Genomic DNA, 57,357 nt, shown 5'->3' with positions numbered 1-57,357 from the left:
TGCGCGGACGACGGCGGGGGCGCCGAGCCCCTCCGCACGACCGACCGGGCCGTGCCCGTCGGCACCGGCTACACCTCCGACCAGCTCGAACAGGCCCTGCTGACCGAGGTGTCCGGCTACGAGCGGGCGGGCGAGCCCGACTCGGGCGAGTACGGCTCGCTCAAGGCCATCCAGAACTTCGACCAGCTCCAGGACCAGGTCACCCTCGACAAGCCGCGCTGCGCCAACGCGGCGGGCCGCCCGGCCGACGTCGACCCCGGCACGCCCACCGCGATCGTCACGTTCGCGCGCGGCAACGGCCAGACGGCCACCGAGACGCTGATGGCGATGACCGCCGCCGCGGCCGAGCGGCAGGTCAAGGCGCGGGTGCCGGCGGGCTGCCTGACGTTCCGCACCCGGGTGGGCTCGCAGTGGTCCGAGCACCGCGTGTTCGAGGCCCAGTCCGGCGACCTCGGCGCCGGCTCGCGCACCGTGGGCGTGACGACGACCAGCGGCGGCTCCCACACCAAGACCTGGTACGTGGTGCTGCGCGGCCGCCGCTTCCTGGCCACGATCAGCCTGTACGGGCCGAACGCCACCCGCGCCGAGGCCGAGCAGCTCGCCCGCGCGGCCTACGACCAGGCCCGCCGGATCCTCCCCTGACCGCCCGCCGCCCCGCGCGCGAGGCGGGCGCACCGGACGCGGGGGTATCGGACACGAGCGCGTAGGACGCGGGTGCACCGAACGCGGGGGCATGGTCGCGATGGGGCGGTTGGAACGGATACCGTTCCCCTACACGACGCGCGGGCGCGCAGCGGCGCATGCCCGGACGGCCGGGCGCGCCGCCTCCGGAGCACGGGAAGCAGCAGCAGGGGGAGCCCTTGATCGGCAAGGAGGGCCGGGTCACCGGCAAGATCGGCCCCGGTCTGGTCGGGGAGGTGATGATCCCCGTACGCGGCGGGGTCGAGGCCTTCTACGCCCATCCGGTCGATCCACGCGAGGAGATCCCGGTGGGGAGCATCGTGGTCGTCGTCGAGTACCACCCGCCCCGCACCGTCTACGTGGCTCCGGCCATGGCCTGAACCCCCGCCGGCCCGCGGCCCCGGCGCGGTCCGGCCGTACACGGTGCGGTCCGGCCGTTCATGGTCTTTTTCCCTGGTAGACAGAACCGTTTCGGGATTAACTGCGTCTATTGGACGAGTCGCGTCACATCGGGGGGGTCCCGGACCGATAGGAGGCCGCATGTCCCTAGCCATAACCATCGCGGTGGTCGTCGCGCTGATCGTGCTGATCATCTTGTTCAAGATGGTCTGGCGGGTCGCCGAACCCAACGAGGCGTTGATCATCTCGGGGCTGGGCGCGCGGTCCAAGCCGATCGACGGCGTGGACAGCCTGGGCTTCAAGATCGTCACGGGCAAGGGCACCGCGGTGCTGCCCGGGTTCCAGGTGGCGCGGCGCCTGCGGCTGGACAGCCGGGCCGCCAACCTCGAGGTCAGCTGCGTCACCCAGCAGGGCATCCCGGTCCGGGTGCGCGGCGTCGTCATCTACAAGGTGGGCGACGACTTCGTGTCCATCGCCAACGCCGCCCGCCGCTTCCTGGAGCAGCAGGGCTCCATGGACGGCGCCATCCACGAGCTGTTCACCGGCCACCTGCGGTCGATCATCGGCGGGCTGACCGTCGAGGACCTGATCCTCAACCGGGAGCGGCTGACCAGCGAGACGCGCAGCTCGGCCGCCGACGAGATGAGCAAGCTCGGCCTGGTCGTCGACTCCCTGCAGATCCAGGAGATCGACGACGAGACCGGCTACATCATGAACCTCGGCCGCCCGCACGCCGCGCGGGTGTCGTCGGCCGCCCGCATCGCCGAGGCCGAGCGCGACCAGGAGGCCACCGAGCGCGAGCAGGAGGCCGAGCGGCAGAAGGCCGCGGTGATCCGGGACACCGAGATCAAGAAGGCCGAGTACGAGGGCCAGGTGCGGCAGGCCGAGCAGCAGGCCCGGCAGGAGGTCATCCTCAAGGAGACCCGCAACGCCGAGCTGGAGGCCGAGCGCACCGAGAAGCGGCTGGAGAGCGAGATCCGCAAGCCCGCCGACGCCCGCGCCTACGAGCGGATCAAGCTGGCCGAGGCCGAGCGCGAGGAGCGCATCCGCCTCGCCGAGGCGCAGGCCAAGGAGATCCAGCTCAAGGCGCAGCGGGAGGCCGAGGCCACCCGCCTGCTGGGTGAGGCGCAGGCCGAGGCGACCCGGCAGAAGGGGCTGGCCGAGGCCGAGGCGATCAAGGCGCGGGCCGCGGCGCTGGCCGAGAACCAGGAGGCCGTCATCGCCCAGCAGCTCGCCGAGAACTGGCCGGCGATCGTCGAGGCGGGCGCCAAGGTGTTCGGCAACGTCGACAACATGGTGGTGCTGAACGGCGCCGACGGCATGGAGGACATGCTGGCCAAGGCGCTCACCCTCGGCGGCACCGGGCTCGGTCTGGCCCGGCAGCTGCTGGCCGGGATGAACACCGCGACCACCCCCAACGGCAACGCCCCGGCCGTCGCCGACGCCGTCAAGGACGGCAAGGACGCCTGAGCGCACGACCCGCCCGAGGGCACGACGCATTCGGCCCGTCCGCGGGCGACCGCGAGTAGCGGTCGCCCGCGGACGGGCCTTTCGGTCGGGCGGGGTGCGCGAGCACCGGTCACCGCGCACCGGCAGCCGGTAACGTCTGTGGCATGACCGTGCCCCGCCTCGCCGTGACCGTCGACCTCGTCGTGCTCACCGTGCGCGGGCATCGGCTGTGCGCGCTGATGTGGCGGCGCGACCGCGACCCCTACAACGGCTGCTGGTCGCTGCCCGGCGGGTTCATCCAGCTCGACGAGGACCTGCCGGTGGCCGCGGCGCGGCTGATGGCCGAACGCGCCGGGCTGGCCGACGTGCGCATCCACCTGGAGCAGCTGGCCACCTACGGCTACCCCGACCGCGACCCGCGCCAGCGCGTGGTCAGCGTCGCCTACCTGGGCCTGGCGCCCGACCTGCCCGCCTCCAGCCGCGCCCAGGTGCTGTGGACGCCGGTGGACGACCTGATCAACCGCGACCACGCCGCCTTCGACCACCGCCGCATCCTGTGCGACGGCGTCGAGCGGGCCCGCGCCAAGCTGGAGTACACCTCGCTGGCCGCCGCGTTCTGCCCGCCCGAGTTCACCGTGGCCGAGCTGCGCCGGGTGTACGAGATCGTCTGGGGCTGCCCGCTGGACCCGCGCAACTTCCACCGCAAGGTCACCGGGGCCGACCGCTTCCTGATCCCGACCGGCCGCACCACCACCCGCGACGGCGGCCGCCCCGCCCAGCTCTACCGCCGGGGCGACGCCGAACAGCTGCGCCCGCCCATGCTCCGCCCCCGCCCCGACCGCGCCGCCGCCCCTCCAGCCGCTCACCCACACCTGACCCAGGCGGCAGGTCACGCAGAGTGACCGGCCCGGCTGCGGCCGTACGGGCGGGAGTGCGGCGCGTGATCATCAACTGACCGGGCGCGACGCGCCGCCGATTTTGTTGAAACGGGTTTCGACGGTGGCGTCGCGGCAGGTGGCGGGCGTTGCTAGCTTGTCGCCATGGATGATCTGTCGGAGGAGCTGGGCCTGCTGGTCCGCGACATAGGCGAGGCCGGCGTTGCGGAGATGGCCTGCTCGCCCGCGCTGGTCGCGGCCGTCGACCAGCACGCCGCCGAGATCCGTGACATGCGGCTGGCGCCCGGCCGGTCGCAGACCGAGGCGCTGCTGGCCTACCTGCACGACTTCACCGAAGAGGTGTTCCGGCGCGGCTGGCGCCCGAACGGTACCCGGGACTGGGAGTTCGTCAGAATCGTTACCATTTGCTGGATGCTGCGTCAGGTGTCCGGTTCATAGATTTCTCCTAGGTCCGTTTCGTTCGGGTGGCCGGTTCGTCCCCGGATCCCACCACCCCGTCGCTCTGGAGGACAACGGTGTCCGAGGCAACGTCCGAGGCAAGGTCCGACGCAACGTCCGAGGCGAGCACGCCGCGCTTCCGGTCCGTCCTCGACCGGTTCGTGGCCTACCGGCCCGGCAGGAAGGTCGTGTCGCCGGACGGCCGGTCGTTCAAGCTGTCGTCCAACGAGTCCCCGTTCGGCCCGCTGCCGTCGGTGGTCGAGGCGATCGCCCGGGCCGCCGGGCAGGTCAACCGCTACCCCGACAACGCCTGCGCCGAGCTGATCGAGGCGATCAGCGCCCGCCAGGGGGTGCCCGCGGACCACATCGCGGTGGGCTGCGGCTCGGTCGGGGTCACCCAGATGCTGCTGGAGGCGGTCGGCGAGCCGGGCGCCGAGGTGGTGTACGCCTGGCGCTCGTTCGAGGCCTACCCGCTGCTGGTGTCGCTGTCGGGCGCCACCTCCGTCCAGGTCCCGCTGCGCGACGAGACGCACGACCTGGCAGCGATGGCCGACGCCATCACCGAGCGGACCCGCCTGGTGTTCGTCTGCAACCCCAACAACCCCACGGGCACCGCGGTGCGGCGCGCCGAGCTGGAGGCGTTCCTCGACCGGGTGCCCGCCGACTGCCTGGTCGTGCTGGACGAGGCGTACCGCGAGTACATCCGCGACGCCGACGTGCCCGACGGCCTCACCCTGTACGGCGACCGGCCCAACGTGGCCGTCCTGCGCACCTTCTCCAAGGCGTACGGGCTGGCCGGGCTGCGCGTCGGCTACCTGGTGGCGCACCCCGCGGTGGCCGAGGCGATCCGCAAGACCTACCTGCCGTTCTGCGTCAGCAGCGTCGCGCAGGCGGCCGCCGTGGCGTCGCTGGCCGCCACCGACGAGCTGCTGGCGCGCGTCGAGGAGACCGTCAAGGAGCGCACCCGGGTCCGCGAGGCGCTGCTGGCCGACGGCTGGACGGTGCCGCCCACGGAGGCCAACTTCGTGTGGCTGCGGCTCGGCGAGCGCACCATGGACTTCGCCGCGGCCTGCGAGGCCCAGGGCATCAGCGTGCGGCCGTTCGCCGGCGAGGGCGCCCGGGTGTCGATCGGCGCGCCCGAGGAGAACGACGCCTTCCTGGCCGTCGCCGCGGCCTTCCCGCACCGCTCCTGACGGCGGCCGGGCGCATCAGGCGCCCGCCTTGGGCCCCAGCTTCTCGACGATCAGCCGGTAGAGCTGGCGCGGCCGGCCGGGCTGCGGCGTGCGGTTGGGCGGCAGCGGCCAGGCCAGGCCCTCCTCGACCAGCGTGCGCAGCAGCCGCCGGGCGGTGCGCGGGGTGACGCCGAGCATCTTGCCGGCGTTCTCCGCGTCCACGATCAGCGGCTGGTCCTGGTCGCCGAGCTTGTCGGCCAGCCGCGCCAGGATCTCCAGCCCCTTGGGCTTGGCCTGCGGCTGGCTGCGCGGCGGCGTGCGCGGCGCCGGGACCAGCGCGCGGCCGTCCCGGTCGAGCGCGAACCCCTGCGTGCGCTGCGAGCTCTGCGAGCGGGCCAGCGCGGCCCGCGCGTGCGACTCGGCCTCGTGCGCCGTGCGGCCCATGCCGATGCCGACCTCGACGGCCAGCCCGAGCTCCTCGCGCACCCGCTCGACGAACGGCGGGGTGCGGAACCCCTCGGTGCCCGCGGTGACCGACCCGCGCGTGGCGATGACCAGGTAGCTGTGGTCGTCCAGCGGCCACACCGAGGCGTTCATGCGGTGCGCCTCCTGCAGCAGCACCCGGTGCAGCGCCAGCTTCAGCTCGTCCCGCCAGTAGCGGGGGGTGACCCGGCGCGGTGTCTCGCGCAGCGTCGGCACGTCCACCAGGACGACCACCAGCTGCGACTCCTCCAGCCGGTGGTGCGCGCCGAGCAGCGCCGCCGTCTGCAGCGAGCTGCGGATCGCGGCGCCGGTCGGGCGGACCCGGATGGTCGGCACCCCGGCCATCTCCATCCGCTCGGCGGTGGCGTGCACGCAGGTCATCGCCACCGTGGTGGCCCCGCGCCGCCACAGCCGCTCGTGGAAGGCGGCCAGCGTGCCGGGCCCGGCCGCCTCCTCGCGCAGATGCACCTGGTCGGTGGCCAGGTTGATCTCCGCGTACGCCTCCTCGACCTCGGCCCGGCCCAGCACGTCGATGCTGACCCGGGCGGGGTCGTACCGTTCGTCCAGCGAGGCCCGCAGCAGCGCGCCCTGCAGGGCCGCGCCGTTCAGCGGGACGAAGGTCGCCGGCATGGTCAATACCCCGGCCTTGCGGGCGAAGTCGTACGGCACCGGGCTGGCGAACAGGCACACGTCCACACCGGAGCCGAGTCGGACGACCTTGTCGGCCGCCTCCTGCTCGTCCCGGTAGGCCGCGGCCACCAGCCTGCTCGGCACCGGCGTCGGCCCGTGCCCCATCAGCATGACCCGTTCGACCAGGTCATGCGGGCCCACGACGCCGATCGTGAGCTCCGGTGTCACCGATCCCGTACGCGCGGCGGTCATCGGCGACCGCCCGCTGCCCGCTCGGCCCCTCGGCGGGGCCCCTGCCCCGGCCCTGCGTTCACGCACGCTCCGCCCAACGGTTGACTCATGGCTTGTCGCCCCTGCCTTCTGACCCAGCACCGCAGTTCCCGTGCGATTCGTTCCTCAGTGGGCAGATCGGGTCAGGGCGACGTTGTGTGACGCCCAGACGCGAAATCGAATCAAGAGTGCGGCGAAAAAGTAACCTACGCGACCCCTCAGTCAGTAATTTGTCACCAATCGGTCAGTCTTGATCCTGCATCTTCGGTCGTCCGAAGATGAAAGGCAAGACCCGAAAACGCGGCAACAGCACCGCAGTTGCGCTGATGCGCATTGAGAAGACCCTCGTAGCGTACGTTTGGTTTACCTGTGGCCTGAACTTCGTCCATTCCATGGCGTTCTTCGCCAAAAATCAAGCGAAACGTCAGTTTGGACACCCGGAAGGCGCCGTTCCCGGGTGCGGCGGTGCCCCTCCGCCCGCTGGTCAGTCATCCTGAGGCGGCTCGGGCGCCGATCCGGTGACGTTCGCCTTCTGCGTACCGCTACCCTTACCCTGCGTGAACACGGTCGTGTCGGGGGCTATGCCGGTGAATTTGTTACGGTCGTGACTGAGTTGCCGCGGATCAGTAAGGACGCCGCTCAGAGCGGGCGACGTTACAGGCGATCTTGACAGCGCACACGGCTCCGGAGCGTCCCGGAGAGGGCCGACGACAGGGAGGAAACCGGGTGAAAAGGCAAACCGCCCGCGCCGCGCTGAGGCGGGCGGGCGGTCGGCGGAACCCGGGGCCCGGGTCAGACGGTCTCGCGGACGATCTCGGCGCCCAGCTGGGACAGGCGCTCGGCGGTGTGGGCGTGGCCGCGGTCGAGGTAGTAGGCGGAGGTGATGGTGGTCTCGCCCTCGGCGGCCAGCCCGGCCAGCACCAGGGCGCTGCCGCAGCGCAGGTCGTGCGCCTGCACCTCGGCGCCGCGCAGCGGGCGCGGGCCGTTGACCTTGGCGCGGTTGCCGTTGACCTCGATGTCGGCGCCCATCTTGCGCAGCTCGCCGGCCAGCTTGAAGCGGCCGTCGAAGATCCGCTCGTAGATGTAGGACGGGCCGTCGGCCAGGCAGGACACCGCCATGATCGGCGACTGCAGGTCGGTGGCGAAGCCGGGGTACTCGTCGGTGATGACGTTGATGGGCCGCAGCGGGCGCTCGCGGCGCACCTGCAGCACCGCGCCCTGCTGGTGGAACTCCACGCCCATCTGCTCCAGCTTGTCGGCGGCCACGCCCAGGTGCTCCAGCGAGGCGCCCACCAGGTTCAGCTCGCCCCCGGTGATCGCGGCGGCCATGACGAACACGCCCGCGTCGATCCGGTCGGGCATGACGGTGTGCTCGACGGCGCTCAGCCCGTCCACGCCCTCCACGGTGATGAAGCCGGTGCCGCCGCCGCTGATGCGGGCGCCCATGGCCTGCAGCAGCGCGATGTGGTCGAGCACCTCCGGCTCCAGCGCGGCGTTCTTGATCAGCGTGGTGCCCCGGGCCAGCGCCGCGGCCATGATCAGGTTCTCCGTGCCGGTGTGCGACGGGGTGTCGCAGTACAGCGTGCCGCCGCGCATGTCGCCGGCCTTGATGTGGATGATCCCGTTGCCGCCGCCGTCCATCTGCTCGGTGACGGTGGCGCCGAGCCGTTTGAAACCGTTGTAGTGGAAGTCCAGGTTGCGGCTGCCCAGGTTGCAGCCGCCCACGCCCTCGATCACGGCCTCGCCGAGCCGGTGCAGCAGCGCGGGGACGAACAGGAACGAACCACGGAAACGGGAGGCGATGTCGGCCGGCAGCACCGGGCTGTCCAACCGGGACGCGTCGATCACCAGGGTGCGCTCGGCCTCGTGCAGCTCGGCCTTGGCGCCCACGGCCCGGGCCAGCTCGACGGCGCGCCGCACGTCCTCGATGATCGGGACGTTGCGCAGGACCGTGCGGCCCGTGGCGGCCATCAGCGAGGCGCCGATCATCGGCAGGACGGCGTTCTTGGCGCCCTGGATGAAGACGGTGCCGTGCAGTCGCCGCCCGCCGCTGACGCGGTAGCGGACCTCGTGGCCCATGGTCATCCCGACTGACTCCTTTAGCTGCGAAAACGGTGTGTGGTGAGGCATGTGTGACCGGCCTGCCCGCCCGCCGGAGGGGGAAACGGAGGCGGTGTGCCGAAGGCGCCGGACGGTGTCCCTGTGCGTCGGCGCGCCCAAGTAAACCACCGTGACGCCCCTGAGACGTCCGGACCGGGGACCTCGTTCCGCCGGTCACATCGTTAGATCGCACGTCGGCCCCCCGGTGTTCGGATCGAATGCTCCCAGGGTCTCCTGTTTCGCCGTAACGTGTCCCCCATGTCGGACTAAGGTGACGGTCTATGGATGAAACTTCCCCCGGCTGGGATGCGATCGACGGCGCACTCGCCCGAATCTACGGCGATGCGGAGCCCTACCACTGGGGGACGATCATCAAGTGGGCGATGGGCGGCCCCGACCCGCTCGACGGCATCAGCGCCTACCGGCGCGAGGACCCGGTCCCGCATTGGCATTACGTTTCGTACGGGATGACCGAGCTTTACGAGAAGCAGTCCGACAATCCCGACGAATCGGGCTGGGGGTTCGAGTTCACCTTCCGGCTGGCCCGCGACCCCGCCGAGCCCGCCGACGCCGAGCCGCCGATCTGGCCGGCCAACTTCCTGCAGAACCTCGGCCGGTACGTGTTCCAGTCGGGCAACTGGTTCGAGGCCGGGCACCACATCGACCTCAACGGCCCGATCGCCACCGACCACGACACCGTCATCCGCGCCGCCGCGTTCGTCCCGGACCCGGAACTCGGCGCGATCTCCACACCGCACGGCCGGGTGGAATTCCTGCAGGTGGTCGGGCTCGCCCACGACGAATACGAGGCGGCCCGCAGCTGGAACACCGAATCGCTGCTGGAAACGCTGAGCCCGCACATGCCGCTGTTCGTCACCGACATCGACCGGGCCTCGCTGATGGCGGTCCCGGAGGTGGCCGAGGCCGTGGAGCAGGGCGCCGCGCGCGACGGGTCGAGCCAGGGCTCGGTGTTCGTGGACGTCGCGGGCTGGACGCGCGAGGGCGACACGGTGGCCATCCGCCTGGGCGCGCTGCCCGCGCCGTCCATCGCCCAGGCGCTGCGCCGCCGCCTGCCGTACGGCCGCGACCTGATCGTCCAGGGGAACGACGCGCGGCTGTGGTTCCGGCCCGGCGACGCCTACTCGGCCGTGGAGCTCGACGACGAGGCGCTGGCGATCACCGTCCCCGAGTCCGCACTGGACACCGTGCTGGACGACCTGACCGCCGCCCTGCCCGCCGAGGCGGGCCGCCGGACGGTGCCGTCCCTGCCCGGCCTGGTGATCGACATCGAGCGGTCGGTGATCCGCGACCCGCGCTCGGGCGAGGCGACCGGCCGGGTCGTCGGCTGACGGCCGCTACCGTGCCGCCAAGACCTCGACGGGGTCGCCGACCGTCAGCGTGCCCAGGGTTCGCGGAACGCCGTTCTGGCCGAAGCGTATGCCGCGACCGATGGTCCGGTAGGACGCGAGGGTGCGCAGCGGCTCGCGTCCGCGTACGCCGGTGTCCTGGTCGGTGGTGGTGATCACGCAGCGGGCGCACGCCTTGACCAGCTCGATCACCGTCGGCCCCACCCGCAGCAGCCGCACCGAGTCCTCGGCGAACGCGCCCAGCCCCTCGATCACCAGGTTGGGCCGGAACCGGTTCATCGGCAGCGGCTCGGCCAGCCGCGCGTTCAGGTCGGCCAGCGACTCGGCGGAGATCACCAGCAGCGGGTAGGCGTCGGCGAACGCCACCCGGCCGTCGCCCCGCGAGGCCGCCCGGTGGCCGGTGAAGCGCACCATGCGGCAGTCGGTGCCGAGCACCGCCGAGAACCAGGCGGCCGCCTCGTCGCCCTGGTCGATGCCCTCGCAGGCGGACCGGTGCACGAACACCTCGCGCACCGGCCCGTCGGCCGCGGCCTTGTGGACGAGCGGCGCGACCCCGGCCTCAGGGTCGGCGAAGTCCACCGTCAGGACCACCCCGTCGTACGACGGGCGCAGCAGGGCCATCCGGGGGAGGTCCCGCTGCGACAGGAAACGCCCTTCGGGGGTGACGAGCATGAACTCCCGGTCGTGCGGCAGCCCCATGGGCGTCAGCTCGGCGGTGTGCAGCGACGTGCCGCGGCCGCTCTTGAACGGGTAGACGTTCAGCTCGGTGAGCACTCCACGGGGGAAGCCATCCCCCCGCGCGGGTACCGTCACGGCGACTCCTAGGGATGCTGAGCGCGCCCCGGGCCGGTGCCCGGCGCGCGCTCGGTGCGGTCAGGTGAGCTCCGCCAAGCGGTCGAAGACGGGGCCGAGGCGCTCCACGAACCGCTCGGGGCGGCACACCTCGTCCAGCCGCGCCTCGTCCAGGGCCAGCCCTGCCCCATCGTTCCAGGCGGCGGCGTGCTTGCGAAGGGTCTCGCGGAACGGCACGCCGGTCTGCCAGGTCTCCATGGCCGCCTTCTGGACCAGCGGGTAGGCCTCGTCGTCGCGCGACATGCCCATCTTCACCAGCTCCAGCAGCACCGTGGAGGTGTAGATCAGCCCGCCGGTCGACTCCAGGTTGGCCCGCATCCGGTCGGCGTCCACCACCAGGCCGGACATCAGCCGGTTGGTCAGGTGCAGCATGTAGTCCAGCGCGATGGACGCGTCCGGCAGCGCGATCCGCTCGGTGGAGGAGTGCGAGATGTCGCGCTCGTGCCACAGCGGGATGCCCTCCAGCACCGGCACGATCTGCGCCCGGACGACCCGCGCCAGCCCGGCCAGCCGCTCGGAGATGATCGGGTTCTTCTTGTGCGGCATGGCCGAGGAGCCCTTCTGGCCCTTGCCGAACGGCTCCCACAGCTCGCGCACCTCGGTGCGCTGCCCGTGCCGCACCTCCAGCGCGATCGCCTCGCACACCGTCGCCATGATCGCCAGCGCGGACGCCCACTCGGCGATGCCGTCGCGCAGCACCACCTGCGTGGACACGTCGGCGGGGCGCAGCCCGAGCCGCTCGGCGACCTGCCGCTCGATCGCCGGGTCGATGTTGGAGTAGGTGCCGACCGCACCGGAGATCGCCATCACGCCGACCGCCTCGCGGGCGCGGCGCAGCCGGTCCCGCGAGCGCGCCATGCCGAACGCGAAGTCGGCCACCCGGTGCCCCCACACGTCCGGCTCGGCGTGGATGCCGTGCGTGCGGCCCACGCGCAGCGTGGCGCGGTGCTCCAGGGCGTGGTCGCGCAGCGTGGCGATCAGCGTGTCGGCCTTGGCCAGCAGGATGTCGGTGGCCTCCACCAGCTGCAGGGCCAGCGCGGTGTCCAGCAGGTCCGACGAGGTCATGCCGAAGTGGACGTACCGGGCCGCCTCGCGGGGCTCGGTGTTGTCCGCCCACGCCGACAGGAACGCGATCACGTCGTGCTGGGTGACCGCCTCGATCTCGTGCACCGCCTCCGGGGTGGGCGGCGGCGCGTTGCGCACCGGCTCGACCACCTCCGCCGGGATCGTGCCCGCCGCGGCGTGCGCCTCGACCACCAGGGTCTCGACCTTGCACCACAGCTCGTACTTGTGCGCGTCGCTCCAGACGCGGCCCATCTCCGGAAGGGTGTACCGTTCGATCACGCCACGATTCTCGCAGGTCGCGCGAGGTGCCCGGGCCCCGGGGGCGCGGCCTTCAGCCGGACTGGGCGGCGGCCTGCAGGGCGATGTCGGTGCGGTGGTGCGAGCCGCGCAGGCCGATCCGGCCGAGCGCCTCGTACGCGCGCTCGCGCGCCTGCGTCAGGTCCGCGCCGGTGCCGACGACGTTCAGCACCCGGCCGCCCGCCGACACCAGGCCGCCGTCGGGGCCGACGGCGGTGCCGGCGTGCAGGACGTAGGCGTCCGGCACCTGGGCGGCCTCCTCCAGCCCCGTGATCGCGTCGCCCTTGGTCGGGGACGCCGGGTAGTTCTCGGCCGCCAGCACGACCGTCACGGCCGCGCCCGGGCGCCACTCCAGGCGCGTGGCCGGGTCGAGCCCGCCGATCGCGCACGCCTGCAGCAGCCCGCCCAGGGGGGTGGCCAGGCGGTCCAGCACGACCTGCGTCTCGGGGTCGCCGAACCGGGCGTTGAACTCCACGACCCGCACGCCCTTGGACGTCAGGGCCAGCCCCGCGTACAGCACGCCGACGTAGGGGGTCTCGCGGCGGCGCAGCTCGGTCACGGTGGGGCGCACCACCGCGTCCATCACCTCGTCCACCAGCCCGGCGGGCGCCCACGGCAGCGGCGTGTACGCGCCCATGCCGCCGGTGTTGGGGCCCTTGCCGCCGTCGTAGGCGCGCTTGAAGTCCTGCGCGGGCAGCAGCGGCACGGCGTTGCCGCCGTCGCACAGCGCGAACAGCGACACCTCCGGGCCGTCGAGGAACTCCTCGATGACGACCCGCCCGCAGGCGGCGGCGTGCCGCAGCGCCTCGTCGCGGTCCTCGGTGACGACCACGCCCTTGCCGGCGGCCAGGCCGTCGTCCTTCACCACGTACGGCGGGCCGAACGCGTCGAGCGCCGCCTCGGCCTGCTGCGCCGACTCGCAGACGTGCGACGCGGCGGTCGGCACGCCCGCGGCGGCCATGACCTCCTTGGCGAAGGCCTTGGAACCCTCGATGCGGGCGGCCGCGCGGTCCGGGCCGAAGCAGGGGATGCCCGCCTCGCGCAGCGCGTCGCCCACCCCGGCCATCAGGGGGGCCTCGGGGCCGACCACCACCAGCTCCGCCCGCAGCCGCCGGGCCAGCGCGACGACGGCGGTGGGGTCGGTGGCGTTCAGGGCGTGGTTGTCGCCGAGTGCGGCGGTGCCGGGGTTGCCGGGCGCGCAGTGCAGGGCGGTGACGGCGGGGTCAAGGCTGAGGGCGCGGGCGATCGCGTGCTCACGGCCGCCGGATCCAAGGACGAGTACTCGCACGTCACGCGAGCTTAGCCGTCCGCCGGGGGGCGACCGCGGGGCGAGGCCGGTCAAGCCGGTGCGGGTGACGGCGCGTTAAGACGGATTCAGACGCGTTGAGGCGAGGCAAGGCCCGGCACGGAACCGTCAAGCGCAGTTCAACGGATGTCTTCGTGCAGGGCATACGCGCGGGGCCGCGGTTGTTGCGATAATGGTGCGGGCGTTCGGAGGGCGTAGTGCGCATGCCCCGGCGCCCGCAGCGCCCCCTTCCGGGCGAGTGACCACGAACACGTCGCGCGGCGCCAACCGCGCCGTCGCCCGCATCGTCTTATATGTCGGCTGATAGGCTACCGAGGCTGTGATCTGACGGCCGTGAGCGAAGGGAGGTGGTCGAGATGAGCCCTGGCGATCCTTGCAGTACGCCGGAACTCCCTCACAGTCCGATGCCGACTGTTCGTCCGACCGCCTCTTCCAGGCGCCCGGCCTCCGGCTTCGCGCGCTCTTCCCGCTGACGCACGGGTGAGCGCGCGCTGCGCGCGTGTGGCCGGCGGGTAAGGAGCTACCTCATGGCCATGACAAGGGTCCGTCCTGGTCGCGCGACGATGTCCCTCTTCCGGACGCGGGGACGACCGCACGCGTCCGCCTCCGCCGACAAGGGCCCGCGCCGCGACACCGCGGTGATCGACTGGGCCGCCTACATCGACGGCAACCGGGTCTCCACCGACACCGTTGCCGACGCCGTCCGCCTCATCCGCGACGGCCGCCTGACCACCGACGGCGACAGCGCCGGCTTCGTGTGGGTCGGGCTGCACGAGCCGTCCGCCGCCGAGCTGACCGACCTGGCCGACGTGTTCGGCCTGCACCCCCTCGCCGTCGAGGACGCCATCCACGCCCACCAGCGGCCCAAGCTGGAGCGCTACGACGACGTCCACTTCCTGGTGATGAAGACCGTCGGGTACGTGCGGCGCGAGCCCGGCGGCGCCGAGGTCGTCGAGACCGGCGAGATCATGATCTTCTGCGGCGCCGACTTCGTGGTCACCGTGCGGCACGGCGCCCACGGCGAGCTCGGCCCGGTGCGGCGCCGCCTGGAGAAGAACCCCGAGCGCCTGGCCCTCGGCCCGGCCGCCGTCGTGCACGCCATCGCCGACAGCGTCGTCGACGCGTACGTGTGCGTCGCCGACGCCGTGCAGGAGGACATCGACGAGGTCGAGGAGGCGGTGTTCTCCCCCGACCGCACCGACGAGTCGCGCCGCATCTACCGGCTCAAGCGCGAGGTCATCCAGCTCAAGCGGGCCGTCGGGCCGCTGGCCGGGCCGCTGCGCAACCTGTCCGGCCGGCGCTTCGTGCCCGCCGAGATCAAGGAGTACCTGCGCGACGTCGAGGACCACCTGACCCGCGTCCGCGAGCAGGTCGAGTCCTACGACGAACTGCTCAACCCGATCCTGCAGGCGCACATGACGCAGGTGACCGTCGGCGACAACCAGGACATGCGGCGCATCTCCGCATGGGGTGCGCTGTTCATGGTGCCCACCGCGATCGCCGGCATCTACGGCATGAACTTCGAGTTCATGCCCGAGCTGAAGTGGAAGTACGGCTACCCGATGATCCTCGGGATCATCGCGGTGACCTGCGTGTCGCTGTACCGGGGCTTCCGGCGCAACGGCTGGCTGTGACCGGCCGTTCCCGCAGTGGGCCTCGCGGCGGCGCGGCCGCCCGGGGGGCTCACCGCGGGATCGGCACGGCCATGGGCGTCGGCAGCGGCAGGCGGTGCTCGGCGAAGACGGTGCGCAGCCGGTCGGGGTAGTCGGTGACGATCGCGTCCACGCCGTAGCCGATGAACCGCGCCATCTCCGCCGGCTCGTTCACCGTCCACACCACCACCGGAAGCGCCAGCGTCTGCGCCTCGTCCACCAGCACGGGCGTGGCCAGATGGTGCTCGGGTGACAGCGCCGTCGCACCGATCCGCAGGGCGCCGCCGGCGGGGTCGTCGGGCGCCATCCCGGCCAGCCACGGGGAGCCCGGCACGAGCGTGCGCCGCTCCACCAGCGCGACCCGCCCGGCGGCGGGGGCGTGCCGCTGCGCGGCGGTCAGCACCCGCCAGTCGAACGCCAGCAGGCGGCTGCGGCCCGTCAGCCCGTACTCCGCCAGGACCTCCGCGACGGCGGCCGTGAAGCGCTCCACGTCGGCGTCCGGCCAGCTCGGGTCCGTCTTCAGCTCGACGGCGAGAACGACGTCGTACGCGCCGCTCAGCAGCGCACAGGTCTCGGCGAGCGTCGGCAGGGCGGTGCCCGGCACCGGAAGCTGCGTCAGCACGAACGGGTCGTCGTCGTCCAGCGGCCGGCGCACCCCGGCCTCCAGCGTCTTGACCTGCGCCAGCGTCAGATCGCGGATGGCCCTGCCCACGTACGGGAACATCGGGTCGCCGGGATGCGCCGGCGCCGTGTCCGTCAGCGTCACGGGGGACAGCACCTGGTCGTGGTTCAGCACCACCACGCCGTCGGCGGTGATGCCGACGTCGAGCTCGACGGCGTCGACGCCGAGTTCCAGGGCGTGCGCGAAACCCGCCAGGGTGTTCTCCGGTCGAAGTCCCCGTGCTCCCCGATGGCCGTGGAGCTCGACGGCTCCCCCGGTGAAAATCACGCGTGGAACGCTACCGCCTGGTCGCCAACGAATGGTGGCCGACCGGTGAGAAACCGCAAAACCCCCGGTAAGACGGCGTTCAGACCAGCGGACGCAGCGACAGCGTCTGCTCGCGGCCCGGGCCCACGCCGATCGCGGAGATCTGCGCGCCCGCCATCTCCTCGATGGCCCGCACGTACGCCTGGGCGTTCTTGGGCAGGTCGGCGAACGTCTTGGCGCCGCTGATGTCCTCCTGCCAGCCGTCCAGGTACTCCAGGATCGGCTTGGCGTGGTGGAACTCGGTCTGCGAGGCCGGCATCTCGTCGTGCCGGACGCCGTCGATGTCGTAGGCCACGCACACCGGCACCCGCTCCAGGCCCGACAGCACGTCCAGCTTGGTCAGGAAGTAGTCGGTGATGCCGTTGACCCGGGTGGCGTAGCGGGCGATCACCGCGTCGAACCAGCCGCAGCGGCGGTCGCGGCCGGTGGTCACCCCGTACTCGCCGCCGGTCTTGCGCAGGTACTCGCCCATCTCGTCCAGCAGCTCGGTCGGGAACGGCCCCGAGCCGACCCGCGTGGTGTACGCCTTGAGGATGCCGATCACCTTGGTGATCTTCGTGGGGCCGAGCCCGGACCCGGCGCACGCGCCGCCCGCCGTGGGAGACGACGACGTCACGAACGGGTAGGTGCCGTGGTCGATGTCCAGCAGCGTGCCCTGGGCGCCCTCCAGCAGCACGACCTTGCCCTCGTCCAGCGCCCTGTTGAGCACCAGCGCGGTGTCGGTGACGTACGGGCGGATCCGCTCGCCGTACTCGACGTACTCCTGCACGATCGGGCCGGTCTCGATGCGGCGCCGGTTGTAGACCTTGGTGAGGACCTGGTTCTTCTCACGCAGCGCCAGGTCGAGCTTCTGGGTGAGGATGTTGGGGTCGAACAGGTCCTGCACCCGGATGCCCATGCGGTTGATCTTGTCGGCGTACGCCGGGCCGATACCGCGGCCGGTGGTGCCGATGCGGGCCTTGCCCAGATACCGCTCGGTCACCTTGTCCAGCGCCCGGTGGTGGGGCATGATCAGGTGCGCGTCGGCGGAGATGAGCAGCCGCTCGCAGGAGACGCCGCGCTCCTTCAGGCCGTCGATCTCCGACAGCAGCACGGCCGGATCGATCACCACCCCGTTGCCGATCACCGGGACCACGTCCGGGGAGAGCACCCCCGACGGCAGCAGGTGCAGCGCGTAGCTCTCGTCGCCGATGACCACGGTGTGTCCGGCGTTGTTGCCACCCTGGTAGCGGACGACGTAGTCGACGTCACCGCCGAGTAGGTCGGTGGCCTTGCCCTTGCCCTCGTCTCCCCACTGGGCTCCGACAAGAACGATGGCCGGCATGCCGATCTTTCCTTCCCACGACGAAGGCCCCTGGTCGCAAGCGCGAAGGGGCCTCTTGCGATCGCATCGTACCCGCCACCGGTGACAGAAGAAAACGCACCTCACAGCCCGAAGGGGCGGCCCATCGCGGATGCGGCGCCCGGGGCCGGTGAGGTCAGGAGGTCAGCGCCTTGGCGGCGGTCTCGCTGCTGTCGCGCAGAAAGGTCCGGCACCGCTCGGCCTCGTCCTCCTCGCCGATGGCCGCGGCGGCCCGGCCGAGGGCGTGCAGGGCCCGCAGGAACCCGCGGTTGCCCTCGTGCTCCCACGGGATGGGCCCGTGGCCCTTCCACCCGGCCCGGCGGAGCTGGTCGAGGCCGCGGTGGTAGCCGGTGCGGGCGAACGCGTAGGAGTCGATGACGCCGCCCCGCGCGAAGGCGCGGTCGGCGAGCTCGGCCCACACGGCGGGGTAGTCCGGGTGGCGGGCGGCGACCTCGAACGGGTCGACGCCGCTCTCCAGCGCCTCGCGAGCAGCGGGGTTGTCCGGAAGGTGGGTGGGGGGCGGTCCGCCGAGCAGGTTCTGGGTCATGCGGCTCATCGTAAGTGTTACCAGCTCACCCGAATCAACTCGGCCTCCGGGGGCGGCCCGCGGGCCGCCCCCGGAGGGGCTCACTCGGCGAAGTAGTGCCCTTCGTCGAGATCGGCGATGAGCCCGGGATGCTCGGGCCGCCAGTCGAACAGCTTGCGGGTCCGCTCGCTGGACGCCCGGACGTCCCTGGAGAAGTACAAGGCGAGGAAGCCGAAGTGCTCGTCGGCCGCCTCCCGGGGCACGGAGGCCACCGGCACGTCCAGGCCCCGTCCGATGGCCTCGGCGATCTCCCGGACCGGCACGCCCTCCTCGGCGACCGCGTGCAGCCGCGTCCCGGCGGGCGCCCCTTCCACGGCCAGCCGGAACAGGTGCGCGGCGTCGAACCGGTGCACGGCGGCCCAGCGGTTGGCCCCGTCGCCCGGGTAACCCGACACGCCCCGCTCCCGCGCGATGCGGATGAGCTGCGGGACGAAGCCGTGGTCGCCCCTGCCGTGCACCGTCGGCGGGAGCCGGACCGCCGAGGCGCGCACGCCGCGCTCGGCGAACGGCAGCGCGGTCTGCTCCGAGACCCGGGGCAGATCGCGGCCGAAGGCGGTGTCCTCCGTCAGGACGCCGGCGTCCGGGTCGCCCACGGTCCCCGAGCTGACGACGAGCGGCCGGCCGGATCCCGCGAGGGCCTCGCCCATCGCCTCGATGGCGAGCCGGTCCTTCTCGGCGGCCGCCGCGTAGACGGCGAGCTGGTCGGTCTCGCCGGCCGCGTCTTCGGCGAAGTCGTGGACGAAGGCGGTGTGGACGACACCGTCGCAGGCGGCCGCGCCGGCGCGCAGGCCGTCGAGGTCGTCGAGGTCACCGCGGTGCACCTCGGCCCCCGCGGCCTCGACCGCCGCGGCGGACCGGTCCGAACGGGCGAGACCGAGCACCTGGTGCCCCGCCTCCAGCAGTTCCCTGACGACGGCGCTGCCGATGAAACCGGACGCGCCCGTGACGAAAACACGCATGATCGAACTCCATTGGCACAGGAAGTGGGAACCGGCCCGGATGCGGCACTCGCGAGCGGTGCCGGGCCGGTGCCTCCACCTTGCGGCGCCGCGCCGCTGCCCGTCCAATGACTGTTTCGCAAGGCGCGATACGCCGGGCGTATCACCGCAGCTCAGAGGGTGGCTACGCTACAGGGCATGCCATCGCCCCCGGTCGATCTCGATCTGCGCCTGGTGCGGTGCTTCACCGTCGTCGCCGAACACCGGCACTTCGGCCGCGCCGCCGAGGCCCTCCACGTCACCCAGCCGTCCCTGAGCCGCCAGATCCGCCGCCTCGAACAGCAGATGGGCGCCCGCCTGCTGGACCGCACGCCCCAGGGCACCCGGCTCACCGAGGCCGGCCAGGTGTTCCTCCCGCTGGCCGAGGAGCTGCTGCGCGCGGCCGCCAAGGCCGCGGCCCGCACCCGCGCCGCCGCCCGGCCCAGCCGCATCACCATCGGCTACACGTCGGGCATCATCGTCACCCCGGCCGTGCGGGAGCTGCGCCACCGCCACCCGGACGCCGACGTCCGCACCATGCACCTGCGCTGGAACGAACACCGCCAAGCCCTGCTCGACCACCGCGTGGACGCGGTGGTGACCCGGCTGCCGTTCCCCACCGACCGGCTGCACGTGACGGTCCTGTACGACGAGCCCCGGGTGGTCCTCGTCCCGCTGGACCACCGCCTGGCGGGCAAGGAGTCCGTCACGCTGGACGACATCGCCGACGAACCCCTGCCCCGGGTGCGCGACTCGGACGCCGCCTGGACCGCCTTCTGGCGCCTCGAACCGCGCCCCGACGGCCGCCCGGCCCCCGATGGCCCGATCATCGACGACGTCGAGGACAAGATCGAGATCGTGGCCGCCGGCGAGGCCGTGGCCATCTCCGTGGACTCCCGCGCCCACAGCCTCCGCCCCGACCTGGTCGCGATCCCCCTGGAGGGCGTGGAGCCCAGCCACGTCGTCCTCGCCACCCGCGCCGACGACCGCGGCCGTCTGGTGGCCGCCTTCCGCAAGTACGCCCGATCCCACCTGACCGCCCCCGTCCAACCCCGCGATCGATAACTCCATGCCGCTGTCGCGTCGACCACCGGGAACACCGGACCGCCGCCCCGCACCGACCGGCGAACCGGCTTGGAGCACCGGGGGCGGCGCGGTTGCGGGCCTGTCGGTGATCAGCACTGGCGGCCCGTCGCCGGGTCAGCGGCGCCACCGGGAGCGTCCGCCGCGGTGCCGGCGCCATGGCCGCCGGTTCTGTGGGCCCCCTCGACGTGCTTTGCCCCTTCGGGAGGGCTTTCAGGGGATCTGGCCGGTGCGCATGACCGCGGCAGGTCGAGGATCTCGGGCTGGACGCCGGGTACAGCGCGGTCTGCCGGGGCCTCAGGAGGGGGCCAGGGGGAGGTGGAAGCGGGCCGTGTTGCCGTCCCAGACGGGGCGGGCGGCGGGCCACATGGTGCGCAGGGCGGCCAGGGCCTCCCCGTTCTCCAGAAGCAGGTCGGCGCGGAAGGCGGTGATGCGGCGGCGCAAGGCCAGGTCGCCGAGGCAGGTGACCAGGATGCGGGCCAGGCCCTTGCGCTGCCAGGCGTCGGCCACCAGGACGGCCAGGTCGGCGCGGCAGGGGCGGGCGGTGTCGCGGATGTACTCGGCGACGCCGATCAGCTCGCCGTCCAGGACGGCGACGATCGCCTCGCGGTCCCAGTGGTCGAGGGTGCGCAGGGAGCGGACGTAGCCGTCGGGCAGGTGCGGGACGCCGGCGAAGAAGCGGTGGTAGAGGCTGCGGCGGGACAGCCGCCGGGACATGCGCAGCAGGCGCTGTTCGTCGTGGGCGCCGTACGGGCGGATGCGTACGTCGTCCACACTGGCCGAACGCGTGAAGCGGGGGCTGGCCACCGCGAGTTGTGTCATACAACTTATTGGACTGCGGTCAGGTTGCTTCACGCAACTCGCGAAGCGGTCAGGCGCCCGGGCCGGGACGGCCCTCGACGTCGTTCGGGCCGAGTGCGGCGCCGCAGGCGTCGCAGGTGAGGCGGGCGGTCAGCCTGCCGCCGCAGCCGCGGTGGGTGATGAGGGCGGGCGGGCCGGCGGGGGCGTAGTGGCGGTCGCCCCACAGCAGCAGGCTCATCACCGCGGGCCACAGCTCGACGCCCTTGCGGGTGAGCCGGTACTCGAAACGGTCGGGGCGCTCCTGGTAGCGGACGCGGCGCAGCACGCCCTCCGCGCACAGCCGGGTGAGCCGGTCGGTGAGGACGTTGCGGGCGACGCCGAGGGCGTCCTGGAAGTCGTCGAAGCGGCGCACGCCCTGGAAGGCGCTGCGGACGATCAGCAGCGTCCAGCGGTCGCCCACCACCTCCAGCGCGCGGGCCACCGAGCAGTTCTGCGATTCGTAGGTGCGGGGCAGCACGCTCCCAGCGTAAGACGTTGCGTGACGCAACGGACACCCGGGCGGCGCGGCGCCGCCCGGGGGTCCGACAGAAGGCGTTACTTGATCTTCTTGCCGGCCGACATCAGGTGCTCGCAGGCCTCGACCACCCGCTTGGCCATGCTCTCCTCGGCGGCCTTGCCGTAGGACCGCGGGTCGTACTTCTTCTTGTTGCCGACCTCGCCGTCCACCTTCAGCACGCCGTCGTAGTTGGTGAACATGTGCGCGGCGATCGGGCGGGTGAAGGCGTACTGGGTGTCGGTGTCGATGTTCATCTTGACGACGCCGTACGACACCGCCTGCCGGATCTCCTCCAGGCTGGACCCCGAGCCGCCGTGGAACACCAGGTCGAACGGCTTCTCCTTGCCGTACTTGGCGCCCACCGCGTCCTGGATCTCCTTGAGCACCTCCGGACGCAGCTTGACGTGCCCGGGCTTGTAGACGCCGTGCACGTTGCCGAACGTGGCGGCCAGGATGTAGCGGCCCTTCTCGCCCAGCCCGACGGCCTCGGCGGTCGCCAGGGCGTCCTCGGGCGTGGTGTAGAGCTTCTCGTTGATCTCGCCGACGATGCCGTCCTCCTCACCGCCGACGACGCCGATCTCCATCTCCATGATCACGCGGGCCTTGGCGCACTCCTCCACCAGCTCGGCGGCGATGGCCAGGTTCTCGTCCAGCGGGACGGCCGACCCGTCCCACATGTGCGACTGGAACAGCGGCTCCTGGCCGCGCGCCACCCGCTCCTGGGAGATCTTGACCAGCGGACGCATGAAGCCGTCCAGCTTCTCCTTCGGGCAGTGGTCGGTGTGCAGCGCGATGTTGACGGGGTACTTCTCGGCGACCACCCGGGCGTACTCGGCCAGGGCGGTGGCGCCGACGACCATGTCCTTGACCGTCGCACCCGACAGGTACTCGGCGCCCCCCGTCGACACCTGGATGATTCCGTCGCTCTCCGCCTCGGCGAAGCCGCGCAGCGCCGCGTTCAGCGTCTGGCTGGAGGTCACGTTGATCGCGGGGTAGGCGAAACCGTCCTGCTTGGCACGGTCGAGCATCTCCGCGTAGACCTCTGGGGTCGCGATGGGCATGGTGAGCGTCCTTTCTCACGCGATGGTGCCGCCGGGCATCCGGCCGTGTGGACCGCGTCGCAGGCTGGGCCCCTACAACGGAAAGGCCGGGCGTGACGCGTCGGCCACCGTGCCGAGTCTCCGCCCGGTCCGCGGACCGACGGGCGCCACAGCAGTCAGTATCTCGAATTTTCCCGGTCGGGCCAGCGGTGGGGTCCACCCGGGATGTCTCCGGGCGCCGCGCACCGCCGCCGCGCCGGGGATATGCCCCGTGATCTGCGGAAACAACAGTGCCGCCGAAGGGGGACAGACGAGTGGTGTTTACAGTGCGCCTACGGAGCGGCAGATAGTCTCGGTCCGTGGATCTGGCGCTCATCACCTCCGACATCACCGAATGGCTGCACCCCACGGCCTGGCTGCAGCTGTTCGGCACCTTCGCGACGATCGGCGTGCTCGCCGTCATCTTCGCCGAGACCGGGCTGCTCGTCGGGTGCCTGCTGCCGGGAGACTCGCTGCTGTTCACGGCGGGGATCCTGACCGTGGTCACCGAGGTCGACGGCCAGCGGTTCCAGCCGCTGTCGCTGACCTGGCTGCTGGTCGGCGGGCCGATCGCCGCGATCGCCGGCGCCCAGCTCGGGCACTGGCTCGGCGCCCGGTACGGCCGGCGGCTGTTCGACCGCCCCGACTCCAGGCTGTTCCGCCGGGAGTGGGTGGAGAAGGCCGAGTACTACTTCAACCGGTTCGGCCCGGCGCGCGCGGTGGTGCTGGCCAGGTTCATCCCCATCGTGCGGACCTTCCTCAACCCGCTGGCCGGGATGCTGGCCATGCCGACCCGCCGGTTCCTGCTCTGGAACGCCGTGGGCGCCGTGCTGTGGACCGAGGCCATGTTCCTGGCGGGCCACTGCCTCGGCACCAGCGTCCCGGACATCGAGCGGTACATCCTGCCGGGCGTGGCCGTCATCCTGGTGCTGTCGGTCATCCCGATCATCCTGGAGATACGGCGGGGACGGGGACACGGAGCGAATAAGAACGGCTCTGAAGAGTCACGTCCGTCGCTCAGCAGTGACACTTATCGCTAACCTCCCCATGTGGGACGTCATCGGTCGGACCCTCGGGGTCTTGCGCGCATACTGATCGCGGCCGTGGCCGTGATGCTGGCATTAGCGCTTCTCGTCGTCGGCGGGGTCGCGCTGGTGAACGCGCTGAACTCCGACAGCCAGGGCGGCCCCCCGGAAGCGGCCGTCACGGCCGACAGCGCCGGCACGCCCGGCACCGAGGAACCCGCCCCCACCAGCAGCGCCACGTCGCGGAGCGCCTCCGCCACGCCCCTGGTCATCCGGGTCGTCGGAGCGCCCACCAAAGTGGTCGTGACGATGCCCGAGACCGGCGAGGTGCTGCAGCAGGGCGTGCTCAACACCGGCGAGGAACGCCAGTACGACAAGGCTCCCCTGCAGGTGGTGGCGGCGGACGGCGGTGCCGTCGAGGTGCTCATCTACGGCCGTCAGCAGCCCCGCGCGACGGCCGGGGAGCGGAAGAACTGGTTCGTGCCCGCCAGGGGTTGACCCTCGCCCGGGAGGTGAGCAGCGTCGCGGACGGCGCCCGGTGCGTCCGGGCGCCGTCCGCCGTGCACGCCTGCGCCCGTCCTCAGGAGACGCCCAGATCGGCCAGGACGAACGGGTGGCGGTACTCCAGCCCCTCGGCGGCGATGGCCGCGGCGGCGCCGCGCTCGACGATCGTGGCGACGGCGACGACCTCCGCGCCCGCCTCGCGCAGCGCCCGCACGGCCGTCAGCACCGAGTTGCCGGTGGTGGAGGTGTCCTCCACGGCCAGCACGCGGCGGCCCGCCACGTCCGGGCCCTCGATGCGGCGCTGCAGGCCGTGCGCCTTGCCCTGCTTGCGGACCACGAACGCGTCCAGCTCGCGGCCGCGCGCCGCGGCGGCGTGCAGCATGGCCGCGGCCACCGGGTCGGCGCCGAGCGTGAGCCCGCCGACGGCGTCGTAGTCCAGGTCGGCGGTCACGTCCAGCATGACGCGGCCGACCAGCGGCGCCACCCGGCCGGACAGGGTGATCCGGCGCAGGTCCACGTACCAGGACGCGCGCTGCCCGGACGACAGCACGAAGTCGCCGTGCACGACGGCCCGGTCCTTGATCTCTTTCAGCAGGTCATCACGATCGCTCACAGCCCCCCACCCTATTGGTGCCGTTCCGTGCCCTCATGAGCGCGCCGTCCCCTGTAGCGTTGCGGGGAGCCCGCCACAAGGCCGTGGGAGGTGGAGCGATGACGCCGGGGACGCTCGTGCTGCTGCACACCCCGCACGCCACCGCCGGCATATGGGGCGACCTGCCCGAGACGCTGCGCTCGTACGGGCTGGACGTGGTCGCCCCCGACGTCCAGGGCGAGGACGGCCCCCGCTACGTGGCGCGGGCGTCGCTCATCATCGCCGCGACGGCGCCGTCCCCGCCGCTGGTGCTGGCCGGGCACGGCGCGGCGGGCCCGCTGCTGCCGGGCGTGGCGCTGGCGCAGCGGGCCGCGCACCGCAAGATCGGCGGGTACGTCTTCGTCGACGCCGACCTGCCGCGTCCGCAGGCGCACGCGCACGGCGTGCCGATGCCGCCCGACTGGCCGGAGGCGCCGTGCGGCTACCTGCGCACCCGGTCGGCGCGCGGCGAGCACGACCGGGCGATGCGCGAGGCTCGGCTGCGCGGCTGGACCGTCATGGAGCAGGCACCGCCCGCCGGGGTCGCGCAGGCCCTCGGCGAGCTGATCGCCGCGCTGTGAGCGCTCAGGTGCTGTTGTCCTTCAGCAGGTCGTCCAGGAGGGCGTCGTAGTCGTCCTCGGCGCGGCCGAGGTCGATGCGGGCGCGGTAGCGCAGCCGCAGCAGGGCCTCCAGGCTGTCCTCGGCGATGGCCACGTCCTCGGGGCCGGGCTCGTCGCCGGTCCGGTCGGGCGCCGTGCCGGCGGCGACGGCCTTGCCCGCGGTCGCCGCCTCGGAGCCCGCGCCCATGCCGGTGCCGACCGCCCGGTCGCGCAGCGCGAGCACCACGTCGACGCCCCTGGTGGCCCACTCGTGCGCCCCCGCGGCGTCGCCCTGGGCGTACAGCACCTCCGCGACCGCCCGGTAGACCTCCGGGTCGCGCGGGTCGTCGGCGCGGATCTCCTCGACCAGCTTGCGGGCCTCGTCGGCGCGGCCCAGCTCGAACAGCGCGTCGGCCAGGTAGGCGCGCGGGTCGCCGTAGGTCTCGCCGCCGTCCTCGATGGCCATCCGGTAGGACTCGGCCGCCTTGTCGTGACGGCCCGCGTGCTGCCACTGCTCCCCCGCCCGCAGCAGCACCTTGGCGCGTGACACCCCGCCCGACACCGATTCGGCGAGCTCGGCGAGCCGCCGCGCCGCGCTGATGTGGTCGCCCGTGCGCAGGGTGTCGAACTCCAGGTCGTCGAGATCGTCTTCCGTCACATGGGTCACGCTTCAACGCTACCCGTCACTCGGCGAACGAAGCGGGTGAATCAAGGATGATCGTGAGTTATCTACATGTTCGGCGAAGGATTCCGCCGGGACGGCTCAGCGGCGGGAGCGTTCGAGGGCGTCCCAGAAGCCGCGGCGCAGCGCGTGCCGGACCTCGTCGTGCAGCAGGAAGTCGATCGGCAGCGAGGAGCCCTGCAGCAGGCGGGCCTCCAGGTCGGAGGGCATGCGCGGCTTGCGGGCCAGCACCGCCTCCAGCCACAGCGCGGGCGCGTCGCGGGCGACCGACTCGCCGAAGTCCTGGCCCTCCTGGTGCGCCGCCTTCACCGCGTCGGCCAGGGTGGGCGTGTTCTGCTGGACGGCGGGCACCGGCGAAACCTGCTGCGGGCCGGTGTACGGGCCGACCGGCTGGGACGGCCCGGTCGTCTGCCCGGCCGAGGGCGACGGGACGTATTGCGGGCCGGTGGTGTTCTGCGGGGCCGTGGTCTGCGCGGTGGGGGCGGGTGCGGCCGGCGCCGGCTGCAGGGGCCCGGTGGTGGACGGCGGCGGCGTGCCCGGGACGGACCCGGGGGTGTAGCCGCCCGCTCCCGTGCCGAGGTCGGAACCCGAGCCGAGGCCGGACGCCGTCCCGGACGAGCCCAGGCCGGAGCCCGAGCCGATGCCGGAGGCCCCCGGTTCGGCCGAGCCGATGCCCGAGCCCACCCCGGACGCCGAGCCGATGCCGGAGGACGAGTCGAGCCCGGAGGCGGAGCCGATGCCCGACCCCGGGCCGAGCGCCGGCGGACCCGAACCGCTGTCGGAGCCCCCGGGTTTGGCCGAGCCGATCCCCGAGCCGATGCCCGACCCCATCCCGGACGTCGAGCCGCCGCCCGCGCCGATGCCGGACGACGACCCGATGCCGGACGAGGACCCGAGGGACGGCGAACCGATGGGGGACGACGAGCCCACCCCCGACGAGCCCACCCCCGACGAGCCCGCTCCGGACGAGCCCATGCCGGAGGACGAGCCGAGACCGTAACCGCCCGACGACGACCCCGATCCGCTGCCGGAACCCGAGCCCACCCCTGACGACGGCCCTGACGACGGCCCTGACGACGGCCCTGACGACGACCCCGACGACGGGCCGGTCAGCTGCGGCGGCCCGGTGAGCGGCGTGGCGGGCGGCGGACCGCCGGGCGAGACGCTCTGCAGCGGGCCGAGCGCGCCGCCCGCGCCCGAGCCGGTGCCGTGCCCGTTGGACAGCGGCCCGGCGGGCAGGCCCGGCGAGCCCGTGCCCGACTCCACGCCCGCCAGCAGGTTGACGTAGGGGCGCAGCTGCCCGGCGGCCAGCTCGATGAGGTCGTCGCACTCCTGGCGCAGCACCCGCGAGATGGTCCAGTTGCCGTCGACCGCCACGTGCACCACGGTCACCCGGACGCCGAGGTCCTGGGCGTCCGCGACGACCTGGGCGAGATCCTCGTCACCGCTGACGATCACCGCGTCGGCCAGCGCGCCGTTGCGGGCCAGCGTCATCAGGTCGCGGTGGATCTCGGTGTCGACGCCCTCGCGGCGGCCGGGGCGGATGCGGCCGAGGCGCAGCTTGAGCCCGGGCAGGTCGGCCAGCGCCTCGTGCTCGGGGGAGCGGCGGCCCTCGACCGTCGCCTCGTACCAGTAGCAGCGCAGCAGCGGCAGGCCGGTGCGCTCGCGGGCGAGGCCGCCCAGCAGCTGCAGCAGGCCGCCGAAGTCCCAGGAAACGGTCTCCCGATGGCGTGTGCCGTGCACCGCCATGGCGCCGTCCGCCAGCAGATAGCCGGCGTCCACGAACAGCGCGCAGCGATCCATGCGGCACCGCCTTTCCTCAACTCGGGACCTCTCCGGTGACCCACGGTCAGGTTGTTCGGGGTGACCATCTCGGATGGCCGCCCTTCCTGCTCGCCCGGACGTGAGCCGCGGAAATGACCCGGCGTCTATAGCGTAGTGAAGGCCGCTGGCCACGTAAGCCCATACGGCGATTCGCCACTCTTTCACGACAGGTGGTCGGGCGCGAGCCCGCGCGGCGGCGAATCCGGCGGTCGGCCACCCCACCCGGCTTTCGCGGACGGTCAGCGCGGGACGCTACCAGCCGTTCCGGTCTGTCCATAATGCATCCCCATGATCTTTACGGGGAGAATCGGCTTCCCGGTTCAGCCGTGGGGTGTCGGAAACCAGAAGTTAACCGGGGAAGGGCGCGGCGAGGGTCAGGACACCCGGCAGGCAGGCGTCCCGCCCGGTGGCGAACGTCACCGTCCCGGTCCGACGGAGAAACGCCGGGAAGACATCGACATCTATCCCGAAGGCCAGCCCCGGGCCGAGCGCGCCGTCCGCGGAGCCGTCCAGGACGTTCCGGGGATCCCGGTCGCCCGAGGCGGGGACGAGCGGGCGTCCGTCCAGCAGCAGCCGGTCGCCCGGCAGGTCCGCGTCGCCCTCCCAGGCCACCGCGCCGACGCGGCCGGGCCGCCCGGCGGTGAACAGCCCGCCCACCGGCGTGTCGAGCCGCCGCGGGCCCGGGCCGAGCACCGGGGCCCGGCCCGTCCCCAGCGTGTCGAGCACCATGGCCTGCCGGCGCGGCGCGTCCGGGGAGGCTACGACCACCACCAGCGCCCACCCCGCGTACCGCGCCGCACCCGTGCGCAGCGGCGGGTCGGCGCCCCACCACACGCCGCCGCCGTACCGCCGCACGAGCGGGGTGACGTCGGCGAACGCCTGGTACACCGGACGGGTCGGCAGCCGTCCGCGGCTCACCTCGGCGGCGCGGACCGTCCGGTACGACCCGCCCGGCGGCCGCAGCCGGAGGGTGACCGGCCCGTCGGCGCGCACCGTGGCCGACCAGTACAGCCCGGCCCACAGCACCCGCGACCGCCCGGGCAGCCGCACCCGGGCCGCGCTCGACGCCTTCGTGGCGGGTGAGCCGTCCCGGTCCAGGCGGCGCATCCGCCACCGGTCGTTGTCGCGGCGGTCGCCCTCGCGGCGCAGTGCGCGGCGGCAGCCGGGGTGGGAGTGGTCGCAGGTGAGCAGCGCGTTGCCCGCGTGGACGACGCTCAATCCGCCGTCGGCGGCGAAACGGGCGGGCAGTCCGTCGCGCATGACGCCGTACGGGGCGCTGGCCGTGGCGGCGTCGCCGCTGTGCGAGGACGACACCGTGACCGCGGGCGGCGTGCCGTGGGGCGCGGCCGGGGCCACATCGACGTGCAGGTAAGCGGACGTGACGGCGCCTGGGCGCAGTGGCGCGCGGGTGCAGCGCAGCCGGTCTTCGCGCGGACGGCAGTGCCAGCCGTCACCGGGCGGGTGCCGCTCTGTGAACAGCGCCGCCTCACGTCCGGCCGGGCCGCCCGCGTACGTCACGCCGGGCGGCAGGGCGACCTCGGCGACCAGGCCCCCGGAGAGGCCGGCGCCGTCGTTGCCGACCGATATCGCGACGATGCCCCGCTGGCCGCGCACCAGGGCGCCGACCGTTGCGATGCTCGCCGTCAGCCGTGCCGGAGGCCGCGTGACCGGGGGTTTCACCGAGGACGGCGGCGCGGGCGCGGAAGGACGTGACGACGGCGTGCCTCCGGGCGCCGGCGGGTCGGCCGCGGGCGGCGGCTGGGCGGCGGGCGGCGGCTGGGCGGGCGGCTTCGGATCTTGCGCCTTACTGGGCATAGCGGACGAAGGAGACCGGGCGGGCAGCCCGGGGGCCGGCCGGATCGGTGTGCTCCCCGACATCAGCGCCGGCACGAGCCCGACCAGCGCCGCCAGGACCGCCGCCCCGCCGCCGAGCGTCTTCCACCGCTTCCTCAGCCGCCGCAACCGGCCGAGGACACCGCCGAACACCGACCCGCCCTTGGCGGCGCCGATGTACGCGGCGGTCGCCGTGCCCAGGACCAGCGGGCCGATGACATCGCGCAGCGCCGAGTTGATGGCGGTCATCTCCGCGTAGATCGCCTTGCAGCGCTCGCAGCCGTCCAGGTGGCGCCCGACGGGACGCGACTCGCGCCGCGACAGGCCGCCGCGCACGTACGGGCCCAGCTTGTCCAGCGTCGCGCGGCACTCCTCGTCCACCGGGGCTGCGGGCGCGCCGAGGAGGTGCATCTGCAGGTACGCCTGGCGCAGCCCCTCCCGCGCCCGGTACGCCAGCGCCGCCACCCCGTTGGGGGTGAGACCGAGCAGCGGCGCCACCTCGGCCGGCTTGGCGCCCTCCACCTCGGTGTGCCACAGCACCGTCTGCCACCGCTCGGGCAGCGACCGGAACGCCCGCACGATCATCGAGCGCTCCAGCCCCTCCAGCGCCGGATCGACGAACGGGACGCCCGGGTCGTACGACTCGATCTGGTCGGTGGACTGCAGCCGCCGCTCGCCCCGGTACCGGTCGTAGACGGTGCGGCGGACCGCCGTGAGCAGGTACGGGCGGAACCCCGAGCTGGGCCCGCCGCCCCGGCGCAGCACGTCCAGGACCTTGGCGAAGGCGTCCTGCACGACGTCCTCGGCGGCGTCGGCGCCGATCAGGTGCCGCGCCAGGGTCCGGGCGGCGGCCAGGTGCCGCTCGTACAGCTGCGCGTAGGCCGACAAGTCCCCGGCGCGGATGCGCGAGATCAGGGCCGCGTCGCTCGCCTCCGTCGCGGCGGGCTCCGGCGACGCGGCATCGCTCACGACAACCTCCCGGGCCGATCGAGGCGGCCCCCGCCCGGGCCGCTCCGGTTCACCGAACACTTATCGTGACTTCACAGACACGTAAAGTCGCGCAAGATGATTCCGCAAACCGCGTCATGGCCCAACGGTTTCGCCGTCTGTGTCGGTGAACCCCGGACCCGAGCTCGCGGGATGCAAGGCCGACCGCGTGTCGCGGCGGGGTGAACTGCTCGACGGCGAATCAGGCGGAAGTGGGGCGATCGACGTCGCACCGATCAGCGTCCAACCGGTCAGCGTCGCACCGGTCAAGGGAGGCCGCCCGCCCCGTTCCCGCGGGGCGGGCACTTTCCGGGGCCGCAGAAGGTTGACGGTCCGGGGTCCGGGGCCGCGGCGGACGGAAAGGCCGCGGCCGTCCCGTGACCGCGCAGGCGCCATCGTGTCGTCGGTGCCCCGACGAGGGGGCGGGGCAGGCGCCGATGGCCCGGTGGGAGGCGTCCGTCCCGTCGGAGGGGGCGGGACGGACGCAGCCCCCGCGGCGCCGCGGTCAGCCCGTGAGCTGCACGTCGCGCAGCTCGGACAGCTCGGTCTCGGTGCGGGGCGTGCGCCAGCGCACCCGGCACTCCCGGCCCGACAGCTGCACCGTCGCGATCGCGTTGTCGAACCACGGCCCCTCGGTGACGCGCCACCGCAGCGGCGGCGGGGCGACCCTGGCCAGCCGCGCCAGCAGCCGGAACGCCCACGCCGTGCCCGGCACGGCGGCGACCTTGTTGGCCCATCGGATCGTGCCGTGCAGCTGGTTGCGGAACGGCGAGCACACCACCTGCGAGATCGTCGACCGGGTGTCCGGGGAGGTGACCCGCGCCAGGTAGGAGTAGTGCACGTCGCCGGACAGGAACGAGATGCTCGCCGGGGCGGCGCCGCGCTCGCCGCGCGCCACCGCGAGCACGTCCTCGGCCACCAGTCGGAACGAGGCGTTGAACGCGGCCCAGTGCTCCAGGTCGGCCGCCTGCCGCATCCGCTCGGCGATCCACGCGCCCTTCTGCCCCCAGGCGCCCTCGGCCATCGCCTCGTTCCAGTTCTCGGCGTTGTGGATGGTCCGCGGCAGCAGGTACGGCAGCGAGCTGGCGATCAGCAGGTGGTCGCGGTCGCCCTGGCACTGCTCGTCCAGCCAGCGGAACTCCTCGTCGTCCAGCATGCCGCGGCGCTCGGAGGTCAGCAGCCGGGAGCAGCGGCTGTCCACGACGATCAGGCGGGTGCCGCCCCAGTCGTGCTTGTAGCTCCAGCGCGCGGACGCCGGGTCGCGGTCGGCCCGGTCGGCGAACTCGTCCAGGATCTCGCCGCCGTCGCCGCCGTTCTCGGACGCCGCCAGCACCGCCTTGTACACCAGGTCGGCCGCGCGCTCCTCCGGCGACAGGTTGCCCAGGTGCTGGTAGATCCAGTACGAGCCGATGCCGCCGATGATCCGGTCGCGCCACCACGGCGTGGCCTCCATCTGCTGCCGCCACGCGTAGGAGGTGTTCCAGTCGTCCCGGATGTCGTGGTCGTCGAAGACCGTGTAGGTGGGGACGGTGGACAGCAGCCAGCGCACGGCCGGGTCCTCGCGCCACGCCAGCCGGTACAGGTAGGTGTAGTCCTCGAACTCGGCCAGCTCGTCGTAGGGCTCCTGGCCGGGCTTGCGGCGCTGCGCGATGAACGCGCGCATCTCGTCGCTCAGCTCGTCGGCGTACACCTGGTCGCCGACCATCAGCAGCACGTCGGGCCGCTCGCCGCCGCTCGCCATGACGTGCCCGTAGGCCGACAGCGCGTCCAGCCCGTGCCGGTTGGCCTTGTCAGGGGAGCGGCGGCACGACCCGAACGCGATCTTCAGGGTTTCGGGTTCGCGCGCCATCGTGCGGATGACGCTCGGCGGGTACGTGGACCGGGGCTCCGGCCACACCGTCTCGCCGTCGAGCGTCACCTCGTACGGCACCGTCGTGCCGGGCTCCAGGTTGTCGACGTCGACGAGTGCGTAGTGGTGCCCGTGCAGGGTGAACGTCCGCGCTGCGGCGTCCACGCCGCGTTCCCGTGACAGGACGCGCACTTCGCAGGGGGCGTCGGTCTCCACCCAGACGGTGGCGCTCCGTTCGCTCACGTGCCTGAGCAGGGGCCCGAGTACCAAGGCGGTCATAGTCGGCTCTCTATCGAACGGGGGATGGCCAACGTCCATCATTCCGCTCGATCCGCGTCGGCTCCCGGGCCCCGGCCGAAATACTCAGCGAGCGTTCACGGACACGACGTTGTAGGGCGTGGTCGGAGTGGGGGTGGTGGTGAAGCGCGCGTTGGGCATGTACAGGCGTCCCTTGAACGCGGCCACGGTCGTCGGCACGTCGAAGCGGGGGTCGGTGATGCGGCGCAGCAGCTTCGCGGACGTGCCCTTGTGGTTCACCTTCAGCACGGCCACGGCGTTGGTGCGGTTCTGCACCACGTACAGGGTGTTGCCCCGCAGCAGCAGGCCGTCGCCGTTGACGACGGACTCGCCGCCCAAGTCGACGGTGCGCGCGACCCCCGTCTTGGGATCGACTCTGAACAGCTTGCCCGTGGTGCTCTGCACGATCAGCAGGCCCTTGCCGTCGGGCGTCCTGGCGATGCCGTTGGCGTTGTGCCCGGACGGGTCGTAGACGAAGTCGCCCGACAGCGGGAGGCGCTGCGCGGCCTTGGGGAGCTTGCCGCCGCGTCCCAGGGCCAGCTTGTAGAGGGCGGGCTGGGGAGACATCGAGTCGGTGTACCAGGCCGCGTCCCCGGTGAGCACCACGTCGTTGATGAACGTGGTGCCGCTGCCCAACTGGTAGGACGCCAGCACTTTTCCGGTGCGGGTGTCGATGACGCGGGCGTCGCCGGCGCCGCCTCCGGAGGCGAACAACCGCCCGGCGGCGTCGATCTTCACCCCGGTCGTCGGGGTGCCGGGGCCCTGGCTGATCACCTTGCCCTTGCCGGTGCGCAGGTCGGCGCGGTAGATGCTGCCGTCCGCGAGCGAGCCCAGGTAGGCGTACGGTCCGGAGCCGATCGCGATGCCCTCGGGCCGGAACCCGTCCGGCAGTGCGAACGACGTCGGGTACGCCGCGTGGTGCCGCGCGACGACGCCCGCGGGGGAGGCCGCGGCATGCGCGGCGGGCGCCGCGGCGGCGACCAGCCCGAGGGCGGCGAGCGAGGCCGCGGCCACGGTGCGGCGGCGGCTCATGGAGATCGTCCGTTCTGTCATGCGCCCAAGATTTCCAGGGGGGCACCGCTTGGGAAAGCCCTTTCCCATGGCCGGACCGCGCCACCCGTCCCCACTGCGTCGCCCCGCTGCGGCGCGCCGACACCTGTCAACCTGCGCCGTCAAGCCCGCAGGGCAAAGGGCACGTAGATCAATTTCCACTTGGCGAAGATCTATGTCAGAGTCTTTCCCTCACCGACAGGGTTGACGTTTACCTATCAGGTGCATACTGAGGGGGAGGCCGACGGTTGAAGGTGTACTTCGCCGATCGGCGACTGCGCGATCGATGTGCTGACGATCGGGAACTGCGGAGGGAGTACGGCGCCGAGGGAGCCAGGAAGATCAAGTTGCGGCTCGCGGTCCTGGCGGCGGCCGAGTCGCTGGACGACGTCATGCGCGCCCCTGGCAAGTGCCATCCCCTGCACGGGGACCGCGCGGGCTGCTACGCCGTGACGCTGCACGCGGGCTGGCGCCTGGTCTTTCAGCTGCTCACGGGGAGGGACGGTGAGGAGAGCGGGTTCCGGCTGATCGCCATAGAAGGCGAGCGGGAGACGCCGGGCGAGGTGGCCGCACTGGTCACCGAGATCGTTGACTACCACGAATGAATGACCGGGATCGAGGGGAGGAGGAGCGACGGTGACCAAGGAACCCGTGGTTGACGTCTATCCGGCGGGTGAACCGGACTACGCCGTGCCTCCCGGCGAGACCATCAGGGAGTTCCTGGACGAACTCGGCATGAGCCAGCGGCAGCTCGCCGTCCGGCTGGGGCTGACGGCCAAACATGTCAACCAGCTGATCCAGGGGCTGGTACCGCTGTCCCCCGAAGTGGCCCAGCGGCTCGAACTGGTCACCGGCATGTCGGCGCGGATGTGGAACCGGCTGGAGGCCGACTACCAGTCCGCACGGCAGCGTCTGCGGCATCGCGGGGACATGGCGGAACTGACCGCATGGCTGGCGGAGCTGCCCGTCTCCGACCTGGTTCGGCGCGGTGACCTCCCCGCCGAGCCGGACGACCCGCGTGATCGCGTACACCAGCTTCTGATGTTCTTCGGCGTCGCCAACGTGTCGACCTACCGGGAGCTGTACGAGGCGCCCGCACTCGACTTCCAGCGCACCAGGGCCCCTGGCGCCAGACCGGGGGCGGTCGCGACGCTCCTGCGGCTCGCCGAGCTCAAGGCCCGCGACATCTCCTGCGATCCCTACAGCCGTCAGGGGCTGGAAGCGTCGCTCGACAAACTCCGGCAGCTGACGTTGCAGCCGCCGGGTGTGCTGCTGCCGCTGATGCGCGACATCTGCGCGCGCAACGGCGTCGCGGTCGTCATCGTCCCGGATTTCGCCGACACGCACGTCAAGGGCATGACCCGATGGCTGTCGGCGGACAAGGCGATGGTCGCGCTGAGCACTCGTCACGACAGTGCGGGCGAGCTGTGGTTCACCTTCTTCCGGGCGATCCACCAGGTCCTCAAGCACGGCCGGAGCAAGTCGATGGTGTGGATCCACGACGGCCGCCCCGGCGCCGACCCGAGGGAGCGCGAGGCGGACGCGTTCGCGCGCGACCTGCTGATCCCGCCGGACCAGGCGGCCGCCCTGGACTCACTGGACGGCCCGGACGAGGTGCGCAGGTTCGCCGACCGGATCGGTGTCGCCGTAAGCGTGGTGACCGCACGCCTGCCCGGCAAGGCGCGCATGCGGGGCAAGCACGCCCGCGAGATCGACTTCTCCGAGTTCTGCCCCGCCTAGACGTTCTGTCCAGGTGCTACGGCCGATGGTTGCGGTGCGGCCGAGTCATTGGTGCGGCAGGGCACGAGCGCGGAGGGCCGGACGGTGTTCACCGGGGAGCGGTCGGCATCCTGCGCGACGCGGGCCTCGGGCCTGTGGGCGGGTATTGCGTCGTCGGCCACGCTGCCGCCGAGCGTCACCCGCACATGCTGGCCGCGCCGCACCCGGAGGAGCACTTCACCTACGGACTGCGGCTCCTCGTCGAGGGCATCCGCGGGAGGATCCGTCAGTTGTAGATGGCGGCGCCCTTTGAACCGGTGATCCGGTCCTTGTCGCCGTCGCGGGCCTTCGGCTCGAAGCGGACGACGGCGCCCGTGTGGTCGATCTTCCGCACGGTGACGGTGAGGCCCGCGTCCAGGCTGAACCTGCCGGTGCCCCGGTGGAAGGCCTGCGTGGACTCGCCGTTCGTCCGGATGACGACATAGGTCACCTTGTCGGGCGGCACATGGGTGAGCAGGAACGTCGTGATGCCGAACTTCTGATCCAGCGGGATGGCGGTGGCCCTGCCCCGGACGACGATCTCGCAGTCGGCGTCCTTGCACGCCTTCGCGTCGGCGCCGTGCGACCCGGTCAGCTCGGGGTGCGGCAGCGGAAGCAGCGGGGTGGCGGTCGCGCTCTTGTCCGCCGCGGGACGTTCGGACGACGAGGAGCACCCGGCCACCATGAGCACGGTGACGACCAGCGGGATCGCACGCCTGACGAGCGTGATGTGACTCATGGTAGGCCTTCATAGCAGAACGTGACCGAGGGTGATCCCGAACCTGCCCGCGCGTCAGAGAAGCGAACCCGTTCATGGGCTTGTGGTCACGTCACGGCAAGGACGACCGGCCCCTGCCTGACCACCGCACCACGCTGCTCGCCGTCTTCGACGCGCTTGCGGCCGGCACCGCGGCCGCACCTCCGCCAACGCCATACCGGGCCTGTGCCGACTGCCCGAGCGGCCGGCTTCCGCCGAATACGCCAATGTGAAGGCCGCCTGCGACTCGCCATGGCTCGAGCCGCTCGGCCACTCGGAGTTCCAGGGCCCGCACATGGTCAAGCCCCCGCCGAATACTGGCAGAAAATGAGAAATCAGGTGCTCGTTTATGTTTGGGGTGCTTCGAAGTCGGTTGTGCCGATGTGGAGGGTCGCCGAACGGCGATGCTCCGACGGCGCTCGAAACGCAGATTGCATGCGCCGCTCCGAGATGAGCGCGGCAGAATGCCTGCATGCGATGGGGCTGGGTCTGGGGCGGTTCGGTCGCCGCGACGTGCGGGGTGGTGGCGGTGGCCCTGTTCCTGGGTGACCTGGAGAAGCTGTCGTGGGTTGCGGGCGCGGGGTCGTTCATCCTCGCGGTGCCGTCCCTGGTTGCGGCCCTGTGGTCGCAAATCGGCGACGCCACTTCGCGTCGGCCCTCTGATCCGGCGGACGAAAGCGTATTTTCTGGCCGGATCCGCACCCAAGTGCCTCATGCGGCTCATGAGGACAGTCCGGTCGCCGTAGAGTTGATCACGCCTTGGATGCGGTTGGTCAAACGACTCACCTACGCGTTCAAAGGCGGAGGCTGCGGCCTTCTTTTCTCCGTAGGGGTACTGGTCCTGCCATCGAAATTCGGGCTGGCGCCTTCCCCCGACTTGGAGGTCTGGCTGTTCTGCTGCTCGCTTTGCGGCGGAACGCCGGCCTTCCTCATGTTCACCCTCTCCACCACGTCTGACGGCAGGGACCTGCTCATTGCGGACAGCGCTGGCCTTACCGTCGTGGACAAGCGCTGGATACGCGAAGGGCAGCGCAAGATGTCCTTCTCCGTCCCCTGGACGCTGGTGCGCCGCGTCCGCGTGATCGCCGAACCAGGCGGCGCCTCCTACGCCGTGGTCGTGGAGTTCAAGCAGGCGCCGCCCGACACGCCGGAGGGCGAACAGCTCGCGATCGTGAAGGAGCGCAGCCAGCACGTCTCGGCTTACAACGGCCATGTCGTGGCCCGACTGGACCTCTCCTCGGGCAGCAGGAAGCGCACTGCGCTGCTCCCCCGGATCCGCACAGCGCTCGCCCGGTTCGGCGGCGATGTCTACGGCCCATAGCCCGCGTCCTGCTGATGAAGCGGAGTGATCTCGGGGACGGGCGTAGGGCCCTGGCTGGAGGCGCTGACACCATCCGTTGCGGCCGTGCGGGCTGTCGCCGCGGGGAGCTTGGTCGGTCCTGGTGGTTGGCCGCTGCCGCGGCGGTGGTGGAACCGGGGCCTTGAACGGCGACTGCGGGCCGTGCTTCCAGGGCGAGGGGCGGAGGGCCCCGATGCCGTCCCCATGTGACCGATCGCGGCGACGTTCGGAGTTCACAAGCCTTGCGGCGTGCGGGGGCTGTGATGCCAGGACGGGGGCTGGTAGGGCGGCGTTGTGGCGGGGCGGTGAGCGGGGGTGCTTTCGAGGTGGCGGACGAGGAGTTCGGCGGTCTCCTGGAGGTCGATGAGGGGGCGCCGGACGCAGCGGCCCGGTCCGGGGCGCCGGCAGAAGTGCTGCGGGAGGACCCAGACGTTCAGCCCTGGCAGCTCCACCACGGAGACGCCTTCCTCGTCGCTGCCGCGTCTGCCGGTGTGGCCGCGTTCGCTCAGGTTGAGTGTCAGTGTCTGCGCTGCGGTGCCGGGGTGTATGCGCAGGGGGGGCGGCCTGGCCGGCGGAAGGGCAGGGGCAGCGCGAACCAGACGGTCTTGCCGGGCGTGCGCTGCGTGGACAGCCGCGATCGGGACGGGCCGGTTCCCCAGTCGCGGTGACCGCGGCGACGAGGTCGAGGCCCTTGCCGTGCTCGTCCAGCAGACCGGTGCCTGCGGTGCGGGGGAGGGCGGGTCTGGCGCAGTCGAAGATCGAGACGACGAGCTGCGGAGCGGGGACCGTGCGGCGCCGGTGAGCCAGGGGCCGAAGGTCATCGTGCACGCGCGTTGCCGACCGACCCGGCGACGCGCGGGTCGGCCTCGCTGTTCATGACCGAGGCCGAGCGGCAGTGGATCCGGCCCGGGCGCCGCATGCTGTACGCCGGCCTCGAACCCGCGTCCGAGCACGTTGCGGCGTGCCTGCGGGTGCGACCGGGGGACGAGATCATTGCGCGGCGCAAGATGATGACCGCCAACGACGTCCCGGTGCGGATCGCCACGTCCTACTTCCGGGCCGACCTCTTCGGCGGCACGCGCATCGCCGAGCCCGAGTTCGTCAAGCCGTCCCTACAGGCCGCGATCGAGGCGCTCGGGTACGCCTTCGGGCATGCGGAGGAGACGCTGACCGCGCGTCCCGCGACGCGGTTCGAGGCCGACACGCTCGAACTGGACCCGGGCGAGTGGGTGGTGCAGGTTCTGCGGGCGTCCTACTGCACCGAAGACACACCCGTGCACACGCTGGAGACGATTTGCTCCGCTGCGCGGCATATCTTCACCATCGGCCAGGTCGGCGGCCTTGACGAGTTCTGAGGCCATGCTTGGTCCCGTGCAGATCCCGTCGGATCTGCACGGGTACGTCTGGTGAATGCTTGTCGCGTTTTGTGGTTTGTGTAGGTTGGGGGTGGTTTTTATTGGGGGGTGGGGCTAGACGGGTTTTGTCGCGTAGTAGTAGAGCGAGATGTCTTCCGGGGCGTGGAGTCGTTCTTCGCCGTCTGCGCCGATCATGAGGACCCAGCCTTTCGGCGGTGAGCCGTAGGCCGGGCCGGGTTCCGTGATGGTGAACGGTCCGGTCCCGTTCTGGGCCCAAACTGTGGCGCCGAAGGTGACCTTGTGACCGTCACGGGTGCGGTATTTCGTCATGTGCCGTTGATATCAGGCCGACATGCCGCCGCCAAGAGTTTTGGGTTGTTCGGCTGTCGCATTTTGGCGTTTTGTGTGTTTGATCTGGGGTGCGTCGCCTGTTTTAGGAGATGTGGACGAGGTGGTGCAGGGTGCGTTCGAGTTCCGCGCGGATGATGCGGCCCGCCTCGGCGGGGGAGCGGTCGCGGATCGCCTCGACGAGGGCGGCGTGGGCGGCGTGGCCGTTGGCGTCGGCCGTGTGGACGTCGATGAGCTTCGCCAGGTCGAGCAGGCCGTCGCGCAGCACGGGGACGAATGTGGTGAACAGGTCCGACAGCACCGGGTTGTGCGCGGCGGCGACCACGGCGACGTGCAGGGCGATGTCGGCGTCGATGAACGCGGTGTCGTCGCCGCTCGCCTCGGCCTCGCGGCGGGCGGCCAGCCGGGCGTCCATGGCGGCGAGGTCGGCGTCGGTGCGGCGTTCGGCGGCGAGTTCGGCGGCGCGGATCTCGACCATCAGGCGGATCTCGTAGACGTCCGCGACCGAGGCGCGGCGCAGCCGGGTCGCGAAGTCCTCGACCGGCTCGGTGGCGACGACGAACACGCCCGCGCCCTGCCGGGTGCGCACCAGGCCGGCCCCGGCCAAGGCGCGGATGGCCTCGCGGACGGTGGAGCGGCCGACCCCCAGCTCCCGGGCCAAGGCCGTCTCGCCGGGAAGACGGGAGCCGACCGGCCAGTCACCTGCGGCGATCCGCTCCCGCAGGTGCCGGACGGCCTGGTCGACCAAGGGGCTGGGACGGAGCACCGCAACACCTCTGCTTGTCTGACAACCTGATGAATGGCTAGAGTACCCCGCATGCCGACGCGTGGTCTGCTTCTCGTCCGCCGCGGCGGGGCCTGACCGGACCGGCACCCCGCCGCGGGGGTCGACGCTGCCGGTCCGTCGACCGGTCTCGTCAAGGAGAACACGTGGAAGCGTTCCCGACCCTGCGCACCCCCGAAGGCCCCGTGCCGGACGACGCGCCGTGGTGGAATCCGCAGCGCGGCAGCGCGATGCCCTACCACCGCTACCGCCCGGCGCACGAGCGCGTACCCCTGCCCGCCATCGACCGCACCTGGCCCGACAAGCGCATCGAAAGCGCGCCCCTGTGGGTGCCGGTGGACCTGCGCGACGGAAACCAGGCCCTGGCCGAGCCGATGGACCCCGCACGCAAGCGGAAGATGTTCGACCTGTTCGTGGCCATGGGCTTCAAGGAGATCGAGGTCGGCTACCCGTCGGCCAGCCAGACCGATTTCGATTTCGTCCGGCACCTGGCCGAGGCGGACGCGGTGCCCGACGACGTGACGCCGGTGGTGTTCACCGCCGCCCGCGCCGACCTGATCGAGCGGACGTTCGCCTCGATCGAGGGGCTGCCGCGTGCGGTCGTCCACCTGTACACCGCCACCGCGCCGACCTGGCGCGAGGTGGTGCTCGGTCGCGACCGGGCCGAGCTGCACGCTCTCATCATGGAAGCCGCCGCGCATGTCGGACGGCTGGCGTCCCGGTGTCCGGGGGTGCGCATGGAGTTCTCGCCGGAGACGTTCATGCTCACCGAGCCGGACTACGCGCTGGAGGTCTGCGACAGCCTGACCCGGCTGTGGGAGGCGTCGCCCGACCGGCCCGTCATCCACAACCTGCCCGTCACCGTCGAGATCGCGACGCCCAACGTGTACGCCGACCAGATCGAGTACATGCACCGCCACCTGGCGGACCGGGACGCGGTGATCCTCTCGGTGCATCCGCACAACGACCGGGGCACCGGGGTGGCCTGCGCCGAGCTGGCGCTGCTGGCGGGCGCGCAGCGGGTCGAGGGGTGCCTGTTCGGCAACGGCGAGCGCACCGGCAACGTCGATCTGGTGACGCTGGCGCTGAACCTGCACGCCCAAGGCGTCGATCCCCGGATCGACTTCTCCGACATCGACGAGATCCGCCGGGTGGTCGAGCACTGCAACCGGCTGCCCGTGCACGAACGCCACCCGTACGCGGGCGACCTGGTCTACACCGCGTTCTCCGGCACCCACCAGGACGCGATCGCCAAGGGCATGGCGCACCACGCGCGCCGCGCCGCCGAGCTCGGCGTGCCGGAGCGGGAGGCGCCGTGGGACGTGCCGTACCTGCCGATCGATCCGGCGGACGTCGGCCGCGACTACGCCGCGGTGATCCGCGTCAACAGCCAGTCGGGGAAGGGCGGCGTGTCCTACCTGCTGCGCACCGAGTACGGGGTGGACCTGCCCCGGCGGCTGCAGATCGAGTTCTCGCAGGTCGTGCAGCGTTTCACGGACGACAGCGGCACGGAGGTCACCGCCGCGCAGCTGTGGGACCTCTTCCGCGCCGAGTACCTGGACAGGGCGGACGAGGGGCCGGTCGTGCCGGTGGAGTGGCGGACCGTCCACAGCGGGCCCGAGCGGCACGACTTCACCGGTGTGCTGCGCGTCGACGGGGTGGAGGACGAGTACACGGGCACGGGCAACGGCCCCTTGGACGCGCTCACCGACGCGTTGGCGAAGGCCGGGATCAAGGTGGACGTGCTTCAGTACGTCGAGCAGGCCACACAGCAGGGCGCCGACGCCAACGCGGTCGCATACGTCGAGTGCCGTGTGGACGGGGTGGTGCGCTGGGGCGCCGGTCTCAGCACGTCGCTGCTGACGGCGTCGGTGCGGGCGCTGCTGTCGGCGGTGAACCGCGCGCGATGACCGGGCGGCCGCGCCGCGACGGCCCCGGAGCGGCGCGGCCTCGGTCGCGGCGCCGTCGGCCGAACCCCCTGCGCGGGCAGGCGGATTGGCGCTGGTGCGGGTTTCTGATCTCTTGTACTTTGTCGGTGACCGTCGCGAGGAGCGATCATATGATCACACGTGGCAGGTGGCCGCTGGCTCTGGCCGCCGTCATGCTTCTGTCGGCCGCCTGCTCGTCCGGGGACGAGCCGCACACGCTCACCCTCGACGTCACCGGCGAGGGCAAGGTCTCCGTCACCTACGAAATCAACGGCGATTCCACGACCGAATCCGAGGTCACGCTGCCCTGGCGCAAGGAGATCAAGCTCACCAAGCACGGCACGGACACCTGGAAGGTCGCCATCCAGCACAAGGACGACGGCCAGGTGAACGCCGTGGCCTACGTCGACGGCCGGCCCATCACCCGCGCCGAGGGGACGGGCAGCGGCACCAGCAACCTGAGCGGCTCCGTACGCTAACCCCTTCGCCGGCGGAAAAGGCCCTTGTCATGCCCCAGGGAGGGGGCTTGAACGCGTCAGAGCGCGGGGGACTGGCCCATCGTCCCTGGTCCTCGTCGCGGTAGAGCATGTGGCAGTGGGCATGTAGGGCCGGTTCCGCTGCGCGGCGCGGCGATCTCTGGGCATTTTCCCAGAGGCGGCTGGACGCTGCGCGTGATATGCGGCGTTCCGGATGAAGACCGGGCTTCAGCGGGACTGCCGGGCACCGCGCCGCCACATGTCGCGGGTAGGGCCCCTGCCACCAGCACCAGGGCCTGTCCGGTGGTTCATGGTGGATGTGCAGCGGTGCGGGGGCCGGAGCGCTCCGGTGGCGACAGGCCGGACTTGTTGGTGGGGTGGCGGTGCCGCGCCGCACTTCGGGGCGGTCGGTGCGGTTTTCGGCTGCTTCTCGGTGTCGGCGGCGCGGCTGTATCGGTAGCGGGCGCGCGGCCGCCAAGGGTTACCGGATACCCACTGTTCGGCGGGGAGGGCGGGAAGCACGAACGGCCCTCGGCGACGTGCCGGCGGGCGTCCGGCCGACGACCTCCGCCATCTCGTCGAAGGTGATGCCGAACACGTCGTGCAGCAGGAACGCCGCGTGTTCGGCGGGCAGCCCCCATTGCCGGGTAGATCCGAGCTAATTCGTGGGTAACACGCCTATATTGGCCGTTGTTCGGCGCTGGTTACGGGGAGCGGTATGGGCGACAGGACGCACGGACGTGGGGAGCGGCATCAAACCGGCGGGTCGGACAGCGAGCGAGAGCCGTGGCTGCTGCCGGACGGGCAGGAGCGGCTGCCGCACAAGGGGGGCGCCCTGTTCAAAGGGCACTCGGCGGGTAGGTCGCTGAAACTGGGCTTGGACCAGATTTCCCCATTCGAGGAAATCGAGGTGACGGTGCGGGAACCCGGCGGCACTTACGGCCGTCGGCACCACATGATGTGGCAGGCCCCGTGTGTGATCCTTCGTCGCTGCCGTCCCGCCGCCGAATGGTTCCCCCCGATCTACCAGGAGCGGCTGTCGGCGCTGTGCGACCTGTACGTGGCCTCCTACACCAAGGCGCGGACGTGGGGCCCTACCTTGAGCATCCGGGTGTCCGCAGACGCCGACCCCTACACCTTCGAACCGTCGGTTGAACCCTGCCGCAAGGTCGGTTTCGCCGACGACGACCCCCTTGCGGCCCCGGTGGTGGGGACGGTCCACGTGGCGGCGGAGGAGGGAGACTTCGAACGCTGGCAGGACGCCGCCCTCGAATATCTCACCGAGATCAATGACGTGGTCGAACAGCTCAGCCGCGTCTGGTGCGATGACGGAAAGCAGATCTCGCTGTCGTCCTGGCGCACCCGCCGCCGGTTCGCTCGCTGGCAGTCGGCGCTGGCCGACGGGTACGACCGCCTTCTGCGCGCGTCCGAGCGGTATCGGCCGGTCCATGACGAGGTGCGCGCCCAGGCGGAGGAGACCGCGAGGGCCTTTCCGCGGATGGGGGCGCAGATCGCCCGGCTTTTCGCCTGGCAGCGGCGGAAGCTGTGGTACCTGGCGCCCGCCGAAGAAGACGAGTTCCGCATCATCCGCTCCGACGTGGTGGCGCCGCCCGAGGCCGACCAGCAGCCCGGCGGGTTCGGGGACGTCATCGAGGAGGCACAGGACAAGCGCTTTCACCTCCACCTGGTGGACTGGGACGAGGAAGCGGTCCGTGTCTCCGACCGCGAGTTGGCCGCCATCGCCGAGGGGCTGCCGCCGTACGCCGGGACGACCCCGGCGGGAAAACCGATCGCCCCGCAGTTCCCCTCCTCCCTCCTCGACCTGGCCGAGGACTGGTACGGATCCACCGTGAAGCGCCTCAACGACCGTGACGAACTGGAACGCGACCGCGAGTGGCGCGCCGAAGCAGAGCGGAAACGGGCCCAGCAGCCGCCCCGCCGGACGACGCGCTACTACGGCGGTTCCGGGAGCGACTACGGCGGGTTCGGCATCCACACGTGACGTCCGGCCGCCGTCGGGTCGTGCGGCCGGAGCGCCTTCCCGACGCCCTCAGCCGATCTTGAAGGCGAGCAGGTCGGCGTAGCGGGATGCGTAGTGGGCAGCGAAGATCATGTCGCCTCCGGTCATCAGCTGCCAAGCACGGTCGCTGACGGATGAGCCGGCGGAGTGCCGGCACTGCCAGACGAGCTCCCCGGTCGCGGCGTCCCAGCCGAACACGCCCCCGCTGATCTCGCCCGGTATCGCAGTGTCCGAAGCCGGGATGCCCGCGAACACGATCCCGGCGCAGACGACCAGATCGCTCACGGCCGACGCGATCTTGGTGCTGCTCGTCCAACGTGTCCGCCCGGTGGCCGCATCGAGCGAGAACACCGTGCCGTCCATGACGCCGTACAGGGCTCCTCTGGACACCGCCCATGCCTCCGGCGCCCAGCCGCGCCGGCACCCGGTACGGCCCCAGCCGCACGGGGTCGTCGGCCGTGATCGGCTGCATCCGTCCTCCTCCCGACCGCCCCCGGCGAGATGGCGACGTCGCACCGGCGGCACCCCTCGGATCGCGAGGCGGTCATCGCGGCGTCGGACTCGCAACCGTGGAACCGTGCCGGGTTCGGTGGGGACGACCGCCGGTGCGCCGCGTCTCTGCGGACGGGGCACCGGCGATTCCGGGCCGCCACCCCACCACCCGCAGGACGGCCCCCCCATCCGCCCGTCTCAAGTGTCGCGTGCACACGTCCCGGTGTCGTTGACGCAGAGTGCCCGGTGCCTTGACACAGCGTCCACGGGGCGGTGTGCGGGGTCGGGTTGGCCCCACCCGAGTTCGGGGAGCTGGCTTGCTGGGGCGGCGGGCCGGCGCCGCCTAGATTCGGCGGCATGAGTGGACGCAGGCGGATGAAAATCCTGATCGCGCTGATGGTCGCCGTGCTGGCGGCGGGTGCGCTGCCGCCGCCGCACAATCCGGCGAACGCGCTGACCGGTCACCTGTACGAGGGCCGGTGACCGGTCAGCGTGCTCACACGGCCGGGATCACCCGGTCGGGGGCAGACGGTCGAGCTCACTTCGCCAGGTCGACCGCGCGGGCGGGCACCACGGTGAGCGCGTCGGCGTCCGCGGCGCGGTCGACCACCACCTCGTCGCCGTCGCGGACCTCGCCCGACAGCAGGGCGCGGGCCAGCTGGTCGCCGATGGCCGACTGCACCAGGCGGCGCAGCGGACGGGCGCCGTACTGCGGGTCGAACCCGGTCAGCGCCAGCCACTCGCGGGCCGCCTCGGTGACGGTCAGCGTCAGCCGCCGGTCGGCCAGCCGCCGGCGCAGCCGGTCGATCTGCAGATCGACGATGCCGGTCAGCTCCTCGGTGGACAGCGTGTCGAACACGATCACCTCGTCCAGCCGGTTGAGGAACTCCGGCTTGAACGACGCCCGGACGGTCTCCATGACGGCCGACCGCTTGGCGGTGTCCGACAGTTCGGCGTCCATGAGGAACTGCGACCCCAGGTTGGACGTCAGGATCAGGATCGTGTTGCGGAAGTCGACCGTGTGGCCCTGCCCGTCGGTCAGCCGGCCGTCGTCCAGCACCTGCAGCAGGATGTCGAAGACCTCGGGGTGGGCCTTCTCCACCTCGTCCAGCAGGATCACCGAGTACGGGCGGCGCCGCACCGCCTCGGTGAGCTGGCCGCCCTCCTCGTAGCCGACGTAGCCGGGCGGGGCGCCGACCAGCCGGGCCACGCTGTGCTTCTCGGAGTACTCGCTCATGTCGATGCGGGTCAGCGCCCGCTCGTCGTCGAACAGGAACTCCGCCAGCGCCTTGGCCAGCTCGGTCTTGCCGACGCCGGTCGGGCCGAGGAACAGGAACGACCCGGTCGGCCGGTCGGGGTCGGAGATGCCGGTGCGGGCGCGGCGCACCGCGTCCGACACCGCGCGCACGGCGGCCTGCTGCCCCACCAGCCGCTTGCCGATCTCCTCCTCCATGCGCAGCAGCTTGGCGGTCTCGCCCTCCAGCAGCCGGCCCGCGGGGATGCCGGTCCAGGACGCGACGACCTCGGCGACGTCGTCGGGGCCGACCTCCTCCTTGACCATCGCCTCGCGGGTCTCGGCCTGCTCGGCGGCCTCCCGCAGCTGCTTCTCCAGCGCGGGGATCTCGCCGTACATCAGGCGGGCCGAGGTCTCCAGGTCGCCGTCGCGCTGGGCCCGCTCGGCCTCCCCGCGCAGCTGGTCGATGCGCTCCTTGAGCTCGCCGACCCGGTTCAGCCCGGCCTTCTCCCGGTCCCAGCGGGCGTTGAGCGCGTTGAGCTGCTCCTGCCGGTCGGCCAGGTCCTTGCGCAGCCGCTCCAGCCGCTCCCGGGACGCCTCGTCGGTCTCCTTGGCCAGGGCCAGCTCCTCCATGCGCATCCGGTCGACGGCGCGCTGCAGCTCGTCGATCTCGACGGGCCGCGAGTCGATCTCCATGCGCAGCCGGGACGCGGCCTCGTCCACCAGGTCGATCGCCTTGTCCGGCAGGAACCTGGCGGTGATGTACCGGTCGGACAGCGACGCGGCCGCCACCAGCGCCGAGTCGTTGATCTGCACCTTGTGGTGCGCCTCGTAGCGGCCCTTGAGACCGCGCAGGATCGCGACGGTGTCCGCCACCGACGGCTCGCCCACGTACACCTGCTGGAACCGGCGCTCCAGCGCGGCGTCCTTCTCGATCCGCTCGCGGTACTCGTCCAGCGTGGTCGCGCCGATCATGCGCAGCTCGCCGCGGGCCAGCATCGGCTTGAGCATGTTGCCGGCGTCCATCGCGCCCTCGGCGCCGCCCGCGCCGACCATGGTGTGCAGCTCGTCGATGAACGTGATGATCCGGCCCTCGGCGGCCTTGATCTCGTTCAGCACCGCCTTGAGGCGCTCTTCGAACTCGCCCCGGTACTTGGCGCCCGCCACCATCGCGCCGAGGTCCAGCGCGACCAGCCGCTTGTCGCGCAGCGACTCGGGGACGTCCCCGGCCACGATCCGCTGCGCCAGGCCCTCGACGACGGCGGTCTTGCCGACGCCGGGCTCGCCGATCAGCACCGGGTTGTTCTTGGTGCGCCGCGACAGCACCTGCACCACGCGGCGGATCTCGGTGTCGCGGCCGATCACCGGGTCGAGCCGGCCCTCCCGGGCCCGCGCGGTCAGATCGACGCCGTACTTCTCCAGCGCCTGGTAGGTGTCCTCGGGGTTCTCACTGGTGACGCGGGCGTGCCCGCGCACCCGCTCGAACGCCTCCAGCAGCGCCTGCGGGGTGGCCCCGAACTCCTTGAGCAGGTCGGCCGCCGCCCCGCCGTCGGCCGCCAGGCCGACCAGCAGGTGCTCGGTGGAGACGTACTCGTCCTCCAGCCGCCGCGCGTGGTTGGCGGCGGTGTTCATCGCCACGATCAGCTGCCGGGACAGCTGCGGCGACGACACCGTCGCGCCCGCCGCCTTCGGCAGCCGCTCCAGCAGCTCCTCGGCGCGGCGCCGCACCTGCCGCCAGTCGGCGCCGACCGCCTCCAGCAGCGGCACCGCCGTCCCGTCGGTCAATCCGATCAGCGCCGACAGCAGGTGCGGCGGCTCCACCTGCGGGTGGCCCTCGGCGGCGGCCCGGCGGACCGCGACCGACACCGCCTCCTGGCTCTTTTGCGTCAGCTTGTAGTCCATGGTGCGATCAGCTCCCCCTCGGCCCGGACGGGGCCGTTCGCGGCGGCGCTAGTCGGAGCGGCGCTCGTGCTGCCACAGCACCACGCTGGTGCGGCGGATCGGCACGAGGTCGCCACCGGAGGTGCCGCCGGTGTCACCGCGACGCCGCTGCTGCGCCAGGCGCGCCGCGACGGCGCGGGTCGATTCGAGTTCGTTGGTCAGCTCCTCCAGCGCGGCGCGGGCCGCCGCCAGCTCCTCCTGGAGCCGGACGTTCTCGCGCTGCAGTTCGAGGATGTGCTTGATGCCCGACAGGTTGATGCCCTCCTCCTGGGAGAGCCGCTGGATCTCGCGCAGCTGCACGATGTCGCGCATCGAATAGCGGCGGCCGCGCCCGGCCGTGCGGCCGGGCGACACCAGCCCCAGCCGGTCGTAGGTGCGCAGCGTCTGCGGGTGCAGGCCGGACAGCTGCGCCGCCACGGAGATCACGTAGACCGGGGTGTCGTCGCCGAACGGTTCCATGGAACGCTCACTCCTCCCTGGCCTGCCGGAGCAGCTCGCCGCGCAGCTCGTCACCGCCGCCCGCGGCCCGCAGCCGTTCCAGCGCCTCGCGCGTCGGGTCGTCGACCTTCTGCGGCACGTGCACCTCGACGGTGACCAGCAGGTCGCCCTTGGTGCCGTCGCGCCGGGTCGCGCCCCGGCCGCGCACCCGGAAGGTGCGGCCGTTGGGGGTGCCCTCCGGCAGGCGCAGCGTCACCGGCTGCCCGCCGAACGTCGGCACCTTGATCTCGGCGCCCAGCGCGGCCTCCGGGAAGGTCACCGGGACCGTCAGGGTCAGGTTGTCGCCGCTGCGGCCGAACACCGGGTGCGGCCGCACCTTGATGTTGACGTACAGGTCGCCGGCCGGGCCGCCGTGCTCGCCGGGCGCCCCCTTGCCCTTGAGCCGGATCTTCTGCCCGTCCTTCACCCCCGCCGGGATGCGGGCCTGGATGGTGCGGGTGCCGGTCGCCCGGCCGCTGCCCCGGCAGTTCGGGCACGGGTCGTCCACCACCAGCCCGCGGCCGCGGCATCCCTTGCACGGCTCCTGGAAGCCGAAGCTGCCCAGGTTGCGGGTCTCCAGGCCGGTGCCCTCGCAGGACGGGCACACGCGCGGCACGGTGCCGCTGCGGGCGCCGGTGCCCCGGCAGTTCGGGCACGCCGCTTCGCTGGTCAGCCGCAGCGGCACGGTCGCGCCCGACAGCGACTTGCCGAACGACAGCGTCACCTCGGTCTCGACGTCGGCGCCGCGCCGCGCCCGGCGTCCGGCGCCGGTGGTGGTGCGGGTGCCGCCGCGTCCGAACAGCCCGCCGAACAGGTCGCCGAGCCGCTCGCCGGCGCCGCCGGCCGCGCCCCCGGTCTGCCCGAAGAGGTCCCCCAGGTCGAAGCCGAAGCCGCCGCCCGGCTGGCCGCCGCGGAATCCGCCCGGCATCGACCGCAGCGTGTCGTACTCCTTGCGCCGCTTCTCGTCGGACAGGACGTCGTAGGCCTCGGACACCTCCTTGAAGCGGTCCTCGGCGTCGGCGTCGCCCTTGTTGGCGTCCGGGTGGTACTTGCGGGCCAGCCTGCGGTAAGCCTTCTTGATCTCGTCCTGCGAGGCCGTCTTCGAGACACCGAGGACCTTGTAGTAGTCCTTCTCCAGGTAGTCCTTGGTGCTCACGATGCCCCGCTCTCTGCTCGCGCCACGTTCTTCGTTCGTTCCTGGACGGTCCCGCCCCGATCATCGTCGCCGAGGCGGGACCGCCGCGGAAGGGGTCTACTCGCCGTCGCCGGCCTTGGGCTGCCCGCCGCTCCCGTCGGCGGACGCGCCGGAGTCGCCGCCGGACGCGCCCTCAGCGGCGTCGCCGCCCTCGGCGGCGGCCTGCTCGGGGGCGGGCTCGGCCACCGCGACGCGCGCGGGCCGCAGCACGCGCTCGCCGATCCGGTAGCCCGGCTGCAGTACGTCCACGCAGGTGGTGTCGGTCACGTCGGGCGAGTAGGAGTGCATGAGCGCCTCATGCACCGTCGGGTCGAAGGGCTCGCCCTTCTCCCCGAACTTCACCAGCCCGAGCTTGCCGACCACGGCCTCCAGTGCCTCGCCGACCGACTTGAACCCGCCGGTCAGCTCGTCGTGCTCGCGGGCGCGGCCGATGTCGTCCAGCACCGGCAGCAGCTCGGTCAGCACGTTGGCCAGCGCCTGCTCGCGGACGGCCTGCCGGTCGCGCTCGACCCGCTTGCGGTAGTTGTCGAACTCGGCCTTCAGCCGCTGCAGGTCGGCGGTGCGTTCGTCGAGCTGGGCGCGGAGCTCCTGCTCGCCGGCCGAGGTCCCCCCGCCGGACGGCGCCTGCCCCGAGTCGGCCGCCCCCGCCGCGCCGGAGTCCTTGGCGGGCTCCGGCGCGGCCTGGGCGCCCTCGCGGACCTTGCCGGTCTCGGGGTCGATGCGCCGCCGGTCGCGGATGACCGGGGCCTCGCGCTCCTCGCCCTCGCCCTTGGCGGGAGGGGTCGTCACGCGGCACCACCCTTCGGCTTGTCGTCGTCGACGATCTCGGCGTCGACGACCTCGTCGTCCTGCTGGGCCTGCCCGTCACCGGACGCCCCCGCGCCGGCGCCGGCGGTCGCGCCGTCGCCCGCGCCCTGGTTCTGGGCGTAGATGGCGGCGCCCATCTTCTGGCTGACCTGCGCGAGCTTCTCGGAGCTGGCGCGGATGGCGTCGACGTCGCCGCCCTCGAGCTTCTTCTTGACGTCGGCGATCGCCTCCTCGACCTCCTTCTTGACGTCCTCGGGCACCTTGTCGGTGTTCTCCTTGAGGAACTTCTCGGTCGAGTAGGCCAGCGTCTCGGCCTGGTTGCGGGTCTCGGCCTGCTCCTTGCGCTTGCGGTCCTCCTCGGCGTACTGCTCGGCCTCCCGCATCATCCGCTCGATGTCCTCCTTGGGCAGGGCCGAGCCGCCGGTGATGGTCATCGACTGCTGCTTGCCCGTGCCCAGGTCCTTGGCCGAGACGTTGACGATGCCGTTGGCGTCGATGTCGAAGGTGACCTCGATCTGCGGCACGCCGCGCGGCGCCGGCGGGATGCCGGTCAGCTGGAAGGTGCCCAGCTTCTTGTTGTAGGCGGCGATCTCCCGCTCGCCCTGGAAGACCTGGATCTCCACGGACGGCTGGTTGTCGTCGGCGGTGGTGAACACCTCCGACCGCTTGGTCGGGATGGTGGTGTTCCGCTCGATGATCTTGGTGAAGATGCCGCCCTTGGTCTCGATGCCCAGGCTCAGCGGCGTGACGTCCAGCAGCAGGACGTCCTTCACCTCGCCCTTGAGCACACCCGCCTGCAGCGACGCGCCCACCGCGACGACCTCGTCGGGGTTGACGCCCTTGTTGGGCTCCTTGCCCCCGGTCAGCTCCTTGACCAGGTCCGTCACCGCCGGCATACGCGTCGAACCGCCGACCAGCACCACGTGGTCGATGTCGTTGACGCTGATGCCGGCGTCCTTGATGACCTGGTGGAACGGCTTCTTGGTGCGCTCGAGCAGGTCGGCGGTCATGCGCTGGAACTCCGCCCGCGACAGCTTCTCGTCCAGGTGCAGCGGGCCCTCGGCCGAGGCGGTGATGTAGGGCAGGTTGATCTGCGTCTCCGAGGAGCTGGACAGCTCGATCTTGGCCTTCTCGGCCGCCTCCCGCAGCCGCTGCAGCGCCATCTTGTCCTTGGACAGGTCGACGCCGTTGGCGTTCTTGAACCGCTCGACCAGCCACTGCACGATGGCGTTGTCCCAGTCGTCGCCGCCCAGGTGGTTGTCACCGCTGGTGGCCTTGACCTCGACCACCCCGTCGCCGACCTCCAGCAGCGACACGTCGAACGTGCCGCCGCCCAGGTCGAACACCAGGATGGTGGCCTCGTTCTCCTTCTCCAGGTGGTAGGCCAGCGCCGCGGAGGTGGGCTCGTTGATGATGCGCAGCACGTTCAGGCCGGCGATCTGCCCGGCCTCCTTGGTGGCCTGCCGCTGGTGGTCGGAGAAGTAGGCGGGCACGGTGATGACCGCGTCGGTGACGGTCTCGCCCAGGTAGGCCTCGGCGTCCCGCTTGAGCTTCTGCAGCACGAACGCGCTGATCTGCTGCGGGGTGAAGTCCTTGTCGTCGATGCGGGTCTTCCAGTCGGTGCCCATCTCCCGCTTGACCGACCGGATGGTGCGGTCGACGTTGGTCACCGCCTGCCGCTTGGCGACCTCACCCACCAGCACCTCGCCGTTCTTGGCGAAGGCGACGACGGACGGCGTGGTCCGCGACCCCTCCGCGTTGGCGATGACGGTGGGCTCGCCGCCCTCCAGAATCGCGACGACCGAGTTGGTCGTCCCGAGGTCGATACCGACCGCACGTCCCATTGTCTCTCGTCCTCCGTCGTTACTGCGTGTGCTCCCGGTCGCGTCCCCCCTGTACGCGGCGGCGGCCGGGTTCGCGTCTCTGTCTCGCCAGGGTGCCCCCGGCGGAGATCATTGTCAAATCACTTGAGTCGGGGCGACTCAACTTTGCTGACGTCCTCATCAACAGGACGGATGAGCCACCTATTCCCGTTCCCGGCCGCGCCCGTCCGGTTCGGGAATCCGCGCCCGGGATGAGGCCCGCCTCCGCCCCGAGGACGGGGCGCCTCCTCCCGGCGGCCGGTAAGAAACCCGATCTTTCCCGGAGTACTGCGGGAAGCCCCTGCGCCCGTTCGGGTGATCAAGGGCGAGGACAACCGCAGAAGGGAGCCTCATGAGAGGCAGACGGATCGGCCGCGCGCTGCTCGGCGCGGTCGTCGTGGGCGGCGTGATCGCCGCACCGCCGGGCGCCGCGGACGCCGACGGCGGGGGAGGGAACGGCGGCGCGGGGGCCGCGGGGGCGCTGCCCGCGGGCCGCTCGTGGACGGTGACGCTGCTGACCGGCGACGTCGTCCGGGTGCGCACGGTCAAGGGGCGTCCGCCGCTGGTCACGACCACGCCCGGCAAGGGCCGGACCAACCGGATGTTCCGCACCTCCTACCGTCCGGACGGGCATGTGGTGGTGACCCCGGCGGACATGGCCCCGCTGGTCGGCCGCGTCCTGGACCCCGACCTGTTCGACGTCACCACGCTGATCCAGCAGGGGTACGACGACGCCCGCACCCGCGAGCTGCCGCTGATCGTGCAGCGGGGGAACGGCGTGCGGCCGCGCGCGGCGCTCGGCGGGACGCTGCGGGAGACCCGCGACCTGCCGAGCATCGGCGCGGTCGCGGCCCGCCAGCCCAAGAAGGACGCGGCCCGTCTCGGCGCGTCCCTGGCCCCCCGTACGCGCACCAAGGCGGCGAACGACATCCGCCGCATCTGGCTCGACCGCAGAATCCGCGCGAGCTCCGCCCCCGCGTCCGCGCCGGGGGCGGCGCAGACCGCGACGTCCGCGTTCGCGGCGCGGACCGCGCAGGCCGCGAAGCTCGACCGGAACCTGAGCCGGATCGGGGCGCCCGCCGCGTGGGAGGCGGGAGTCACCGGGCGCGGCGTCAAGGTCGCCGTGCTCGACACGGGGGTGGACGCGTCCCACCCCGACCTCAAGGGCCGCATCGCCGAGACCGCGAACTTCTCCGAGGCCGCCGATGCGGTCGACCGGGTCGGACACGGCACGCACGTCGCCTCGATCGTCGCGGGCAGCGGCGCCGGCGCGGGCGGGGAGCGGCGGGGCGTCGCCCCGGATGCGAGCCTGTTGGTCGGCAAGGTGCTCGACGACGAGGGCTACGGCACCGAGTCGTCCGTCATCGCGGGCATGGAGTGGGCCGCCTCGCGCGCCAAGGTCGTCAACATGAGCCTCGGCGGCGACCCGACCGACGGCAGCGACCCCCTCGCGCAGGCGCTGGACCGGCTCACCGACCGGCACGGCACCCTGTTCGTCGCGGCCGCCGGGAACACCGGCGCCGTCTCCTCGGTCGGCTCGCCGGGCTCCGCCGACGCCGCGCTCACCGTGGGCGCCGTCGACGGCCGCGACCGCCTCGCCGACTTCTCCAGCCGCGGCCCGCGCACCGGACGCTACGCGGCCAAGCCGGAGATCGTCGCCCCCGGCGTCGACATCACGGCCGCGCGCGCCGCCGGCACGTCGATGGGCGACGCCCTGGACGCGCACTACACCTCGGCGTCCGGAACGTCCATGGCGACACCCCATGTCGCGGGCGCGGCCGCGCTGCTGCTGCAGAAGCACCCGGGATGGACGCCCGCCCAGCTCAAGGGCGCCCTGGTCGGCTCCGCCTCGGCGGTGGACGGGGACGCCTACGAACGCGGCGCCGGACGTCTCGACGTCGCCGCCGCCGTCACCGCGCCCGCCGTCTCGCTCCAGGCGGCGCCGCACCTGGGCACCTCCGCCCACCCGGGGCACGCCCCCCTCAAGACCGACCTGCGCTGGGCGTCGCGTTCGGCGAGCACCGTGCGGCTCGGCCTGGACGTGCGGGTGACCGACCGCAAGGGGAGCACCGTGGACGGTGCCGCGTCGCTGTCGTCCGCCCAGGTGGACGTCCCGGCGGGCGGCCAGGCGTCCGCGAGCCTGCGGGTGGACGCGGCGAAGCTGGGCGACAAGCCCGGCCTCTACACGGCCGAGGTGACCGCCACGTCCGGCGACATGACCATACGCACGCCCGTCACCTTCTACGTGGAGCCGCCCAGCTACGACCTCACCATCAAGGCGACGCCTCTGCCCGGCACCCGGGACGGCGACATGAGCGCGTATGCGAGCGTGGTGAACCTGGACGACATCGCGCTGTTCACCGACTACCCGGCGACGGGCGAGGACGGTACGGCGCGGCTCAGGGTGCCCGCGGGCCGCTACAGCGTGATGGGCACGGTCTACGACACCGACGAAGACGCCCCCCGCTCCGCCATCGCCGGCACACCCGAAGTCGTCATCGACCGCGACACGACCGTCGTCCTCGACGCGGCCCGCGCCAAGGAGACGGGCGCCAAGGTCACCGACCGCACGACCGAGGCCGCGATGGTCGGATCCATACAGGTGCGCAGCAACCGGCAGGCGGTGTGGGCCGAGGCGGCGCTCACGTGGGAGCCGCAGAAGGAGAAGGTCTACGTCCAGCCGACCGGCACCGCGCAGACCGGTGAGTTCCGCTCCTACGGCCTCTACCGGCTGACCGCGCCGGGGGAGGTGTACGACCTGCTGGAGCCGATGGGCGACCGGGTGCCCGACGACCCCGTGCACGTGGTGACGCCCGCGTCCCGCGCGCGCTTGGCCCGCGTCGACCAGCGGTTCGCCGCGTTCGACGGGAACACCCAGTCGCCGATGAGCGAGAAGCGCTACGGGGTGACCCCCGAGGGCTTCCTCAGCCTCGAGGCGAGCGGCCCGGTGACCCCCGGGACGACGCGCACCGACTACGTCTCCGCCGGCCGCGGCGTCGAGTGGGTGGACCTGGCGTCCTTCGACGGCCTGAACGGGTGGGTGGACCAGCTCCCGCTGCTGCGGCGCGAGCCGGGCAGCCGCACGACGCAGACGTGGGGCCGCCAGCCGCTGCGCCCCGGGCCCGTGTCCGCCACCGCCGTCTCGCCGAGCGAGTGCCTCCGGTGGCCGGTGACCCGCACGCGCGGCGCGCTGAACGTCGCCTTCGTCGATCTGCAGACGCGTCCCGACGGCTTCGACTGCGGCTACTGGGACGAGGACTACAACGACCCGCTGACCCGCCGCCTCACCGTCACCGCGGACGGCCGCGAGATCGGTGGGACCGACAGGGCGGCCGGCCTGTTCGAGATACCCGCGCGGGCGGCGACGTACGAGATCCGCTACGACAACGACGCCTCGAAGTTCATCCCGGTGTCGACGCGGACGTCCACCACGTGGAGGTTCCGCTCCGCCGCGCCCGACGACCACTCCAGCGTGCCGGTCCCGCTGCTGACCGTCGATTACGACCTCGGCCTCGACCTGCACAACCGGCCGACGGGCGGCCCCGCGACGTTCACGGTCGCGCGGGTGGCGGGCACCGGCACGGCCGAGGTCACCGGGCTGCGCCTGTGGACGTCGCTGGACGACGGCAGGACCTGGCAGCGCGCCCGGGTGCGGGACCTGGGCGGCGGCAGGTTCTCCGGGACGATGCCCAAGGCCGCCGCGGGCCAGGCGGTGTCGGTGCGGGTCGCCGCCGAGGACGCCGGCGGCAGCGCCATCGACCAGCAGATCATCAGGGCGTACAACGTCCGCTGACTCATCCCTCCCGGCAGGGGCCGCCGCGCGCACCGGCGCGCGGCGGCCCTTTCGCGTCCAACGGCATGCGGCGCCCGGCCCGGCCGACCGGACGGCCCGTGAAGAAGAACTCCGGGTTCGGCGGAGTAACGGGTGACCGCCGTTCGCCTCGAAAGGCCGGATATGGAATGGAGCCACGGATGACCGCTCCACCGGACGTCGCGACCGACGACGACGCCGCGGTGATCGAGCAGTCCTGGCATGAGCCCGAACGATTCGCCGTGATCTACGACAGGTACTTCCCGGAGATCTACCGCTACGTCGCGGCCCGTCTCGGCAGGGACGCCGCCGACGACATCGCCGCCGAGACGTTCTACGCCGCGTTCCGCAAGCGCGACCGGTTCGATCCGGCGCGCGGGGCCGTGCGGCCCTGGCTGTACGGGATGGCCACCAACCTGGTCGGCCGCCACCGGCGCGACGAGGCCCGCCGCTACGCCGCGCTGACCCGCATCGCCCCGGAGGCGCGCGCCGACGGGCATGAGGCCCGGGTGGCCGCGCGGGTGGCCGCCGAGGGCGTCCGGCCGCAGCTGGCCAGGGCGCTCGCCGGGCTGTCCGACGGCGACCGGGACGTGCTGCTGCTCGTCGCCGTCGGCGGGCTGCGCTACGAGGAGGTCGCGCAGGCGCTGGAGATCCCCGCGGGGACCGTCGGGTCGCGGATGAGCCGGGCTCGACGCAAGCTGCGGGAGGCACTGGGCGGGACCGATCCCACGCACGCGGAGGAGAACTCCCATGGATGACATGCGGGACGACACGACGCTGGTCGCCGCCCTGCTCGACGAAGGCGGCCCCTCGCCGCGGGTCGCCGCCGCCGGCCGGGACGGCCTGCTGGAGCTGGCGCGCACCGAGGGCCGGGAGACCGCGCATGAGAACGGGCGCCGGGCCGGGCGCCGGGCCGGGCGCCGGAGCGGGCGGCTGCGGGGGCGCCGCCTGTTCGGCATCGGGCTCGGCCTGGTCGCGGTCGGCGCGGCGGCCGCCGTCGCCGTCGCGGCCGTCGGCTCCGGC

General features: G+C 72.3%; 51 protein-coding genes (1 of these 51 only partly in view). 23 read left to right on the top strand and 28 right to left on the bottom strand.

The features are described from left to right. From ABD879_RS12465 to hisC, 6 genes are all read left to right on the top strand, one after another. Positions 1–642, top strand: the 3' portion of a protein-coding gene (locus ABD879_RS12465) for a hypothetical protein (RefSeq protein WP_345020761.1). 66 nt of this gene lie to the left of the window's left edge; only the last 642 of its 708 coding nucleotides appear in the window; its start codon lies beyond the left edge, outside the window; its stop codon occupies positions 640–642. 158 nt (positions 643–800) lie between these two features. Then, positions 801–1,061, top strand: a complete 261-nt coding sequence (locus ABD879_RS12460; protein ID WP_345020759.1) for a hypothetical protein — start codon at positions 801–803, stop codon at positions 1,059–1,061. Between the two features lie 160 nt (positions 1,062–1,221). Continuing rightward, on the top strand, positions 1,222–2,550 hold the full coding sequence (locus tag ABD879_RS12455; RefSeq protein WP_345020757.1) for an SPFH domain-containing protein: 1,329 nt from the start codon (positions 1,222–1,224) through the stop codon (positions 2,548–2,550). Positions 2,551–2,693: 143 nt separating this feature from the next. Continuing rightward, on the top strand, positions 2,694–3,431 hold the full coding sequence (locus ABD879_RS12450; protein ID WP_345020755.1) for an NUDIX hydrolase: 738 nt from the start codon (positions 2,694–2,696) through the stop codon (positions 3,429–3,431). A 138-nt stretch (positions 3,432–3,569) separates the two neighbouring features. Beyond that, positions 3,570–3,863 (top strand): DUF6401 family natural product biosynthesis protein, encoded by a 294-nt coding sequence (locus ABD879_RS12445; RefSeq protein ID WP_345020753.1) that lies wholly within the window; start codon positions 3,570–3,572, stop codon positions 3,861–3,863. Positions 3,864–3,940: 77 nt separating this feature from the next. Continuing rightward, positions 3,941–5,056 carry a histidinol-phosphate transaminase gene (hisC, locus tag ABD879_RS12440; protein ID WP_345020751.1) on the top strand — a complete coding sequence of 372 codons (1,116 nt, stop codon included), beginning with the start codon at positions 3,941–3,943 and terminating at the stop codon, positions 5,054–5,056. Between the two features lie 15 nt (positions 5,057–5,071). Here the strand turns inward: hisC and ABD879_RS12435 are convergent, their stop codons facing one another. The 3 genes from ABD879_RS12435 to murA form a co-directional block, all read right to left on the bottom strand. Further along, positions 5,072–6,334 carry a transcriptional regulator gene (locus ABD879_RS12435; RefSeq protein WP_425549630.1) on the bottom strand — a complete coding sequence of 421 codons (1,263 nt, stop codon included), beginning with the start codon at positions 6,332–6,334 and terminating at the stop codon, positions 5,072–5,074. Between the two features lie 317 nt (positions 6,335–6,651). Continuing rightward, positions 6,652–6,855 carry a hypothetical protein gene (locus ABD879_RS12430; protein WP_345020747.1) on the bottom strand — a complete coding sequence of 68 codons (204 nt, stop codon included), beginning with the start codon at positions 6,853–6,855 and terminating at the stop codon, positions 6,652–6,654. A gap of 355 nt (positions 6,856–7,210) precedes the next feature. After that, positions 7,211–8,497: a UDP-N-acetylglucosamine 1-carboxyvinyltransferase gene (gene murA / locus ABD879_RS12425; protein WP_345020786.1), complete on the bottom strand. Its 1,287-nt coding sequence runs from the start codon at positions 8,495–8,497 to the stop codon at positions 7,211–7,213. A gap of 302 nt (positions 8,498–8,799) precedes the next feature. Here murA and ABD879_RS12420 point away from each other — a divergent pair, with 302 nt between their 5' ends. Next, positions 8,800–9,867 carry a suppressor of fused domain protein gene (locus ABD879_RS12420; RefSeq protein WP_345020745.1) on the top strand — a complete coding sequence of 356 codons (1,068 nt, stop codon included), beginning with the start codon at positions 8,800–8,802 and terminating at the stop codon, positions 9,865–9,867. Between the two features lie 6 nt (positions 9,868–9,873). Here ABD879_RS12420 and ABD879_RS12415 read toward each other — a convergent pair whose 3' ends face one another. The 3 genes from ABD879_RS12415 to purD are packed head-to-tail and all read right to left on the bottom strand — an operon-like array spanning position 9,874 to position 13,387. Further along, entirely contained in the window at positions 9,874–10,698 is an 825-nt protein-coding gene (locus ABD879_RS12415; protein ID WP_345020743.1) for an MOSC domain-containing protein, read from the bottom strand. A 60-nt stretch (positions 10,699–10,758) separates the two neighbouring features. Next, on the bottom strand, positions 10,759–12,081 hold the full coding sequence (gene purB, locus ABD879_RS12410; RefSeq protein WP_345020741.1) for an adenylosuccinate lyase: 1,323 nt from the start codon (positions 12,079–12,081) through the stop codon (positions 10,759–10,761). A gap of 52 nt (positions 12,082–12,133) precedes the next feature. Beyond that, a complete protein-coding gene (gene purD / locus ABD879_RS12405; RefSeq protein WP_345020739.1) occupies positions 12,134–13,387 on the bottom strand; it encodes a phosphoribosylamine--glycine ligase in 1,254 nt (417 codons plus the stop codon). Between the two features lie 545 nt (positions 13,388–13,932). Here purD and ABD879_RS12400 point away from each other — a divergent pair. Further along, the gene (locus tag ABD879_RS12400; RefSeq protein ID WP_345020737.1) at positions 13,933–15,039 is read left to right on the top strand and encodes a magnesium and cobalt transport protein CorA; all 1,107 of its coding nucleotides are present in this window, start codon (positions 13,933–13,935) and stop codon (positions 15,037–15,039) included. A 49-nt stretch (positions 15,040–15,088) separates the two neighbouring features. Here ABD879_RS12400 and ABD879_RS12395 read toward each other — a convergent pair whose 3' ends face one another. The 4 genes from ABD879_RS12395 to ABD879_RS12380 form a co-directional block, all read right to left on the bottom strand. After that, positions 15,089–16,006, bottom strand: coding sequence for a glycerophosphodiester phosphodiesterase family protein (locus ABD879_RS12395; protein WP_345020735.1), 918 nt, complete (start codon positions 16,004–16,006; stop codon positions 15,089–15,091). A 79-nt stretch (positions 16,007–16,085) separates the two neighbouring features. After that, positions 16,086–17,369 carry an adenylosuccinate synthase gene (locus tag ABD879_RS12390; RefSeq protein ID WP_345020733.1) on the bottom strand — a complete coding sequence of 428 codons (1,284 nt, stop codon included), beginning with the start codon at positions 17,367–17,369 and terminating at the stop codon, positions 16,086–16,088. 154 nt (positions 17,370–17,523) lie between these two features. After that, positions 17,524–17,943: a DUF3151 domain-containing protein gene (locus ABD879_RS12385; RefSeq protein ID WP_345020731.1), complete on the bottom strand. Its 420-nt coding sequence runs from the start codon at positions 17,941–17,943 to the stop codon at positions 17,524–17,526. 71 nt (positions 17,944–18,014) lie between these two features. After that, positions 18,015–18,932, bottom strand: a complete 918-nt coding sequence (locus tag ABD879_RS12380) for an SDR family oxidoreductase (RefSeq protein WP_345020729.1) — start codon at positions 18,930–18,932, stop codon at positions 18,015–18,017. Positions 18,933–19,109: 177 nt separating this feature from the next. Between ABD879_RS12380 and ABD879_RS12375 the strand changes: the two genes are divergently transcribed. Then, positions 19,110–20,015 carry a LysR family transcriptional regulator gene (locus tag ABD879_RS12375; RefSeq protein ID WP_345020727.1) on the top strand — a complete coding sequence of 302 codons (906 nt, stop codon included), beginning with the start codon at positions 19,110–19,112 and terminating at the stop codon, positions 20,013–20,015. 315 nt (positions 20,016–20,330) lie between these two features. Here the strand turns inward: ABD879_RS12375 and ABD879_RS12370 are convergent, their stop codons facing one another. The 3 genes from ABD879_RS12370 to fbaA all read right to left on the bottom strand — a co-directional run bounded on the left by ABD879_RS12370 (position 20,331) and on the right by fbaA (position 22,451). After that, positions 20,331–20,855 carry a GNAT family N-acetyltransferase gene (locus ABD879_RS12370; protein WP_345020725.1) on the bottom strand — a complete coding sequence of 175 codons (525 nt, stop codon included), beginning with the start codon at positions 20,853–20,855 and terminating at the stop codon, positions 20,331–20,333. A gap of 49 nt (positions 20,856–20,904) precedes the next feature. Beyond that, on the bottom strand, positions 20,905–21,351 hold the full coding sequence (locus tag ABD879_RS12365; protein ID WP_345020723.1) for a winged helix-turn-helix transcriptional regulator: 447 nt from the start codon (positions 21,349–21,351) through the stop codon (positions 20,905–20,907). Between the two features lie 77 nt (positions 21,352–21,428). Next, positions 21,429–22,451 carry a class II fructose-bisphosphate aldolase gene (gene fbaA / locus ABD879_RS12360; RefSeq protein WP_345020721.1) on the bottom strand — a complete coding sequence of 341 codons (1,023 nt, stop codon included), beginning with the start codon at positions 22,449–22,451 and terminating at the stop codon, positions 21,429–21,431. Positions 22,452–22,789: 338 nt separating this feature from the next. Here fbaA and ABD879_RS12355 point away from each other — a divergent pair, with 338 nt between their 5' ends. Then, on the top strand, positions 22,790–23,509 hold the full coding sequence (locus ABD879_RS12355; protein ID WP_345020719.1) for a DedA family protein: 720 nt from the start codon (positions 22,790–22,792) through the stop codon (positions 23,507–23,509). 72 nt (positions 23,510–23,581) lie between these two features. Then, positions 23,582–23,992 (top strand): hypothetical protein, encoded by a 411-nt coding sequence (locus tag ABD879_RS12350; RefSeq protein ID WP_345020783.1) that lies wholly within the window; start codon positions 23,582–23,584, stop codon positions 23,990–23,992. Between the two features lie 82 nt (positions 23,993–24,074). On the opposite strand, the gene pyrE is transcribed toward ABD879_RS12350, so the two are convergent. After that, positions 24,075–24,611 (bottom strand): orotate phosphoribosyltransferase, encoded by a 537-nt coding sequence (gene pyrE, locus ABD879_RS12345; protein WP_345020717.1) that lies wholly within the window; start codon positions 24,609–24,611, stop codon positions 24,075–24,077. A gap of 98 nt (positions 24,612–24,709) precedes the next feature. On the opposite strand from pyrE, the gene ABD879_RS12340 reads away from it, so the two are divergent. Continuing rightward, positions 24,710–25,210: a hypothetical protein gene (locus tag ABD879_RS12340; protein WP_345020715.1), complete on the top strand. Its 501-nt coding sequence runs from the start codon at positions 24,710–24,712 to the stop codon at positions 25,208–25,210. Between the two features lie 4 nt (positions 25,211–25,214). Here the strand turns inward: ABD879_RS12340 and ABD879_RS12335 are convergent, their stop codons facing one another. From ABD879_RS12335 to ABD879_RS12315, 5 genes are all read right to left on the bottom strand, one after another. Then, positions 25,215–25,895, bottom strand: a complete 681-nt coding sequence (locus tag ABD879_RS12335) for a tetratricopeptide repeat protein (protein ID WP_345020713.1) — start codon at positions 25,893–25,895, stop codon at positions 25,215–25,217. Positions 25,896–25,991: 96 nt separating this feature from the next. Then, on the bottom strand, positions 25,992–27,713 hold the full coding sequence (locus tag ABD879_RS12330) for an NYN domain-containing protein (RefSeq protein WP_345020710.1): 1,722 nt from the start codon (positions 27,711–27,713) through the stop codon (positions 25,992–25,994). Positions 27,714–28,082: 369 nt separating this feature from the next. Further along, a complete protein-coding gene (locus ABD879_RS12325; RefSeq protein ID WP_345020708.1) occupies positions 28,083–30,536 on the bottom strand; it encodes a sigma-70 family RNA polymerase sigma factor in 2,454 nt (817 codons plus the stop codon). A 523-nt stretch (positions 30,537–31,059) separates the two neighbouring features. Continuing rightward, the gene (locus tag ABD879_RS12320) at positions 31,060–32,682 is read right to left on the bottom strand and encodes an alkaline phosphatase D family protein (RefSeq protein ID WP_451916740.1); all 1,623 of its coding nucleotides are present in this window, start codon (positions 32,680–32,682) and stop codon (positions 31,060–31,062) included. Positions 32,683–32,766: 84 nt separating this feature from the next. Then, a complete protein-coding gene (locus ABD879_RS12315; protein WP_345020704.1) occupies positions 32,767–33,753 on the bottom strand; it encodes an SMP-30/gluconolactonase/LRE family protein in 987 nt (328 codons plus the stop codon). A gap of 344 nt (positions 33,754–34,097) precedes the next feature. Here ABD879_RS12315 and ABD879_RS12310 point away from each other — a divergent pair, with 344 nt between their 5' ends. Together ABD879_RS12310 and ABD879_RS12305 are read left to right on the top strand one after the other, a co-directional pair. Beyond that, entirely contained in the window at positions 34,098–34,355 is a 258-nt protein-coding gene (locus tag ABD879_RS12310; protein WP_345020702.1) for a type II toxin-antitoxin system RelE/ParE family toxin, read from the top strand. 31 nt (positions 34,356–34,386) lie between these two features. Beyond that, on the top strand, positions 34,387–35,490 hold the full coding sequence (locus tag ABD879_RS12305; RefSeq protein ID WP_345020700.1) for a HigA family addiction module antitoxin: 1,104 nt from the start codon (positions 34,387–34,389) through the stop codon (positions 35,488–35,490). A gap of 265 nt (positions 35,491–35,755) precedes the next feature. On the opposite strand, the gene ABD879_RS12300 is transcribed toward ABD879_RS12305, so the two are convergent. Continuing rightward, positions 35,756–36,247, bottom strand: coding sequence for a hypothetical protein (locus ABD879_RS12300; RefSeq protein ID WP_345020698.1), 492 nt, complete (start codon positions 36,245–36,247; stop codon positions 35,756–35,758). A gap of 490 nt (positions 36,248–36,737) precedes the next feature. On the opposite strand from ABD879_RS12300, the gene ABD879_RS12295 reads away from it, so the two are divergent. Together ABD879_RS12295 and ABD879_RS12290 are read left to right on the top strand one after the other, a co-directional pair. Then, entirely contained in the window at positions 36,738–37,586 is an 849-nt protein-coding gene (locus ABD879_RS12295; RefSeq protein WP_345020696.1) for a hypothetical protein, read from the top strand. Between the two features lie 851 nt (positions 37,587–38,437). Next, complete coding sequence (locus ABD879_RS12290; protein ID WP_345020693.1) at positions 38,438–38,959, top strand: GntR family transcriptional regulator; 522 nt, start codon at positions 38,438–38,440, stop codon at positions 38,957–38,959. A gap of 114 nt (positions 38,960–39,073) precedes the next feature. Here ABD879_RS12290 and ABD879_RS12285 read toward each other — a convergent pair whose 3' ends face one another. Beyond that, positions 39,074–39,289, bottom strand: coding sequence for a hypothetical protein (locus ABD879_RS12285; RefSeq protein WP_345020691.1), 216 nt, complete (start codon positions 39,287–39,289; stop codon positions 39,074–39,076). Between the two features lie 103 nt (positions 39,290–39,392). Then, complete coding sequence (locus ABD879_RS12280) at positions 39,393–40,073, bottom strand: FadR/GntR family transcriptional regulator (RefSeq protein ID WP_345020689.1); 681 nt, start codon at positions 40,071–40,073, stop codon at positions 39,393–39,395. 248 nt (positions 40,074–40,321) lie between these two features. Between ABD879_RS12280 and leuA the strand changes: the two genes are divergently transcribed. The 3 genes from leuA to ABD879_RS12265 all read left to right on the top strand — a co-directional run bounded on the left by leuA (position 40,322) and on the right by ABD879_RS12265 (position 44,497). Next, positions 40,322–42,001, top strand: coding sequence for a 2-isopropylmalate synthase (leuA, locus tag ABD879_RS12275; protein ID WP_345020781.1), 1,680 nt, complete (start codon positions 40,322–40,324; stop codon positions 41,999–42,001). A 149-nt stretch (positions 42,002–42,150) separates the two neighbouring features. After that, positions 42,151–42,498, top strand: coding sequence for a hypothetical protein (locus tag ABD879_RS12270; RefSeq protein ID WP_345020687.1), 348 nt, complete (start codon positions 42,151–42,153; stop codon positions 42,496–42,498). A 973-nt stretch (positions 42,499–43,471) separates the two neighbouring features. Further along, positions 43,472–44,497, top strand: a complete 1,026-nt coding sequence (locus ABD879_RS12265) for a hypothetical protein (RefSeq protein ID WP_345020685.1) — start codon at positions 43,472–43,474, stop codon at positions 44,495–44,497. Between the two features lie 48 nt (positions 44,498–44,545). Here ABD879_RS12265 and ABD879_RS32950 read toward each other — a convergent pair whose 3' ends face one another. Next, on the bottom strand, positions 44,546–45,196 hold the full coding sequence (locus ABD879_RS32950) for an outer membrane protein assembly factor BamB family protein (RefSeq protein WP_425549629.1): 651 nt from the start codon (positions 45,194–45,196) through the stop codon (positions 44,546–44,548). Positions 45,197–45,364: 168 nt separating this feature from the next. Here ABD879_RS32950 and ABD879_RS12255 point away from each other — a divergent pair, with 168 nt between their 5' ends. Next, positions 45,365–45,490, top strand: a complete 126-nt coding sequence (locus ABD879_RS12255; protein WP_345020681.1) for a hypothetical protein — start codon at positions 45,365–45,367, stop codon at positions 45,488–45,490. A gap of 55 nt (positions 45,491–45,545) precedes the next feature. On the opposite strand, the gene clpB is transcribed toward ABD879_RS12255, so the two are convergent. The 5 genes from clpB to dnaK all read right to left on the bottom strand — a co-directional run bounded on the left by clpB (position 45,546) and on the right by dnaK (position 52,505). Next, complete coding sequence (gene clpB / locus ABD879_RS12250; protein WP_345020679.1) at positions 45,546–48,143, bottom strand: ATP-dependent chaperone ClpB; 2,598 nt, start codon at positions 48,141–48,143, stop codon at positions 45,546–45,548. 48 nt (positions 48,144–48,191) lie between these two features. Beyond that, the gene (locus ABD879_RS12245; RefSeq protein WP_345020677.1) at positions 48,192–48,641 is read right to left on the bottom strand and encodes a heat shock protein transcriptional repressor HspR; all 450 of its coding nucleotides are present in this window, start codon (positions 48,639–48,641) and stop codon (positions 48,192–48,194) included. A gap of 7 nt (positions 48,642–48,648) precedes the next feature. Continuing rightward, positions 48,649–49,815: a molecular chaperone DnaJ gene (gene dnaJ, locus ABD879_RS12240; protein ID WP_345020675.1), complete on the bottom strand. Its 1,167-nt coding sequence runs from the start codon at positions 49,813–49,815 to the stop codon at positions 48,649–48,651. 96 nt (positions 49,816–49,911) lie between these two features. Then, on the bottom strand, positions 49,912–50,643 hold the full coding sequence (gene grpE, locus ABD879_RS12235) for a nucleotide exchange factor GrpE (protein WP_345020673.1): 732 nt from the start codon (positions 50,641–50,643) through the stop codon (positions 49,912–49,914). Continuing rightward, complete coding sequence (gene dnaK / locus ABD879_RS12230) at positions 50,640–52,505, bottom strand: molecular chaperone DnaK (protein WP_345020671.1); 1,866 nt, start codon at positions 52,503–52,505, stop codon at positions 50,640–50,642. Before dnaK ends, grpE begins: the two co-directional genes overlap by 4 nt. A gap of 370 nt (positions 52,506–52,875) precedes the next feature. On the opposite strand from dnaK, the gene ABD879_RS12225 reads away from it, so the two are divergent. The 3 genes from ABD879_RS12225 to ABD879_RS12215 form a co-directional block, all read left to right on the top strand. After that, positions 52,876–56,316 (top strand): S8 family peptidase, encoded by a 3,441-nt coding sequence (locus ABD879_RS12225; RefSeq protein ID WP_345020669.1) that lies wholly within the window; start codon positions 52,876–52,878, stop codon positions 56,314–56,316. Positions 56,317–56,495: 179 nt separating this feature from the next. Then, the gene (locus ABD879_RS12220) at positions 56,496–57,092 is read left to right on the top strand and encodes an RNA polymerase sigma factor (RefSeq protein ID WP_345020667.1); all 597 of its coding nucleotides are present in this window, start codon (positions 56,496–56,498) and stop codon (positions 57,090–57,092) included. After that, positions 57,085–57,357 (top strand): hypothetical protein (locus ABD879_RS12215; protein ID WP_345020665.1); only part of this gene is annotated, 273 nt, incomplete at its 3' end. The genes ABD879_RS12220 and ABD879_RS12215, both read left to right, overlap by 8 nt.

Source organism: Actinomadura keratinilytica (assembly GCF_039539665.1).
Classification (GTDB): Bacteria; Actinomycetota; Actinomycetes; order Streptosporangiales; family Streptosporangiaceae; genus Spirillospora; species Spirillospora keratinilytica.
The sequence above is the reverse complement of the archived record's forward strand: the minus strand, read 5'-3'. Positions and strand labels throughout refer to the sequence as shown.

Coding starts and splice junctions, on each gene's coding strand:
- ABD879_RS12385 (WP_345020731.1), bottom strand. CDS start 17,943: ATGAGCCGCATGACCCAGAACCTGCTCGGCGGACCGCCCCCCACCCAC.
- dnaK (WP_345020671.1), bottom strand. CDS start 52,505: ATGGGACGTGCGGTCGGTATCGACCTCGGGACGACCAACTCGGTCGTC.
- ABD879_RS12270 (WP_345020687.1), top strand. CDS start 42,151: ATGATCACACGTGGCAGGTGGCCGCTGGCTCTGGCCGCCGTCATGCTT.
- leuA (WP_345020781.1), top strand. CDS start 40,322: ATGCCCTACCACCGCTACCGCCCGGCGCACGAGCGCGTACCCCTGCCC.
- ABD879_RS12375 (WP_345020727.1), top strand. CDS start 19,110: ATGCCATCGCCCCCGGTCGATCTCGATCTGCGCCTGGTGCGGTGCTTC.
- ABD879_RS12300 (WP_345020698.1), bottom strand. CDS start 36,247: ATGAGTCACATCACGCTCGTCAGGCGTGCGATCCCGCTGGTCGTCACC.
- ABD879_RS12380 (WP_345020729.1), bottom strand. CDS start 18,932: ATGCGTGTTTTCGTCACGGGCGCGTCCGGTTTCATCGGCAGCGCCGTC.
- ABD879_RS12390 (WP_345020733.1), bottom strand. CDS start 17,369: ATGCCGGCCATCGTTCTTGTCGGAGCCCAGTGGGGAGACGAGGGCAAG.
- ABD879_RS12315 (WP_345020704.1), bottom strand. CDS start 33,753: ATGACAGAACGGACGATCTCCATGAGCCGCCGCCGCACCGTGGCCGCG.
- ABD879_RS12420 (WP_345020745.1), top strand. CDS start 8,800: ATGGATGAAACTTCCCCCGGCTGGGATGCGATCGACGGCGCACTCGCC.
- ABD879_RS12330 (WP_345020710.1), bottom strand. CDS start 27,713: ATGGATCGCTGCGCGCTGTTCGTGGACGCCGGCTATCTGCTGGCGGAC.
- ABD879_RS12460 (WP_345020759.1), top strand. CDS start 801: ATGCCCGGACGGCCGGGCGCGCCGCCTCCGGAGCACGGGAAGCAGCAG.
- ABD879_RS12400 (WP_345020737.1), top strand. CDS start 13,933: ATGGCCATGACAAGGGTCCGTCCTGGTCGCGCGACGATGTCCCTCTTC.
- murA (WP_345020786.1), bottom strand. CDS start 8,497: ATGGGCCACGAGGTCCGCTACCGCGTCAGCGGCGGGCGGCGACTGCAC.
- fbaA (WP_345020721.1), bottom strand. CDS start 22,451: ATGCCCATCGCGACCCCAGAGGTCTACGCGGAGATGCTCGACCGTGCC.
- clpB (WP_345020679.1), bottom strand. CDS start 48,143: ATGGACTACAAGCTGACGCAAAAGAGCCAGGAGGCGGTGTCGGTCGCG.
- ABD879_RS12285 (WP_345020691.1), bottom strand. CDS start 39,289: ATGACGAAATACCGCACCCGTGACGGTCACAAGGTCACCTTCGGCGCC.
- ABD879_RS12370 (WP_345020725.1), bottom strand. CDS start 20,855: ATGACACAACTCGCGGTGGCCAGCCCCCGCTTCACGCGTTCGGCCAGT.
- ABD879_RS12450 (WP_345020755.1), top strand. CDS start 2,694: ATGACCGTGCCCCGCCTCGCCGTGACCGTCGACCTCGTCGTGCTCACC.
- ABD879_RS12295 (WP_345020696.1), top strand. CDS start 36,738: ATGCGATGGGGCTGGGTCTGGGGCGGTTCGGTCGCCGCGACGTGCGGG.
- ABD879_RS12245 (WP_345020677.1), bottom strand. CDS start 48,641: ATGGAACCGTTCGGCGACGACACCCCGGTCTACGTGATCTCCGTGGCG.
- ABD879_RS12220 (WP_345020667.1), top strand. CDS start 56,496: ATGACCGCTCCACCGGACGTCGCGACCGACGACGACGCCGCGGTGATC.
- ABD879_RS12445 (WP_345020753.1), top strand. CDS start 3,570: ATGGATGATCTGTCGGAGGAGCTGGGCCTGCTGGTCCGCGACATAGGC.
- ABD879_RS12255 (WP_345020681.1), top strand. CDS start 45,365: ATGAGTGGACGCAGGCGGATGAAAATCCTGATCGCGCTGATGGTCGCC.
- ABD879_RS32950 (WP_425549629.1), bottom strand. CDS start 45,196: ATGGGGGGGCCGTCCTGCGGGTGGTGGGGTGGCGGCCCGGAATCGCCG.
- ABD879_RS12320 (WP_451916740.1), bottom strand. CDS start 32,682: ATGACCGCCTTGGTACTCGGGCCCCTGCTCAGGCACGTGAGCGAACGG.
- ABD879_RS12225 (WP_345020669.1), top strand. CDS start 52,876: ATGAGAGGCAGACGGATCGGCCGCGCGCTGCTCGGCGCGGTCGTCGTG.
- ABD879_RS12350 (WP_345020783.1), top strand. CDS start 23,582: ATGCTGGCATTAGCGCTTCTCGTCGTCGGCGGGGTCGCGCTGGTGAAC.
- ABD879_RS12455 (WP_345020757.1), top strand. CDS start 1,222: ATGTCCCTAGCCATAACCATCGCGGTGGTCGTCGCGCTGATCGTGCTG.
- ABD879_RS12340 (WP_345020715.1), top strand. CDS start 24,710: ATGACGCCGGGGACGCTCGTGCTGCTGCACACCCCGCACGCCACCGCC.